The sequence below is a fragment of the Acetobacter sp. DsW_059 genome, from assembly GCF_002153695.1.
In the GTDB taxonomy this organism is placed as follows: domain Bacteria; phylum Pseudomonadota; class Alphaproteobacteria; order Acetobacterales; family Acetobacteraceae; genus Acetobacter; species Acetobacter thailandicus.
Map to the genome: position 1 here is coordinate 1 of NZ_JOPI01000016.1, position 57,671 is coordinate 57,671.

A 57,671-nucleotide genomic window follows, 5' to 3' on the forward strand; every position below is an offset into this window, starting at 1 on the left:
ATTATTAACATTTTATTTTACTCAATAAGAAACTGTATTATTTTACAAAAAATAAAGTTGGAATAGAATTAATTTTTACATATTATTATAAATATTATCAGTAATACCTTCTTATTATCTTATATTACTTTGTATAAATTCATATTTATAATAATCTAACGTATTATGTTCATCTAAAAATTCTTTACGTGAAATACCTCTTTTTTCGGCTCTGTTGCAAACTTGGAAGCAAGCTGATGGGGGGCTGATTTTCGGGTTTTTTAGGATGTATAAATTCCGAACTGTCTTTCAATAAGGCGCACTTGTCCCATGATACCCTCCTGAAACTGGAAGAATTTAGCCTGTCCCTTTTTCAGTGCCCGCATGATTTCAAAACCTTTGATAGTTGCAGAGGCGGTCCTGAGAGTTTTGAAGCCACGAACCGGCCTGATCAGCTGCCTGAGTTTGCCGTGATCCGCCTCGATCACATTGTTCAGATATTTGACCTGACGGTGCTGCACCGTGTCAGGCAATTTACCATCCTTTTTGAGTTCGCCAATCGCTATGCCACAGGTCGGTGCTTTGTCCGTATTGATCGTCTCTGGCTTCTCCCACTCCTTCAGACCGTTTATGGCCTTGCCCAGAAAACGTCTGGCAGCTTTGGCGTTCCGGGGGGAGAGGTAGAAATCAATCGTATCACCGTCCTTGTCGACGGTCCGATACAGATAAGTCCACCGCCCTTTCACCTTGACATAGGTCTCATCAACACACCAGTTGCGAGAAAAGCCGGGACGCTTCCAGTACCAGCGTAAACGCTTTTCCATCCCGGGCGCATAACGCTGAACCCAACGGTAAATCGTAGAATGATCAACGCCCACACCCCGCTCGGCCAACATAGTTTCAGGGTCGCGATAGCTGATCCCATAGCGGCAATACCAGCGCACTGCCCAAAGGATCACTTCACCACGAAAATGACGACCCTTGAAATCATTCATGACAACCGCTCCACGCCAAAACCAAAGTAATTTCAGGCCAAGGAAACCAACTTTGCAACAGAGCCCTGGCTGGAAAGTCTGGGGTGGGAATGGAGCGACCGGCACCATCGCATGATGGCCCCTTACCCGCATGATAAAGCAGACCCGCCGCCGCGCTTCTTCGTTAGTGGTGGTCCTGCAAAGTCAGATAACAGACTAACAGGAGACGGCCCCTGCTCAGTCTGTGGGTGTCAGGAATGGTATAAGCGGGCAGATGATTATGACCCGCCAGAGGGATGGGTATGCATGGTCTGCCATCCCACGCCCTCCGGTGTGTTAGTCACACCAAAGCACAAAGGGGATTAAGAGGACGCAAGCCGCCCTAGCGATCGTTTTAAGAGGGGGTAAAAGAGGGGTAACGATTTTGGGAAAGTCGTTATCTCTTTGTTTTTATTGGATATTTTATAAGAGTATGGCGGAGAGAGAGGGATTCGAACCCTCGGTACGCTATTAACGTACACACGCTTTCCAAGCGTGCGCCTTAAGCCGCTCGGCCATCTCTCCGGCGCGCACCGGTAATAGCAAGCCTGACGAAACTGGCAAGAGAAATTTTCACTTCTCAGGGCATTTCAGACAGAAAAAGCATCATAGCGGGCATTTCTGATAAAAGCCTTAATCGCTTCAGGACTTTTTTGCCCAGGGGAGACCTCAACACCGGAGGACACATCAACCGCAGGTGCGCCCGTCTGCCCAATAGCCTGAGCCACGTTATGCGGTGTCAGACCACCTGCCAGCATCCATTCAAAATCAGGGGTCCAGCCAGTCAGAACAGACCAGTCAAGCGTAACAGCATTACCACCAGGACGATCAGACTGAGCAGGTGGCTTAGGTTCGATCAAAAGCCGGTCAGCAGACAACATCTCTGCCTCCGGCAGGTCGCTCCGCCGGGTAACGGCATATGAAAGCCAGACAGGCAACCCAAAACACTGCTGTATCTCACTCACCCGTGCAGGACTGGCATAAACCTGCAGAACATCAAGCGAAACATAGTCCAGTACACGGGCTATGTCATCATTCTCAGGGTGCACAAACAACCCTACCCGCTCAGGCCCGCCGGCATGACGTAATGATAAGGCCTGTGCCCGCTGCGGGGCCACATTGCGCGGTGAACGATCAAAAAAAACAAAACCAACCCAGTCAGCCTGATGCTCAACACAGGCATCAAAACCAGCCTCTTCTGTCAGGCCACAAATTTTAACACCTCTGCGCGTCAGGCTGCCGGGCTGTATCATGGGTTAACCTGCCAGCTCTGCCGCAATCGCACGGGCTGCTTCGGCCGGGTCAGCAGCCTGGGTAACAGGGCGCCCCACAACAATCCAGTCGGCGCCGGCATCACGTGCCTGCGCAGGCGTCATAATACGCTTCTGATCGCCGGCCTGACTACCTGCCGGGCGAATACCAGGTGTAACCAGCAAAGGTGCATCCCCCAGCGCGTCACGCAACGGACTGAGTTCATGAGCCGAACACACCAGACCATCCATTCCTGAAGAAACGGCGAGCTTACCAAGACGCAGCACCTGGTTGCGTGGGGTATCATTCACACCTGTTTCTGCAAGGGCCGGATCATCAAGGCTGGTAAGCACTGTCACGGCCAGCAGAGCTGGTCTCTCCCCTTCAGGAAAGGCCTCATCACAGGCTTTGCGTGCGGCTTCCATCATGGCGCGGCCGCCAGAGGCATGCAGTGTCAGCAAACGCGGGCGCAAATGCGATAATGCCCGCACTGCTGAACCCACAGTATTAGGAATATCATGCAGTTTCAGGTCGAGAAAAAGCGGTACGCCACCCGCAACCTCTGCCATCGCGTCAAGCCCGGCTGAATAAGCAAACTCAAGCCCCAGCTTCACAGCTCCGGCAGCAGGCCCCACGGCACCTGCCCAGGCGCGTGCCTGAGCAACATCCTGCGTATCAAGAGCAACGATAAGACCGGTATGACGTTTCATGTTCTGACAGACTCTTCTGTTAAAGAATCAGGTGTATGGGCGGCAGGTGCGACATCAGAAATACTCGCGGCCTGCACCTTAAGAAGCTGAGCCTCAAGCTCTTTCACACGTTGTTCAGCTTTGCGCGCGCGCCGCCTTTGCCCAAGCTCAGACACCCAGAAGCAAAAAGCGCCGATAAGAAACGCTATCGCTGACACTACGAGCGCGAACACACCAAGCGAGCACCGCCAGGTATAGATCATCAGCCACATATTCTGAGGGTCCTGATTACTGGCACAAAATACCAGCAAAACAAGCAGGAAAGGGATAACTACAAACAACCTGATCATGTTTTTTCTTGTAACCTTACACCTGAAAAAAGGACAAGGGAGCCCTCTTCATACAGGGCCACCGGCAAGAAAGATATGATCTTTCTTTTATGTCTTTACCCTTTCTGCAAAAGATCGGACATCTTTTCTGACAATGCTTTACCGATGCAGACTCGAAAAGGCGTTATGTTGCTGCTATACAGTATTTTCAGAATTCTGGTCTCGTTTCAGCAACAAAAAACAAGACGGCCATACATAAGGAACAGGGAGTTTTTATAATTATGTCCCGCCATAAAAGAAAGTCCGGGTCCTCCCATAAAGGTTATACTGAGCCACAGAGGAAACCACAAATACTGACAGGCCTTCAGTATAATAAATCCGTCACATTTCAGGTTATGAATGCACCTGCTATTTATAACATCGCTAAAGAGCGGCCCCACATGGCCATCATTGTTGATGTACGGGCCAGCCAGCTGACGAAAGACCAGCCAGATTTTGAGGTTGAGCTTATTTTGCAGTGCCGCGGGCAAAGCAGCAACCCGCCTGCAGGCGAAGAACCCACTACATTTTTCGAGACCTCTCTCACCTATGCAGGCATTTTCACGCTTGTGAACTCCACCCCCGAAAGTCTGGAACCTCAACTCCTGGTTGATGCTCCGCATATACTCTTTCCGGGAGCACGGCATGTTCTTTCCACTCTCAGCCGCGAGGCCGGCTTTCTGCCTGTCATCATACAAAAGATCGACTTTGCAAAACTATGGCAGGAACGAAAGGTGACCGTCTGAGTTCCACATCTTTATAGAAACACAAGCTATTCTACCCTCTCTCTGAAAAACAGAAAGTCAGTCTATGACCACAGCTCCTGACGCAGCACTCTGGCATAAATTTGATGCAGCCTGGTACCGCGATGAATACAAAGAGGTGCTCGGGGCAGACCTGCTCCGGTCTTCCGATGATAATCTTCAAAGCTGGTACCACAAAGAAGGGGCTTTTTCAGGTCATTCACCCAACCCTTATTTTCATGAAGAATGGTACCGCCAGAATAGTTCAGACGCCCAGCAGGCCCTGAGCAGCGGCGCCCTGCGTTCAGGCTTCGAGCATTATTGTGCGCATGGCTACCGGACTGAATCGCCTCATTATCTCTTCTCCGAGCGCTATTACCGTGCACAAAACCCTCATCTTTCTGATGAGGCCCTGACTGCCGGCGGCTATGCCAACGGATATGACCATTATCTGCGCGCAGGCGACAAAGAGCACCTCTCAGGCCATATTTTTTTCAACCCGGCTGTTTACTATAAAAACTGCGGCTTATCCCCTGACACACAGCCACTGTCACCCTTCAGACATTTTCTGCTCAGCAATCGCAATCTGCCTGATCAGATTATGATTTCTGAACATTTTGATCCTGTGTGGTATAGCCTGATCAACCCCTCGGCCCGAACGATGGTCTCCTTTGGTTTCATGCCCAATTTGCTGTATCTCTTTCTCAACCAGTTTTCGCCTGAGGCTTTTTAGGCCTTAGTCCACTTTTCACACCACAGGTCACAGGCTGGTATTCATCAGCCCGGCCACTGACCCTATTATTTTTTGAGACAACAGGACGACCAACACTCATGACACTCAATGCTGCATTGCTCCAGGCCGACAAAGACCTTGATGTCAGCCTGAACCGTCTTTTTGAGCTGCTGCGTATACCCAGCATTTCAACACGACCTGAAAATGCACCTGATTGCCGAAAAGCTGCTGAATGGCTTACCGCAACCCTGACAGACACAGGGTTTGAGGCCAGTGTACGCAACACGCCTGGCCACCCGATGGTTGTTGCTCACATCAAAGGCCCGGCAGATGCTCCTCATGTGCTGTTTTATGGCCACTATGATGTACAACCTGTTGACCCGCTAAACCTGTGGCATTCTGACCCTTTTGAGCCAGCTATCGTCACGACACCTTCTGGCGAAAAAGAAATAACGGCACGTGGAGCCGCTGACGATAAGGGCCAGCTTATGACCTTTATCGAGGCCTGCCGAGCACTTAAAACCACATGCGGCACTCTGCCTCTTAATGTCAGCATTCTTCTTGAAGGTGAGGAAGAATCCGGCGGAGAAAACCTGCTGCCGTTCCTTCAGGCTAACAAAGATGAACTAAAAGCTGATGTTGCCCTGATTTGCGACACCAACATGCTCAGCGGTGGCAAGCCGGCGATCACCACCATGCTGCGTGGTATGACCGGCGAAGAGGTTACACTGACAGCCGCTAAGCGTGACCTGCACTCCGGCATGTATGGCAATGCCGCCCGCAACCCCATTCAGGTACTGTGTGACATCCTCTCTGACATGCGTGACGGCGCAACCGGACGCGTCACCCTGCCTGATTTTTACGAGGGCGTGCCTGTTATCCCTGAAGAAACACGGGCACAATGGCGTGAAATTGCCTCTGAAACAGGTGATAGTCTTAGCCCTGTTGGTCTGAGCATTCCCGCTGGTGAAGCTGGTTACTCAGCTCTTGAGCAGACATGGAGCCGACCCAGCTTTGAAATTAACGGCATCAGCGGCGGCTATGAAGGAGAAGGTTTTAAAACCGTTCTGCCCTCAAAAGCTTCTGCAAAAGTCTCTTTCCGTCTGGTTGGCGATCAGGATCCTGAGAAAATCCGCGCGGCATTTCGTGCTCATGTGCTGGCCCGCCTGCCCGCTGACTGCACAGCAGAATTTATAAGTCATGGCGGATCACAGGCCAGCATGGTCGCTCCTGACATGCCATTTCTTCCCCCTGCCCTCGCCGCCCTCGAAGCCGAATGGCAGAAACCTGCAGCCATTACAGGATGTGGCGGATCTATTCCCGTTGTCACTGAAATTCAGCAGGCTCTGGGTATGACCTCCCTGCTAATCGGGTTTGGTCTTGATGACGACCGTATTCACTCACCCAATGAGAAATATAACCTGAGCAGTTTCCATAAAGGCATCCGTTCATGGATCCGCGTTCTTTATGCCCTGACAGGCCAGGCCCCCGCCTGACATAACGGAGAAGCATATTATGCTGGTTCTGACACAGGGTGACCCTGCTGGTATCGCCCCCGAAATAACAATCGGGGCCTGGCAGGCTTTGCGCAATCAGGGGCCGGCATTTGTGTTTCTCGGTGCGCCAGAACTACTGGCAGGACGTGTACCGGTACAAATTATTGAAAAACCATCTCAGGCCCAGGCTGTTTTCGCACACGCTGTACCGGTTATCCCCCTGAAACTTAACACCCCTGCGGTGCAGGGCCAGCCTGACAGCCGTAATGCTGAAAGCATCATCACCAGTATCAGCGAGGCTGTCAGGCTCGTGCAGACTGATGCCGCGACAGCACTGATTACAAACCCTATCAGTAAAGATGTACTCAAACAGGCAGGCTTTGCTCATCCTGGCCATACCTCTTACCTGGCTGAGCTGTGTCATACCCCGGGTGAAGATGTCATGATGCTTGCTGGCCCGTCCTTACGGGTTGTACCCGTCACAGTGCATGTATCGCTCAAAACAGCTATTTCCCAGCTTTCCCCGGAGCTGATTATCAAAACAGCCCGTACCACCGCATATGACCTGCGTCATAAATTTGGCATTACCTCACCCCGCATTGCTGTGGCTGGCCTTAACCCTCATGCCGGTGAAAACGGACTGATGGGCACAGAAGAACGCGATATTATTCTGCCAGCTATCAAAACGCTTCAAAATGAAGGGCTGGCGGTGGCAGGACCTTTCCCGCCAGATACACTTTTCACACCTCAGGCACGCAAAAACTACGACGTCGCCCTGTGCATGTATCATGATCAGGGGCTTATCCCGCTCAAAACCCTTGATATGGCCGAAGGTGTGAATGTTACGCTCGGCCTGCCCATCATCCGCACCTCGCCCGATCATGGCACAGCTTTTGATATTGCAGGCCAAGGCATTGCTGACCCGTCAAGCCTGCTGGCGGCCATTCGCCTGGCCAGCACACTGGTTCATAACAGAAAGACATATTCATGACTTCTGCCCTTCGCCCCGCTGTGCGCCTTGGTGTTAATATCGACCATGTTGCCACTGTACGTAATGCACGTGGCGGAGCGCACCCCGACCCGGTCGCTGCCGCCCTGCTGGCTCAGCACGCCGGGGCTGATGGTATTACTGCTCATTTACGCGAAGACCGTCGTCACATTCGCGATGCAGACCTGACCCGCCTGCGTGATGCCCTGAAAATTCCACTCAATATGGAAATGGCCGCGACGACTGAAATGGTACAGATTGCCAGCACGCTCAAACCTCATGCCTGCTGCATCGTACCTGAACGCCGTGAGGAGTTAACGACTGAAGGCGGTCTGAATGTTGCGGGGCATCTGAGCACCCTGACACCTCAGGTGCAGAGACTTATCGATAAGGGTATTCGTGTCTCTCTCTTCATTGACCCGGACATGGCACAGATTGAAGCAGCCCATAAAACAGGAGCCCAGGTCATCGAGCTCCATACAGGCGCATATGCTGAGGGCCACCAGGGTGAACTGACACGCTTAAAAAACGCAGCAACGGCAGCGCATACTCTCGGCCTTGAAGTGCATGCAGGACACGGTCTGACATGGGAAAATGTCGGCCCGATTGCGGCTCTGCCAGAAATCAGAGAACTCAACATCGGTCATTTTCTCATCGGACAGGCTATTTTTGATGGACTACCAGCCGTTATCGCAGAAATGAAACGCCGCATTGCTCTGGCTGCCAGTGCCTGAACAATATCTTTTAACGATTACCCGATAAGGAAAAACCGGCACTGATCTGCTCAGACTAAAGCTCAGGCAGAGCAAAGGCCTTACCAGATCATGTCTGACACCACACTTCCCTCCGCCCGGCTGGCAACCATCACATCAGGCTGCCTGATGATGGTTGCTGTCATTTTTGGTCTGACATACGGGCTGAGCGGGCCACTTTTCATGCTGGAGCTCACAGAACGCGGGTATAGCACACAAACTGTTGCTATTAACGCCATGATGCATGCTCTTGGTGTGTTGCTTATCGCTCCTTTCCTGCCTCGCATTGCTGTGCAGTTTGGCCCGCGCCGCCCTGTCATGCTTGCATTATGTTTCCTGGCATGCGTCTTACTGGCATTTCCGTTCATCACCTCTGCGTCTCTCTGGTTCCCGCTGCGCACTGGCATGGGCATGGCAACGGAAACCCTGCTCATTCTTTCAGAAAGCTGGCTAAATCAAATGACACCGGACACTGTGCGTACCCGTACTATGGGTCTGTACAGTGCTATGATGTCAGCTGGTTTTGCCCTCGGGCCACTGCTGCTGGGCTTAACAGATCGCCATAGCTTCACACCCTTTCTTATAACCTCGGGCCTGCTGCTACTGACATTTGGTCTGATCGCCATGCCATGGGTTCAGACACCTCAGAAACATGAATCAACACAGCATACCGCTCTGTGGCGTTATATTGCCCTTGCTCCGATAGCTATAAGTGCAACATTGCTGCTCGCTATGCTCGAGGCATCAGGCTCTTCTTTTCTGTCCCTCTATGCCATGCAAAATGGCTGGCCTGAAAAACAGGCTACTCTTTTACTGTCTGCCATGCTGCTTGGGGCAATATGCTTTCAGCTCCCGCTTGGCTGGCTTGGTGACCGCATCAGCCGCCGCCATCTGCTTATTGCACTTGGCACACTCTCCTGCCTGGGTGCACTGCTCTGGCCTGTCGGCATTGCACATCAGCCCTGGGCCTATGTGATTTTGTTTATATGGGATGGGCTGTTCGCTGGCCTCTACACCATTGTTATGACTGTTGTAGGCAGCCGATACCAGGGGAAAGACCTTGTCGCAATTTATGCTGTGAGTTCAGTCGCCTGGGGTGCCGGCACCTTTATTGGCCCTGAAGCGGCGAGTACTGCCATGGGCCTGACATCAAACGGGCTGCCGCTCTTTGTCTCGATAGCCTGCGGGCTTTTTACATTACTGCCTGTATTTCTTAAAAAAAGTGCCTGACAAACCGGAAAAACAGCCTGTCAGGCACCCAAAAACTCTCAGTAACGCTTTATCAGTCAGGGAATTTTAGCAACACGCAGCAGGTTAGTTGACCCGGCAACACCAAAGGGCAACCCTGCTGCAATAACAATAGAGCCACCTGAGCTGCCAACGCCTGCCTTCGCGACGACATCCTGCGCAACGTCCACCATACTTTCAACACTGGTGACAGATTTACCCTGCCCGCCAAGGAAAGCTCTGACACCCCAGACAAGTGCCATACGACGCGCAGCCTCATGTGTTGGTGTTATGCCCAGAACAGGGCACAGAGGACGTTCACGTGCAATACGGAACGCTGTCGCACCACGATGCGTATACGCTACAATGGCAGAGGCTTTCAGCGTGTCAGCAACCTGCTGTGCTGCACCGGCGATAGCATCAGCAACAAAATCTTCCGGTGCCAGACGCGCAACAGACATAGATGCCTGCCACTCAGGATCCTGCTCAATGCGCCAGATGATACGGTTCATGATCCGCACAGCTTCACGCGGATACTGACCGGCAGCAGATTCAGCTGACAACATCACCGCATCAGCACCATCAAACACAGCCGTAGCCACGTCAGAGGCCTCAGCACGGGTTGGCGTAGGTGCCGAAATCATACTTTCAAGCATCTGTGTTGCAACAACAACCGGCTTACCCAGTTTACGGGCGAGACGGATAATACGCTTTTGTGCAAGTGGGACGTTCTCAGGTGGCAGCTCAACACCAAGGTCACCACGGGCCACCATCACGGCATCTGTCAGCTCAAGAATAGCTTCGAGATTTTCCATAGCCTGAGGTTTTTCGAGCTTAACCAGAAGGTTTGCACGGTCACCAACCAGAGCACGGGCCTCGCTGACATCCTCAGGGCGCTGCACAAATGACAGCGCAACATAATCAACACCAAGGCTGAGTGCGAACTCGAGATCACGGCGGTCTTTAACGGTCAGAGCCGGGATAGGCAGTGCCACATCAGGAACATTCACCCCTTTGTGGTTAGAGAGAACGCCGCCAATTTCAATACGGGTTTCGAGCCAGTCCGGTCCGATTTTTTCAACAACGACGGCTAGTTTACCATCATCCATCAGCAGACGACTGCCAGGACGGGCCACCCGGATAATTTCAGGATGAGGCAGCTGTACGCGGGTTTCATCACCCGGCTCATCGTGAAGATCAAAACGGAAAGGAGCACCGCTTTGCAGCGTGACCTTACCATCTTTAAATTTACCAACACGCAGCTTTGGACCCTGCATGTCTGCCAGAATGCCGATTGGTTCACCCAGTTCAGCCTCAACACGTCTGACTATAGCGTGTCGCGCTGCATGATCTTCGTGTGAACCGTGCGAGAAATTAAAACGGAACACATCGGCTCCGGCAACAGCCAGATCACGAATGGTCTCATAATCAGAGGATGCCGGGCCCAAGGTTGCTACAATCTTGGTCCGACAATGAAGGGCGTGTTGTATCGACATTTCTTGTCCTTATTTTGCCGTACTCTGCCTCAGGAAGGAGTAATGACTTCTCCTGCATCAATCCCCCACATATCGCGGCGCAGTACCCAGCCACTATATGGTCTGACGGAGACTTTGCACCAGTCACTTCCTGCGGCACATTCTTTTACTGATCCGACCGTACCTGGCCTGAGAACCGCAACAACAGCTGACGACTCTTCAGGACTCTTCTTCAGGAAGACAGCCTGCTTGATTTTTTTAGCCTCTGCAAGGTCTGTCACACTTCCTGTTACGCGACTGTCCATATGGCCTGAAACCGGAATTTTATTGCCATTTTTATCAACTTTATCGGGTATGGGGCTTTCATCCCCAGGCGGCTCACCTGGCACAACAAAAGACCGGCTGCCGGAAACAACAGCCTGCTGCACCCAGCCTTTCTGGCCACTTTCATCTTCGACCAGACGCCATACATCGAACTCACGCTCAATACGCAGTGGCATGCTACGGCGATGATAAACCCACAGAATAGGAAAACGCCGCCCGGGGCCTGCACGCATATTCACCTCGTCAGCACGCAGGGACGCATAGCGTGGCAATGGCAGGCCGGTAACTGTGCCTTTAGGGGCTTCAGGCGTCTGAGGCACGTCAGGCACAGGCGGAGCAGCAGCAGAGGGGCTCTCCGCCTTCTGCACCGCAGCAGCGGCACCAGCAGCAGCAACTGCGCCCGCACCAGCAGCAGCAACGGCATGCTTCCTGTGAACAGCAGAATGATGCACAACAGGTGCAGAGTGCGCTTTATGCGCATCATGGTGAGCTGCTGTTTTCTGATGTTTCTTCGCCGGCGGAACGGCTTTTTTATCGGATGAGTGTTTCTTCGGGTTCCTGTGATGCACAGCATGAGAAGGGTGCGACGAAGTACTTTGCGCTGCGGCAAAGACATCAGAAGCAGCGACAACACACCCCAGAGTCCCCAGGGCAGCGTACAAACGCAAATGGCGAGACAACAGAATTTCAGACATCATAGCAGCATCCCTGCCAAGAGAGAGCAAAGACGACAAGAGTCTTCATGAAAATTTGTATTTTTATAACACTGCACCACGCCATTTTACCTAGAAAACTGCCAGCCTGGCACCCTGAGAGAGTTCAAGAAAACCAGGCAGCCCCATAACCGTAACCGCATCACACAACTGATCTTCAGAAATTTTCATACTCCTGATCCCGGAGTCGCAAACATGAAAAGAAGCCTCATCAAATTCAAACAGCGCCTCACGCAGGGTTTCAATACCGGCAACTCCGGCTTCAAGCCGTCCTGCCTCACGCTCACTCTCTTCAAGCCCTGACCAGTCTTTACAAAACGCGCGAGTGCCACTGCCCATGCCAAACAATATGACGCGCTGCCCAAGTGCGCAGGCCGTAACAGCCAGCATCAGAGCAGCATGAATCCTCTCATAGCGGGCCTCGACAAGCATAAGGGCAATAGCCGGAGAATGCTGCATTCTCCCGTTTCTATCTTCACCAGTCATATTCTGCCCCACACCGGAGGAAGAAAATGTCTGAACACCCATGTGAGAAGATGCCGCTTTTTTCATTCTGATATCTCCTGTTTACCACCACATACCGGACAGGACGGATCCTGATTCAGAGTAATCGTCGTAAAACGTGTACTCAGGGCGTCCCACATCAGCAACCGGCCTGACAGACTCTCCCCAAGACCCAGAATTTCTTTGAGCGCTTCAGTCGCCTGCAGGGTGCCCATCACACCAGTCACAGCACCAAACACACCTGCCTCGCTACAGCTTAACCCGGCGGCGTCACCATCAGTCTCCGGATAAAGACAATGATAACAGGGCCCGCCCTGCCAGGGACGATAGGTCGAAAGCTGCCCGCCAAAGCGCTGCACTGCCGCTGACACCAGTGGACGACGTGCCCGCACACAGGCAGCGTTTACCAGGTAACGGGTGGAGAAATTATCAGACCCGTCGCAAACCAGATCATAACGCCCGATAATCTCATCACAGGTCTGTTCTGATAAACGTACATTCCAGGCATCTACGGTAATGTCAGGATTCAGCGCCAGCAGCCGCGCCTTTGCTGAGACAACCTTCTGTTCGCCCACAGCTGCCGTGTTATGCACAACCTGCCTTTGCAGGTTTGACAGCTCAACGACATCATCATCAACCAGACCAATGCGACCTACCCCTGCGGCAGCAAGGTATAATGCAACAGGTGAGCCAAGTCCCCCTGCCCCCACGACCAGAACAGAAGCCTTCCTGAGCGCGAGCTGACCTGTTCCCCCAACCTCAGGCAGCAGAATATGACGGGAATAACGCTGAATTTCTTCCTCAGTAAACTCAGTATCCATCATAATGTTAACCTTTCATTGCCACGCCTGAGAATAACTTTGCACCTGCCACAGAACACCCTGGCAGGCGATTAAGAAAATATTGCTACACCCTTAAAAAAATACCTTACAGAATCGAAATTGTATGCAGCTTATCTTTGCATATGACCTGCATGTCTGTTATGAATAGCTATGCAATTTTCATATAGGGGGAATGCGTTATTATGACCCACTACACCTCTGTCGGACAAAGTGCCCGGCTCGCAGCCCGGCCAGGACGCCACATGGCTCGCATGGTGTGTGCCGGGGCATCAATAGCCGCATTTGGCCTCTATCTGGCCTCCCCTTTTCTGACGTTATGGTCAATCGGATCCTCGCTGAAGACACATGACATGGTCTCTCTCGGGCAGATGATTAACTGGGGAGAACTCGATACCTCTATCAAACAGCAGGCGATGGCGGGTATGCATCTGCTGCCCGCAGCGGCAGATGATCTGCCTGAATTTGGCTCTTCGTTCGCAACGGAGGTCGTTTCAAATGCTGTTGATATTAACGTCTCACAGCAAAATCTTGGCACGCTGGTTGACGAGGTTCTGCCCGCTTCTGCGCAGGAGCATGCTACTCACAATCTTTCTTTTGCCAGCCTGATCAGCCAGGCTACGTTCCATTTTGAACGCCCTGATCTTTTCGTTGCCCTTGTTCATCTCCCGGGGCACGAAAATGAAACACCGCTGGAAATTGATATGCGCATCCAGCACTGGCAGTGGAAGGTGACCAGTATCAACTTTCCCGCGCCACGGCCACGCACGATGACTGCATCAGCTGCACCGGGCAACGCCTGAGCGCTTAGTGCCTGCCTGAAGACTGGTTATTTTACTGTTTAACCAGCCTTCAGACAGATGCTTTAATCAGCTGGCAGCCGGAAGATCTTCTTCAAGCAGAATCAGATTAACTGCATAAGAAATTTCCCCCTCTTCATCATCACGATGAATAGTGCCTATAACCTCGCCGTGAACAGCCAGCTCAACTGACATACCAGCACGTGGCGGCGGGTTAACTGTCAGACCGGGTGACCCCAGAAGACGGCGCAATGCGACCTGCAGGCGGGTAATTTCGGAAGGAGAAGGACTGTTACTCATGATCATGATCCTCAGAAAAAAGTTACGGGCCAGAGCCAGTCTGCTCACCAGAGCATAATGTGACGTTCAGGCCTGATACCGCAACATAACCCACACGATCAACAGCTCTCCCGCTCCCTCCTCTTTTAACCGTTGCCTTTAAGACACGCCTTTTTCTGCCGCAACCTTACCTTTCTCGTGCCTTTCTGAAGCCATTTTGTAACGGCTTCATAGGCAGCAATAACAAACACTAACAGAAGGACTACGCTGCTTTACATGCTGTTAACCACCTGATCATTCCGCAGATGATGACCTTAACACTCTCAAAAACAAAATTTAAAAAATATACTTCGGAAAAGAGGCGCAGAATGAAACCGGGCCGCACGCTTGCTCTGACACTCCTTATTGGCTGTACCCTTGGGCTTATCGTTTTAACAAGCCGGGAAAAGCCCGCTGATATACCAGCGCCAGCGAAGACGGTAACCTCATCAGAACATCTTATGAATATGATCAAAGAGAGTGGTGTAAGGCAGACAGCCAGAGACCTTGATAAAGCACATGACTGGTCGCAGGTCAGAAAGGTTATCACCACCGGGCAGGATAATACCCGCGAAGTTGTTGCCGCATTGCTACCCCTGGCAGACCCGGCAACAAACCGCTCACTGTTGCAGACAGCCCGCTACAACCTGCCCAGGCACCCCGTACAGATTCTGAGTGCATCAGAATACACCGATGCCACACCAGGCGGCGCGTTCAGGTTAGAAGGGCTGTGCAATGCAGCCGGCATGTCTCACGCATGGCAAAACCGGACCCGCGAAGCGTTAAGCAACCTGCATGACGTAAGGCTGGCCTCTCGTGTTAACGACTGTCTTAATGCGCTCAGACAAAGCAACCATAACAGCTTCTGAAAACAAAAAATTCTTAACACACGTAAATGAGATATGACATCAATACATATCTCATATACGTTGAACGCAGAAAAAAAATAATAAGCATAGCCGGATACAATACCTAACTATGCTACCAGGAAGAGTTTGAAATTATGTTCACTGACCAGCACATGCGAACAGTCCGTTTTCTTGCCCGAAGACACTATCAGGTCACCACACAGTAATATACAACCGGCCTTCTACACACTAAAGAATTGTGTAATTATGTGTCGTTACTACCTGAAATAAGAAAATTTTTATTTCCTACCCTCGTGACATATTTCATCCGGGCATATTATGGAAAAAAAACACCTTTCTCTGCTTAAAGCAGGTTTCGGGCCCTGTTTACTGCCCTGTTCCTTCATACTGCTGACAACAGTGATAAGCGCTTCCGCTCACGCAAAAGACGCAACCACACCACTGATAAACCCACACTCCCCTGCGTCAACGCTCGTACGCCATCACACTCACGGTCAGATTGCCACAATCAGCAGTGTAACCGCACCACATAATCAAAGCCGATCTCCTGCACAGAAGCCTGCAAAAGAAAGTAGCTTCTGGGATGCTGAAATGCTGCCTCCCCTCAGCAGCCGTTCAGAGGCTTATGGCTACCCGCAAATGCTCGAGCTGAACGCGGTCCCTCCCAGCCTGCTGCACCAGGGGCCATGGGGCGTATTCAATACCAACTCAGGAGCGGCGGCAGGCTGGGGCACTGTGGCTTACTACTCGAATGTACGATGGGCTGAAGACTGGTCTCGTCTGCGCAATGACAAAAACCGGAATAAATCGCTCGAGGCTCTGAAATTCATTCCTTTTAATAAGGATGAAACTGTTTACATGACCCTCAGCGCTAATTTTGAAAATCGTAATTTTTATGACCAGAAAGCCGGTCTGGGTACAGTACGAAAATCCCCGGCATATCGTAATACACTGCGCTGGAGCGCAGGTGCAGACTTACATCTTGGGAAGCACGTACGCCTGTATGGAGAACTTCTTAGTGGGCAGGCCGGGGGCGTTAACTACTACGGATATGCAGGCGGACGCTGGCGCAGTAAAATTGACGCACAACAGGCTTTTATCGAAGTTAAAGGGCATATGCTCGGTGCAACTATGGGCGCCATGGCCGGGCGCATGGTCTTTCTTGATGCACCTGCCTACATCACGGCAGGGTCAGTCTACCCGACCGTACCCTATTCATGGAACGGTTTACGCGGGTATGCTTTCTGGAAAAATTTCAGGGTCGATATTTTTGATCTTATGCTTACAGATACCAGTAACCCTGTTGCATTTCGCAATAAAGTCGGATGGAAAACACGATTATTTGGTGCCTATACATCTTACGCCTTACCAAAATTCCAGTTGATGGGGCAAAAAAGCCAGATTTTTATTGATGCTTTCTACATGGGCTATCTGCTGGCTAACAGCTCCATACCAGGGGCAACCAGCAACATTGCGGGTTCAACCCACCGCGATACACCTGGTGTAAAAATATGGGGCAACGCTGGTCACGTTGAATTTTCAACTGGTGCTATGTGGCAGGGCGGTAATTTTCAGGCAGCAAACAATGGACCAAAACGCTCAGTTTCAGCCTATTTTCTGAATGCGACAGTCGCCTGGCGTTTTAGCAAATGGTGGAGCAGACCAGCAATTGGTATACAGGCAGATGATATCTCAGGCGGCAACATGCACAAAAATGCCACCAGCAAATGGGGGGGCTTTCTCAGCCCGTTTGTTCCCACTGCCTTTTATCTTGACCAGAGCGTTGCATTCGGCCTGTCAAACGTCATTGACGTAGGGCCGGTTATCACCCTGGCGCCCACACAGAACACAAGCCTGCTTCTGAAAGTGCCGGTTGTATGGAGACATACTACAAATGATGCTGTGTATAACAACGCCAGCACTGCCTATAATTTTCGCCCTCACGGTGGCTACAGCGCTACCCTGCCGCAAGCTAACTTTACGTGGCGGGCTACCAGAAACCTGACCTACAGCATTGGCGCTGAGTATGTTTTTGCTTCAAAAGCACTGGTACAGTCGGGGGCGTCTTCAGGAGCGTTTGTTCTGGGCACTGCTGACGTAACATTCTGATCATGCCGGGCCAGGATTACCTTTCATTACGACTTCATTTCATTTTCAGGCAGACAGACAGGTGATATCTCTTTAGTAAAGCTCATCCGCCTGCCTGTATAACGAGATCAGAGAAATGTCGTCACCTGCCAGAACCACCAGAGAACTCACACTGCGCGCGCTTATTCTTGGCGCACTTATTACTGTTGTTTTTACAGCATCAAATATTTATCTGGGTTTGCGTATTGGCCTGACCTTTGCCTCTTCTATTCCGGCAGCTGTTATTTCAATGGCTGTTCTGCGTGCTCTGGGGCGCAGCTCTGTTCTTGAAAATAACATTGTTCAAAGTCAGGCCTCAGCTGCCGGCACGCTATCGTGCGTTTTTGCCACCTTTCCCGGTCTCATCATGACAGGAATATGGAGCCATTTCCCATTCTGGCAGACCGCAGGCATCTCTCTCGCAGGGGGTATCGCAGGGGTTTTATTCACTGTTCCGCTCCGTCGCGCACTGGTGGCAGACAGCGCTTTGCCTTACCCTGAAGGCGTAGCAGCAGCAGAAATTTTGCGTGCCGGCAATTCAGGCGAAAACAAAAAAGGACTTAATGCGCTGATCAAAGGCAGCACAGCCGCTGCCCTGTTTACATTAGGCAGCAATGGCCTGCGCCTGTTGTCAGACAGTGTATCAGTTACAGCCAGCGCAGGCGCTGCCGTGTTTCAGATAACAGGCGGCCTCTCTCTGGCACTACTGGGTGCTGGCTACCTGGTCGGGCTAACCGGTGGACTGGCCATGCTTTTCGGCTGTGTTCTGGCATGGGGCGGTGGCGTGCCATGGCTTACAGCCCATACACCTAACCCTGAACATCTTGTCCCCTCTGCATTTGCACAGTCTGTCTGGTTGCATAAAGTGCGTTTTGTCGGCGCCGGCGCTATCGCTATGGCCTCTGTCTGGACACTGGTTGAGCTGGCAAAGCCAGTAGCCCGCGGGCTGCAAAGTATTGTGCGTACACGCCATCAGACCTCTACCGGCCCGGAGGGAGATAAAGACCTCTCTTTCCGCAGCCTGCTTGCTCTGCTCGGACTGACAACAGTAATGCTGGGCAGCCTGTTTACTTTTTTTCTTACCCCGTCATCTGACCCGATCTGGCCAGTCGTCATTGCATCTGTTTTATTCTGCATTATCTTCGGTTTTATCATGGCGGCTACATGCGGCTATATGGCAGGAATTGTCGGCTCATCTTCCTCACCAATATCAGGCATTATTATTATCGCAGCGATGCTCTCTGCCCTGATGCTGCTGGCCCTGGAAGCCTTCCGGCTTATGCCTGCCCATATGATGCTCGACCAGCAAAAGCTTGCAACAGGCTTCACCATTCTCATTCTGTCTGCCATTACCGCAACGGCAGCCATTTCAAACGATAACCTGCAAGATCTTAAAACAGGTCAGCTTGTTGGTGCCTCCCCCTGGAAACAGCAAATTGCCCTGATTGCCGGCTGCGTCGTTGGTGCGGCAGTTATCCCCCCGGTGCTGAATATTCTCTACCAGGCATATGGTTTTGCGGGTTATATGCCCCGCCCCGGGATGGACCCCTCACACGCGCTCTCTGCCCCGCAGCCGGCATTAATTACACTTATTACAAAAGGCATTTTTACGCATTCGCTTGACTGGTCCATGCTGTCACTGGGCATGGGGCTTGGCTGTATTCTGATTATTATTGACCTGCTGTTACGCAAACGTGCCCTGGCACTGCCCCCGCTGGGGGTTGCGATCGGCATTTATCTGCCTCCCTCTGTCAGCGTTACCCTGGCAGCCGGTGCAGTGCTGGGCTGGGCCATTAAACGTCACCTGCACACAAAAAATATACAGGATGACAGCACAACACTGCCTCAGAGCCTGCCTGAACACGACGCAGGGACCGGCACCATGCTGGCCTCGGGCTTTATTGTGGGTGAGAGCCTGACCGGCGTTGTGCTGGCTTTTATCTCATGCACGCTTGGCAAAGATGACGCCCTCTCACTGGCCGCATGGGTACCGGCTCCCGTGGCCTCAGCAATGGGATTACTGGTATTTTGCCTGCTGGCGTTATGGTTTTACCGAACGATCGTAAAAGACGCGCGTTAATGCTGTAAAAAAACAGGCAGAACTGAGTTGTGCAGCACATAGCCCGTCGTGCTGCTCACCAGCCGGTTATGCAAAGCAGCATGTTTATACCCCCCCATAACAATCAGGTCAGCCTGCCAGCGGCGGGCTTCGCCTAAAATCGTTGCTCCTGCTGCTGTGGGTGAGCTTAACCGAACGACACGTACATCCGTCACATTAACCTCTGGCATGATGTCATAAGGCCAGGGGTCCTCTCCATTCACCAGAACATGCACAGCAGCACCGGCAAGTAACGGGCGCGAAGCTTCAAAGGCCCGGCGGGCACAGTCAGACTGCTTCCATGACAACATAATATTATCGCAGCAGCTCCCTCTCCAGCCATCTGGCACAAGCAAAAGTGGTCTGCCTGTTTCAAAAACAGCACTTCTGAGAATCTGCTTCTGATGTTCTGTATCTCTCTCCTGGGGCAGGTTGAGTATCAGAAGGTCAGCATCTCTTCCAAAAACCGGAATAATCACATCAGCCTTAGCCTCAGGTGCCAGCCAGTTAATTTCAGGAAAAATACCATCTGTAACAGCCTGATACAGGTTCTGACGCCACAAATTCACTCTGGCACGCCAGGCCTCAGCCCAGTCTGCCTGGTCCTCTCTGAGTAAAACAGTGCTGCTTTCTGTAAGCAGGCTTAATCCGTCCCCTGGTGGTTCACGCAGTGCCATGAAATCAATACAATCAGGCTGCAGACGTGCGGCTATCCCACTAACGAAATTCAGCATTTCTTCTGCATTTTCAGGCCGGCCCACAATAACCAGACAGCGCCTCATCTTCTTTACTCCATCAAGATGGTAAGGCGCATAGATTTTTTATTTGCCGTCAGACGCCTCTGAGACTGCATTAGAAACAATTCTCTCAAAGACACCAAGAAAAAACTAACAATCAAAGTGTGCTCGCTATGAGGTGATGAGAAAAATTTTATTCAGCTCTCGCCACAAACGCATCTATGGGCCACATTTCGCCTGCTTTACGAGCAGGCCCGACCTGCTCAGTCCTGAAACTGAAAAGGCCCGACCTATCGTGCTTCTCAATGTCATCGAGCGTAACCCCGATACGCTGCCCGCCTCTGACACACCACTTCCGACTATTGTGCTCATACATGGTCTGTTCGGGCAGGCACGTAATCTTGGTTTTGCGCAGCGTCACCTGGCTGTAACCCACCGCACTCTGGCTATTGATCTGCGCAATCATGGCAAAAGTCCCCATGGCCCCATGACCTACCAGATCATGGCAGAGGATGTGCGCGAAACGATACGACATTTCACGACTGAACCTGTTATCCTGCTCGGCCACTCTATGGGGGGCAAAACCGCCATGACCCTGGCGTTAACACACCCCGAGATGGTTCATAGCCTGATTGTTGGTGATATTGCCCCGGGCGCCGGCGGCTTTGCAAACATGGATCTCTCATCCGGGCTGGAACATGTTAATTTTCCTGCCAGGCTCGACCGCAAAGAAGCAGATGCTCTGCTGCGTCCGCTTATTCCCAATGATTCTGTACGCCAGCTTATGATGCAAAACCTCACGCTGGGTGAAACACCAGGCTGGTCCATCGGTCTGCATGATATATTTCAGAGCCTTCCCGCAGTTATGGGCTGGCCTGACTTCCCTCCTGACACACACTATGAAGGGCCGGCCTTATTCATCAAAGGGGAGCTGTCACCTTATATTCAACCGCATAACTTCCCTATGATGCGTCAGCTTTTCCCGCACTATACGCTGGAGACAATCGAAAAGGCCGGACACTGGATTCACGCCGATGCCCCGGCCCGCTTTATCGAGCTGGTTGATGCCTTTATAAAAGCTCATTAACCGGGTTGTTCTTATCGCAGGGCGGCACCTTCAGCGCGGCGCCCTGTGATAGCCAGTGCTACAGCCTCAGCAATACGGATACCATCAATCCCGGCGGAGAGAATACCACCGGCATACCCGGCCCCCTCACCTGCGGGGAACAGACCCGGCGTGTTGAGAGACTGACAATCCTCCCCGCGCGGAATACGCAAAGGAGACGACGTGCGGGTTTCGACACCGGTCATCACCGCATCCTCCATCGCAAAACCTTTGAGCTTACGATCGAACAGCGGCAGAGCTTCACGCAGGGCCTCGACGGCAAAAGCCGGCAAACATTTTGACAGATCCGTCGGTGTTACACCCGGTTTGTAGGAGGGCACGACAGTTCCCAGGCTGACAGAAGGCCGACCAGCCAGAAAGTCACCCACTCTCTGAGCCGGGGCTTTATAATCTCCGCCACCAGCCAGAAAAGCCTGCCGCTCCCAGTGACGCTGAAAAGCAATGCCAGCCAGCGGGTCATCAGGATAATCCTCCCCAGGGCGTAAATCGACAACCATGCCAGAATTCGCATTACGCTCAGCACGGCTGTACTGGCTCATGCCATTTGTAACCACATGCCCCTCCTCAGAGGCCGCGGCGACAACTGTTCCCCCTGGGCACATACAGAAAGAATAAACACCACGACCATTGCTGGCATGGTGCACCAGCCGATATTCTGCCGCACCCAGCAGCTCATGCCCGGCACTGCTGCCAAACCTGGCAGTATCAATAACCGACTGCGGATGCTCAATGCGTACCCCCATGGAGAACGACTTGGCCTTCATCTCCACACCACTTTCTGCCAGCATAGCAAAAGTATCACGTGCACTGTGCCCGACAGCCAGCACGACATGATCGGACTCAATAGTTTCACCACTGGCCAGCGTCACGCCACGGATCGCTCTGGTAGCCGGATCAAGAGCGAGCGCATCAACACGGCAGCCAAAACGATACTCCCCTCCGGCTGCCTCTATTTCTGCGCGAATATGCTCAACCATTGACACCAGACGAAAGGTACCAATGTGCGGATGAGCAAGATATAAAATCTCTTCAGGCGCGCCGGCCTTCACAAATTCACGCAAAACCTGACGGCCGAGAAAACGCGGGTCACGCACCTGACTATATAATTTACCGTCAGAAAAAGTGCCTGCACCTCCCTCACCAAACTGCACATTGCTTTCAGGCGTCAGCACTGAACGACGCCACAGGGCGAAGGTATCAACCGTACGTTCGCGCACAATTTTACCGCGCTCAAGCAATAATGGCCGCAAGCCCATACGGGCCAGCATCAGCGCGGCCATAAAACCACAGGGCCCGGCACCAATCACTATCGGGCGGCGATAACCTGGTTTTGAGGCACAGACCTCACCGTCACTTACCGGCGGGGTCCAGCTCATATCCGGGCTGACTGCGACATGCGTGTCACGCGGGTAGGCTGCTTTATAGCGAGCCAGTACACCGGCTTCATCCTTCACGGTGCAGTCAATGGTGTACACCAGCCGCACAGCGTGACGCCTGCGGGCATCATGCCCGCGTCGAAACACACTGAACTCCTCCAGTTCTTCCGAAGAAACTGAAAGTTTCTGACAGATAGCTTCCTCCAGTTCTTCCGGTGAGTGATCAAGCGGAAGCTGCAATTCTGTCAGTCGAAGCATGGCGCGGCCCTTATCAGATGTGGTAAACAAAAAACACCGGCATAACACCGGCTTCCCGTGGCTGATGGCTTACAGATGCAATCAGCGATCGAAAAGCCACTCTGCCAAGGAGAGAAACATTTTATGGTCAAAGTGCCCTCTTCGCATCAGCATACAGATGCCGTTGACAGCCATGAAGCTGATACCCACGCACACTGCACGCACAGCCACAATGATCATGAACACAATCATGATCACCACCACGGCGAGCATCACGACCATGATCATGACCATAGTCACGGCTGGTTCAGCGCACACTCACATGCGCCGGCATCATTTGGCATGGCGTTTGCCATCGGTATCCTGGTTAATACCATTTATACCGGAGCAGAGGTAGTCTGGGGCCTGCTTTCACACTCGCTGGCGCTGCTGTCTGATGCCGGTCATAATTTATCAGACATTCTGGCACTGGGAGCCGCCTGGCTGGCAGACACACTCTCTAAGCGTTCTCCTGATACACAATTTACCTATGGCCTACGCCGCTCATCTGTACTGGCTGCTCTGAGCAATGCAGTCGTGCTGCTGCTTGTTACCGGCGGTGTCGCATGGGAAGCTATTCTTCGCCTTTCTGACCCCACACCTGTAGCTGGCAAAACCGTGATGATTGTCGCCGCCCTTGGTATTCTTATCAACGGGGGCTCAGCCCTGCTTTTTGCAGCAGGGCAAAAACATGACCTCAATATCCGCGCAGCTTTTCTGCACCTGATGTCAGATGCCGTCATTTCTCTGGCTGTGGTGGTTGCCGGCTGGTTTATGCTGCTGACCGGCAAAGCCTGGATTGACCCTGTTGTCAGCATTATCATTTCAGCCCTTATCGCCCTGACCACGTGGAAGCTGTTACGTGATGCCATGCGCATGGCTATGGATGCCGTACCGGCCTCGGTTGATTACACCGCAGTAAAAGAGTTTCTGCTCTCCTCCCCCGGTGTTGAGGACCTGCATGACCTGCACATCTGGCCACTCAGCACCACCGAAACAGCCCTGACAGTACACCTGGTGCGCTCCTCCGTTACATCTGATAAACCGGCTGAAACGTCAGACAATATGCTCACAGGTATTCATGAAACACTGCTCAGCCGTTTTCGTATCGCACATGCGACGATACAAATAGAAAGTGCCGGGTACGTTCCGTCATGCCGTCTGACAGACCCTGATTCAGTCTGAGACCTGGACTGTCTCTTCCATCTCCCTCTCTGAAAGAAAGCTGTTACCCTTGGGTCTCTCTCTGCCTGAAAGCAACAAAAGCATTGCCATATACAGCCTTCTGGTCAGCCTTGTCGCCCTGAGTCTGAAATATGCTGCATGGGCTGTCAGTGGCAGTATCGCACTGTATTCTGATGCGATTGAAACCATCATCAACGTTGTTTCTGCCGTGGGAGGGCTGTGGGCTCTGAGCATTGCTGCCCGCCCGGCAGACCACAACCACACTTATGGCCATTATAAAGCAGAATATCTCTCAGCCGTTGCTGAAGGTACGCTGGTTCTGCTCACAGCCTTCATCATTGCACGGGAAGCGTGGCTGGGCTGGCAGCACCCGCACCCGCCGACTGCCCCTTATGAAGGGATTGCGCTCAATGGTGCGGCAACACTGGTAAACCTTATATGGGGCATGGTGATGCTGCGTGCGGGCAGAAAGCGCCGCTCACCTGCTCTGATTGCCGGTGGGCAGCATGTTCTCTCTGATGTCTGGACAGGTGCAGGTCTGATTGCGGGTATCACACTTATTCCCCTCACGGGCTGGGAGCGGCTCGATTCCATTCTCGCCGGCCTGATTGCCCTTAACGTACTGCGTGTGGGCTGGGGTGTTATGCGCGACTCTATCGCCGGCCTGATGGATCAGGCTCCTGCCCCTGAAACTATTGAGCAGATCTGCGATATTATTGCCTTAAAAGGCAAAGGGGCGATTGAGGCACATGACATCCGCACACGCGTCATCGGAGCCATGACGTTTCTTGACTTTCACCTGATTGTACCGGGCAATATGACCGTGACAGAAGCCCATGATATCTGCGACCTCATTGAGCAGGAACTCAGCAGGCAGATGGGCAACACCCTGGTACATATTCACGTCGAACCTGACAACATGGCCAAGCATGAAGGTATTGTTTTCTGGCCACGTCCGGCAACAAATTAAACTATTATCGGCTGCCAGGGTGCACTTTCCCTTATAATCAGGCCGGTAAGGCACAGAGATATCTTTCTTTATAAAGGGAACGTGCTAAGAGCACCCGCATCTTTTACTAAGCCTCAGGATTTCCCATGCCGTCCAGCATGACAGCCGCCTCCGCACAGCTCCGTCATATTCGTGAGCAGGCAAAAGCCGGAACAGCAAGCTGGCGCCGTAAGCTGATTTACTGGTCAGGTGCTGTGATGGTGGGGATTGTAGCGGTTGGTTTTGCTGCCATAGCTGATAAAGCGGCGCATCTGCGCAGTCATATCATTGCCATCAGCCCTCTGCTTATGCTGCTGGTCACGCCCTGTGGCATGGCTCTCTCCTCATGGCTGACAGTCAAATGGTTTCGCGGTGCACAGGGCAGTGGTATCCCCCAGGCGATTGCGTGCCTGCATCTGCACGACTTCAAAACCATTGATAAGGTTTTGTCCCTTCGTATTGCTTTTGCCAAAATTCTCCTCACGACACTGGGGCTGCTTTCGGGGGCTTCTATCGGGCGTGAAGGACCGACTGTTCAGGTTGGTGCATCTATCATGCACACTGTCGGCCGGTTTATGAAAATCAATGACCCCATGCGCCAGCATGCTCTGATCAAAGCCGGTGGTGCCGCCGGGGTTGCGGCAGCCTTTAATACACCGCTCGCTGGTATTGTTTTTGGGATTGAAGAGCTTGCTCATTCTTATGAGCAGCGCACCAGTGGCACCATGCTGACCTGCGTCGTGCTGGCCGGGGTGACGGCTATCGCTATGGTCGGCAATTACACATATTTCGGGCATACTGACTCTGTCGTGCCGGTGGGGGCCAGCTGGCTGGCTGTTCTGGTCTGCGGCATTGTCGGCGGGGTTACAGGCGGGCTGTTCTCTGCTCTCCTTGTGCGTATTTCACGGGGCATTCCCGGTTATGCCGGCCGCTTTATCATGCAACACCCGATTATTTTTGCTGCACTATGCGGTTTGGTTCTGGCTGTTATTGGTGTTCTCTCTGGCGGCATGACATACGGCACAGGTTATTTTCAGGCCCGGGAAAGTATTATGGGCACCCAGCACTATCCCATGTCCTATTTTATTCTCAAATATATCGCGACCATTGTTTCCTACTGCTCTGGTGTACCAGGCGGGCTCTTTGCGCCTTCACTCTCTGTCGGTGCGGGTCTTGGCGGATGGATCGCACAGTTTTTGCCACACTCCACTCCGGGCGCTGTCGTGCTGCTGGGCACTGTCGCTTACTTCGCCGGGGTGACGCAGTCCCCCCTGACAGCAACTGTCATTGTTATGGAAATGTGTGACAACCAGCAGGTTACACTCGCTCTGCTGGCCAGCGCATTCCTGGCCTTTGGCGTTTCACGCGCTATCTGCAGCCATGCTCTTTACGGTGCTCTGGCCGTCAAATTCCTGCGCTCTGCCACACCACGTCGTGCACAGCATACACAGCCCGCCAAAGTGATGCGCGACCATGCTTCCTCCTGAGGCATAACTGAGCCTGCCAGAGGACTCTGCTCTTCTTCTCTGGTATCAGGTCAGAATGCACCCTATATGAGAACGACTTCATGCCGTTAACGGAGACCCTGTTTGATGTCTGACTCTCCCACTTCTGATGCTCTGGTGCCCGTCACAGTCCTCACGGGCTTTCTTGGTGCCGGAAAAACAACAATGCTCAACCATATTCTAACGGCTCAGCACGGCCGTAAATATGCGGTTGTCGTCAATGAATACGGCGAGCTTGGTATTGATAACGATCTGGTTGTCGATACGGATGAAGAAGTGTTTGAAATGAACAACGGCTGCATCTGCTGCACAGTCCGTGGTGATCTTATCCGTATTCTGACCAGCCTGATGAAACGCCGTGGCAAATTTGACGGCATTATTATTGAAACAACCGGTCTGGCTGACCCTGCCCCTGTTGCTCAGACTTTCTTTGCCGACGAAGATGTCCGAAGCAAAACCCGCCTTGATGCCGTCGTTACCGTCATTGATGCTATGAACATTGAGCAAACCCTTAAAGAAAGCCCTGAAGCGCACCAGCAGGTAGCTTTTGCTGATGTTCTGATTCTCAACAAAACCGACCTGGCAGACGAAGCACAGCTCGAAGCTGTGGAGAAAACTCTCAAATCAATTAACAGCATTGCTCCCGTTCACCGGACAAAAAAGGGCAACGTCGAACTGACTGATGTGCTCGACCAGGGCGGTTTTGACCTTGAGCGTGTTCTTAAAAATATGCCTGAGTTTCTCGAACACCCTGAGCATAAACATGAAGCTGATATCAGCAGCGTCTCTCTCAGCCTTAAAACTCCGCTGGATGCCAATAAATTCCAGCTCTGGATCAGCGCCCTGCTCCAGGAAAAAGGAGCTGACATGTTGCGCACCAAGGGTATTCTGAATTTTGAAGGGCAGCCTGACCGCTTTGCTTTTCAGGCCGTGCACATGATGGCTGATGGTGATTCTATTGGTCCATGGAAAGAGAATGAACCGCGCGAATCACGCCTGGTCTTTATTGGTCGTAACCTTAACCGTCCTCAGCTGCGGCGTGGATTTGAAAGCTGCGCAATCGCATGAGCACTCCCACCATCCACGGGCTGATTGATAAACGCGGTGCTTCACGCGTTGTAAACGGCCATATTATTGCCTGCACAGCATCACGCGATAGCCAGCGTTTTGCTTTCACCACCGGTGAAGGCGATGTCATAGTTATTCATCGTGCTGACCTGACAGAAACCTCTGCCTGGGTCACCCACGCTGTGCATGACGGCTCGGCATTGTGCATTGCCCCCGACACGGACCCACACGGTTTTCTGACTGGCGGAGATGATGGCCGTCTGTGCCGCATTGATATGCATGGCGAGATTGAAGAGCTGAGTAAAAGCCGCCGCTGGGTTGACCATGTCGCCACTCATGTCGATGCCAAAACCGGCTGCATTGCTCTTGCCACAGGTAAACAGGTTGAGCTGCGCGATGCAACAGGCCGCAAACTTGTCAAAACACTCGAGCACCCCTCAGCTGTGTCAGGAATTGTTTTTGATGCCAAAGGCAAGCGTATAGCGGCCTCTCACTATAACGGAGCATCAGTCTGGTTCACTCAGCCTAAAAGCGAATCTGCCCGCGTTCTGGAATGGAAAGGCAGCCATATCGGCATTGCCATACATCCTAAAGGGGATGCTCTGATTACCGCCATGCAGGATAACGACCTGCATGGCTGGCGTCTGTCTGACGGTCATAATATTCGTATGAGCGGTTATCCTTCCAAAGTGCGCTCACTCTCCTTTTCCTCAAACGGAAAATGGCTGGCAACCAGTGGAGCAGACTGCGTTATTATGTGGCCATTTTTTGGTGGTGGCCCAATGGGTAAAGCCCCCAAAGAACTTCCCGGTGCCGGTGGTGCCCTGTGCACCTATGTTGCATTCCACCCTCAGCAGGATGTCGTTGCCGCTGGTTTTTCTGACGGCACAGTGCTGCTGATTGAGACTGAAAGCCAGCGCGTTCTGCCCGTTACCACAACGGGCAAACATGGTGCTGTCACTACCCTGGCATATAGCGCTGATGGCTGCCTGCTGGGCTTTGGTACAGAAGGCGGACAGATTGGTATTGTAAACCTTTCTGCCTCCTGAGTGCGTATTCAGAGTGTCGGGCTCAAAGCCCGGCCTCTGCTTCAGCCCGCATTAAAAAAGAACGTATCAGCGCATTTACCTCTGCTGCCTTTTCAAGCTGCGGCATATGCCCTGCCCCCTCCAGAAAATGCACTGTGACACGTGGTGGCAGACCCTGCCCATGAGATCCAGGTAAAATAGCATCCTCAACACCCCAGATCACCTGAGCGGGGATATCAGTCGTCGTAAAAACGGAGCGCAGAATCTGACGCTGCCTGCTTCCGTCAAAACAGGCATTCACAATATGATGCAGGGCCTCTCTGACACCCGCGACGTTATGATTACTCAAAACATCTTCGACGGCTTTACGGCCAATAAGAATTTTTGCAGCGACCAGCTTTTCCAGCACCAGACGCATAGCAGCCGGATCATCTGCTTCAATAAAATTGTAAAGAAACTCAGCATTCACTTCAGCCCCAAGGGCTGCTGGTGCAATCAGGCTGAGAGACGCTGCCTGGTCAGGCCTGAGCTGCGCGAGGCTAAGAGCTATCCCTCCTCCAAGCGAGTGCCCCATAAGATGCACCCGTGGCAGCTCCATCTCTGTCAGCATATGCGAAACAATACTGGCAAATGCCCGTAATGTACCCTCCCCTACATGCAGGCACGAAGAGCCGTGACCAGGAAGGTCAAAAGCAATGACACGCCGGCCAGCGGCAAGGGCATTCTGCGTCAGAAACCAGCTGTTAATGCTGCCCCCAAAGCCGTGAATCAGAACCAGAGGAAGCCCTTCTCCCGCACCTGCATCGCGGATAGCCAGGTCATAGTCACCAACCTGCCTGAAATATATTTCAGGGTGTCCCGCTACGTCAGGCATGACCCTCTGGTCCGCCTTTACTCCCGATTACCACGAGTTATCCTTCATCAGGCAAAAAATCGAGAACAATCCCGTTAATGCAGTAACGGTCTCCGGTAGGAGGCGGACCATCAGGAAAAACATGGCCAAGGTGCCCCTTACATACTGAACAAACAACCTCGGTACGCACCAGACCATTACTAATATCAACCATACTTTCTACCGCACCAGAAACCGGGGCGTAAAAAGATGGCCAGCCACTACCGCTTTCATATTTTGTCCCGGACACAAATAAAGTACTGCCGCAGCCAATGCATGAGTATGTACCGCTACGCTTTTCAGAATTAAGTTTGCTTGAATTTGGTGGTTCTGTACCGCGCTCACGCAGAACAGATTCCTGCTGTGATGTCAGCCTATGCACACCACAGGCCTCATTAACAGCCTTATAAGTCATAGAGTTACTTTCTATATTTTTTTGCATTTAAATACTACTCGCACTACTTTGTTATCGCAGCGATAAAAGACATAAAGATTCATAGGATATTTTTGGTTACTATACATAACTTCATATATAATTAAAATTGTATTAATTATATTTTAATAAAATAAATAAAAAGTGACCACACTGGCAGGTATTGTCAGCATGTCATCTTTCGTCAAAATAGTATTTATGAACATTGTATCATCCCCCTCACAACCGGCTCTTGTCCTGCTTCGGGACGATTTTCGTATTACTGACAACCCGGCCCTTCATGCCGCAATCAATAGCGGAAAACCGCTTATCTGCCTGTATGTTCACGACGCTGCCACAACAACGCAGGGAGTCGTCAAATGGTGGCTTAGCAAGGCACGTGCGACATTTGCCGCAACTCTACAGCAGAAGGGCGGTGATCTGGCTGAAATAAGTGGACCGGCAACGCAGATTATCCCGGAACTTGCAGAGAAATTACATATTGATTCTGTCTTCTGGAATCGCCGCTATGATTTGTCAGGACGTGAGCAGGATACGCACCTCAAAAGCACCCTGCAGGACGCCGGATGCACTGTACATTCGCTGCCTGGGCGCCTGTTACATGAACCATGGGTTTTACGCACTGGCAGCGATCAGCCTTATAAAGTGTTTACCCCCTGGTGGCGTGCACTGCAAAAACTAGGAGCACCAGGCCGCATCCTGCCAGCACCAGAGAAGGTTACCTTCTTCCCCTGGCCAGATGATCTGAAAAATCTCATCTCTAAAGAATCAGAAATCAGCCTGCCGGAAGGCGCATGTGATGCAGAAAAAGAATGGCTCTGCTCAGAGGAAACCGCGCATGAGTTGCTGGAAACATTTCTCGAAACAGGGCTGACACACTACAGCACGGACAGAGACCGGCCTGATAAAGACGGCACGTCGTCTCTCTCCCCTTATCTTCGGGCCGGCCTCCTGTCAGCCCGGCAGGTGTGGCACGCAACCGAAGCTGTTATGCGGCAGAAACCACACCTGGCAGATCAGGGATGGACATTTTTGTCAGAGCTGGGATGGCGCGATTTCGCCTGGACTCAGTATTTCTATTATCCTGATATGGCGACAAAGAACCTTCGCTCTGAATTTGATCATATGCCATGGGGCGATGATGAAACCCTGTTTAATGCATGGAAAATGGGCCGCACAGGTTATCCGCTGGTTGATGCCGGCATGCGCCAGCTTTATGCAACCGGGTGGATGCATAACCGGGTCAGAATGGTAACAGCCTCTTTTCTGACAAAACATCTGCTCACAGACTGGCGTAAAGGCGAAAAATGGTTTCGGGAAAGACTGGCTGATGCTGACCCGGCCCAAAACGCAATGAACTGGCAATGGTGCGCCGGCACGGGCATTGATGCCTCCCCCTGGTTTCGCATTTTCAACCCGGTCGGCCAGTCCGAAAAATTTGATCCATCCGGCGAATATATTCGTCAGTGGGTGCCTGAGTTGCGCGCTCTGCCTGATAGATTAATACATACACCATGGAAAGCAGGCGGAGATTTGCTCAGGCATACAGCTGTGACAGCAGGCAAGCGCTATCCCGCCCCGATTGTAGACCTGAAAACAGCCCGGGCGCACGCCCTCGAGCTTTATAAAAACCTGCCTCAGAACTGATCTGAGGCAGGCTACTGCATCCGCTTAGCCAGCTAATATATAACGAAAAACCTCTATCAGACCAGGTTGCACGGCATAGCGGATCAGAAGAAGTACAACCATAGGACTAAAATCAACACCGCCAAGATCGGGCAAAATTCTCCTGACAGGAGCCAGAACAGGCTCTGTTACGGCCTCAAGGAAATATCCTGCTTTCTGAACAAAGCTTTTACGGGCATCAAGCACCCCAAAAATACACAAATTGATAAAAATACATGAAGCAAGCAGAACCCAGCAATAAATGTTCAAAAGGCGCATGAGTAAAATGAATATCATGAACAACAAGTAATTATTCCTTACTTAATTCTAATACAGACCCCAAACGAAGGTACAGGCCCCTCTCCGCGAGTATGCTAACAAACAGGATTATAACCATTTTGGGGGATAAAAACTAACCTGTAAACGATCAGAAACTGGTTGATAAATTACATTACAACACTCTGATCACACTGATTTATAATGAACTATAAAAAACCGGGCGCATCTCATAACCAGCTTTTATTTTCTGCCAGCAGAATACTCAGCTTTACAAAATGCAAGAAAATACAACTGCACCAGAAACGCAGGGATCATAATACAGGACAGGGATATACCAGACAAAAAACAGGATGCCAGCAGAAATGCCGGTGCCAGACAAAGTAAAAATACAGAAAATCTGTCACCGATATTATCAAGCGTCAACGCTGAGCAGCTTCCTGATAAAATAAGAAATATAACTGAACACAATCTGGGAAACAGATTATATCTGCCTCCCTTTATCAGCCCGTGAGAAAGCTGATCGAGAGAAGAAACTCGTGCCGACCAGCCCATAATTTTAAATAAAAATGAAAACGGCAAAATTAAAATATCAAAAACATTTTTAAAAAGAGAAAGAAAACCTTCAATAAAAATCGGCACAGACAAAAATACGACACCGCATGCTATATTTACAAATATAACAACGAGCAGTGACTTAGACGAAAATAATTTCATCTGCTCCCTTTATCTGTACACAGAATTTTAGTCTTTCCACCATTTTACAGGCTGTGGCTCACTATCTGTGACATCAGCATTGCTTTCACTCTCAAAGTCTGTTTCCACAACCGGAGCAGCAGATACCTCTTTACGAGGGCGACCACGTGGCTTCGCGTCGAGACGTTTGCGCAGGCCATGCATTTCTTCCTCGCAACGCTCAAGGTCCCACTGAAGACCTCTGATAATGCGGGTCTGAGCTACAACTTTAGTTTCAGCTTCTTCAAGCTTCACTTTCAGCTCTGTCACCTCAAGGTCAGCATGAACCTGACGTGTAGTCAGCGCTTTATTTGTATGCTGCATATCCTCGATCAAACGTGAGGCTTCTTCTGCGCGCTTTTTCTCGGTCGCCAGCAAACGCCGCAAATGCACCAGCTCGCTGTCGCCTGTACTACCTGATGAGAAATGAACTGTACGCGCTGTACCACTTGCCTGCACTGAAGCGAGTGCTCTTGGCTTAATACCGGCCAGAGAGTGCTTTTCAACCTGCACATCACCGTCTTTTACAAAACGACGACGTCTGAGCTGATTGCCGTCACCCTGCGCGCGCTGAACAGCCTGTGCACGGCTCTGATGAGAAGAACCCATGCGCTCAAGGGCACTACGAAGTGATTCTTCCTCGCTTGCCTCTTCCTGGCTTTTCTCAGGCTTTGAAAAAAATGAAGATGATGCCGCTGCTTTTATAATACTTACCATTATTATACTTTTTACTTTCTTGATACATCAGAAGAAATTCTAAAATCTTCTCTTTTCAGAAATCAGAGAAATAACTCTTCACTTCCTTCTGATGCATTACATACGCCATGTTTATGGCACGCCGTTAAATGATTAAAATACTGTAGAAATTAATCTCTTTTTCTTAACATATAAGAGAAAATAATTTCTTTAACTGACAGATAACATACTCAGATTTTTTTTCCAATCAAAAATACTTTCACTACTCACAAAACATCCCTCAAAAACAATCAAAAATAATATATAATATGAATTTTATTTTAAAAAAATATAATTAACTTTAAATAAATAGCCATTTTTTATTTAAATAAGAATAAAAAACACTCAATAAATACAAAAAAAATTAAAAAAATATATAAATTTATAGTTTTTTTTAAATTAAAGTTAATAAAAAATACTATTTAATTTTCCACAAAATATCTTTTTTACCATCATCATTAAAATGTCTGGCGAGAACGAAAAAATAATCCGATAATCTGTTAAGTATTTTTAATATCTTTTTATTCACCTCTTCTTCCTGCATTAAAGTAACGAAATCCCGTTCTGTACGACGCACCTGAGTTCGCACCATATGAGCCCACGCCGCTGCAATACTGCCACCGGGCAATACAAAGCTGGTCAACGGCGCCAGTCTCTCCTGCAACGCAAACGTTTCCTGCTCAACCCACAGTAGAAGCTCTTCTGTAATACGTGCCGCCCGCTCTGCTTTTTTTGCTGCCTCAGGACAGCAGATATCAGCGCCCATATCAAACAACAAATGCTGTATCTGCATCAAAGTTTGACTGACAGGAGACTCATCGGGAACATGTGCCCTTAACAAACCCACCGCAGCATTCAGCTCATCCAGGCTACCAATTACTCCTACCCTGGCTGTATGTTTAGATACACGGCTTCCGTCACCCAGTGAGGTTTGTCCGCTATCTCCCCCTCGTGTCACAACACGATCTATGCGAATGCTCATAACCTTATCCTTTTAAACCGAATATTAAGGGAAGCTTTTATGCCTGCTTTTTCAGTTATTACACGTATATGGTGTGTTTGTGGCGCTCTGCTTGCCGCCTCTGCTGTCATAATGAGCGCTCTGGCAGCGCATCTGCCGGATGAACAACTGGCACAGGGCGGGCGGGCTATGCTGCATAACGCAACAGATGTGCAAATGTGGCATGCCCTTGCACTTATTTCTATCGGCCTCAGACTTCCACGACACGCGCCTCGCCTTACCCTTATTGCAGGCTTCGGTTTACTGACAGGCACGCTCATGTTTGTATCTGGCGTCTGTTATACGGCCTTTAGTGGTCATCGTGCTTTTCATATCGCCCCCACCGGCGGCAGCCTTCTGATCATCTCATGGTGTATTCTCGCTTACTCATGGGCTTTCTGTAAGAGCAGAAGCGAGAACTCCGGGCCTCATCCATAAAAACAGATTTTTATGTTTTAATTCTTTTCAGAATAATTTGCCCCACCCACAGCAAAAACAAAGCAAGCAGAAAGCACACCAGAAGCAAACAACCCGTTACTATCTTCTGACGTGTGAGACTACCATCTCCCGTCAGAATCCTCAGAATATCTGCACCAGCATGCCCACCAGTGGCAGCATCTACACGCGGCAATGCGGTGAGAAAAAACCGCATCCCCATAACCAGCACCACCGTCAGACCAACTGTGAGCAATGTTTTGATAAGAGTGAGACGAACGCTACCGGGAGCAGAAGAAGACATAAATTACAACTCGTTTTCAGCTATCATTTCAGACTGCCGTATTATTAGCCACGCAAACCTGTATGAACTTCATGTGGTTTTTTGGGGGCAGGCTTCGTTACTGACGGACCATCAGTTAAAGTCAGCGTGTCATGATAGGCGCCATTTCTCCAGACCCAGCGGTCTGTACCATCAACGACTATATCATACATACCATCATGCCTGCGCGGAAGGACCGTCACCGGACCACTGACAGAATCCAGAATTTTAACCCAGTCGTCACCTTTTTTAAGATAAACATCCGTTGAACATCCGGCAGAGCCACACAGACTTGCAGACTGCACCTGAACAAATAAGGCCGCATCCCGCCCGTCAGGAGAAAGAGCTGCTGAACCTACAAGCACCAGAGGTATTTCTTTATGACGGGCGGCTGTTGCCAGATCATCGGCATTTAACTTACGTGCTATGGTATCAAGCTCGCCCCCTGGCTGACGTGTCAGCACAACCTGATGCCCTGCCAGAGATGAGACATTGTTACTGTACCTGGCCTGCCTGGCGAAGGAGGGTCCGCCAGCTGATAAAAGACCAGTGATGACAGCACACATAATGACTTGTTTTTTCAACACTGCACTCTTCTGACCTGTTATGGAACACATTCTGGCCATGAAAACTTACCCTCACAAGATGTCCGAAACCACGCCCCCGGAACATCCATGCCCCGGCTTATACAGGCACTATAAAGGTGGTCTTTATACACTGATCTGCGTGGGGCGTCATAGCGAAACCGAAGAATGGCTTGTTACTTACCGCAGTGAGGAACACGGCACTTACTGGGTTCGTCCCTTAAAAATGTGGAACGAATCAATTAACGGTACACCGCGCTTTGCTTTAATGCATTCTCTAAGCGCCGAAAATCTCTTCTCAGACCGGCCATATCAGCCTGCAGAAAAACCAGAAAAAAGCTGATATTTTCTGTTTTCTTTCACCGCAATAAACCCGGAATTTTTATTTTTCTATACGATATTCAATTCCAGAGAAGGCTGACCAGTATGACCAGCCTTCTTCAGACTATTCTTACAGCGCAGCTTTCGCACGTGCCAGCACAGCTTTACAGGCTTTTTCACGAACAGGAACTACAGACATCGGCAACGAATAAGTTTTGCCGTTAACCAGCATCTGACCGGCTGTACCACGGGCATAGTTCATGTTGCCCTCCTGCCCCTCAGGCACAGCATTTGTCTTTTTGTTATAAGACTGAAGCACCTGAAAACCATCGTCGTAAGAAACATAGTTGGTTTCAGTGCAGTAGTTAAGCAAGCCAGCAACCTCAACAGGGTCAGCGCTGGCAACAAAGCCTGACAAATCGACATCACTCAGCGCAGGCGTACCAACATCACCCGGCGCCTGATCAGCATAAGCAGAAACAGAAGAACAGGTCATTGCAACAACAAGTGACAACGCTGATAACTTACAGACAGAAGACAGCTTCATTTGAGTTTTTCCTTCCCCCAAAAATCATGCCCAAACTTCCTGTAAAACAAAAAAAAATCAAGTGATCTGCAACGCAGGAGAGCTATCTCACAGCCAGTACAGCCAGATTAAAAAATCAGGAATATCTATAAAAAAGAAAAATTTTAATTATTTTAATGAAATAACTATTTAATTCAAAATTAAAACCCCATTATTGAAAAAAAATAAAAATACACCAAAAATCATAATAAAATAATTATTTTAATTTATACAAAAAATCTTCTGATATTATTGGAAAAAATTTCGTGATATTGATTATATTCACTTCCACAATTACAATGCCAGAGAGATTATTTTAACAGCAGCTTCAGAACACATCTCAGGCTCACGAAAAACTGTTTTCTCCACACATTACATGAGTGTAATATTTTAATTGCATAACGCTTTTGGAATGTGCAACCATTCATTACGATATCAGAGTGAGGGACCCCTGCATATCATGCCTGACAACAATAAAAATGCAGTAACTACCAATACTGATGGGCTACAAAGCCGCCATATTGCAATGATCGCCCTGGGGGGTGTCATTGGTGCAGGTCTTTTTGTTGGTAGTAGTGCCGCTATTTCTGTAACTGGCCCTGCTGTTCTTGTAACTTTTCTGGCGGTAGGTATCCTTGTCGTTCTGATTATGCGTATGCTCGGCGAAATGGTTGCGGCTCACCCGGGCAAAGGCTCTTTTGTTGCGTATATCCGCGCTTCTTTCGGCCCACGCCTTGGTTTTACAGCTGGCTGGCTTTACTGGTTTTTCTGGATTGTTGTACTGGGAAGTGAGGCCATTGCCGGCGCCCTGATCGTGCAGGACTGGCTTCAGCTTCCCATATGGGTGCTGGCTATCGGCCTGATTATCATCCTGAAACTTATTAATTTTGCAGCCCCGCGTGTTTTTGGCGAATGTGAATTCTGGCTTTCTCTCATTAAGGTAATGAGCATTCTTCTTTTCATTGGCATTGCCGCTCTGTTTGTCGGGCATGTCTTTGGCCCGGGGGTGCCGGCTGCCAGCAATTTTCTGGGGCATGGTGGCTTTTTTCCCTTTGGACCTGCCAGTGTACTCGCCATCGTGCCAACCATTCTGTTCACTATGATGGGGTCAGAAATTGCAACAGTGGCCGCTGCAGAATCGCACGAACCCGGCCAGAATGTTGCGCGGGTAACGCGCAGCATCGGGGCGAGGGTCACACTCTTTTACCTCGCTTCAGTCGCTATGGTTTTACTGGTCGTGCCATGGCAGAATATCGAACCAGGTAAATCGCCCTTTGTCACCGCAATGGATGTCATGGGCATACCCGGTGCCGGCGTGATAATGCGTGTCATCGTACTGAGTGCCATTCTCTCCTGCATGAATTCCAGCATGTACGTCACATCCCGCATTCTGACCGAACTGGCCGCCAGTGGTGATGCACCTGCACGACTGGCGCGCACCGGCAAGACCGAAACACCCCGCCTCGCCGTTGTTATCAGCAGTATTGCCGGCACTCTGGTCGCATTCTCATCCATCCTTGCACCTGACACGATCTTCGCGTTTCTGCTTAGCTGTAGCGGGGGTGTCATCCTGGTTGTCTACTCTATGATCGTCGCAGCCTATATCCGCACACGAGGCAGAACAGAAAAAACCGGCGACACCGCAAATTATACTCTGCTGCTCTTTCCTTATATAAATTATGGTACTCTGATCGCTGTAACACTTGTTTTCATTGCTATGCTGTGGGGGCACAATGAACGTATGACAGCTATCGCAAGCCTGGGCACGTCACTGGCCTGTTATGCCCTGGCATGCCTGATCACACGCCGGACGGCACAGGAGCAGACAGTACTATCCGACAAAAAGACAGCCTGAACACGGATAAGCAAAAAATACCGGCTCTCAGTAATGAAAGCCGGTATTTTTCGTAAAAACAAACGGTCCGTTTAGCTCAGCGTCATGAGGCTGGCATTACCACCTGCGGCTGAAATATTAATACTGCGTGACTGCTCCTCAATAACGCACTCCGCATGAGGAAGTTCCTCTCCGGTAATCCATGCCGGAACAACCGGGCCATCCCCTTCAGCCAGTGCTGCACGTGCATAGGCAAACGCATCATCATCACGCTCACCCAGCAGCACAGCGCAGGGTTTTTCTGTAGCGCTGGCAACAAACGTAACTGCATTCTGAACAAGCAAAGGAAGAGTTGCGATCCAGCCCTCAATTGAGGCATCAGCCAGAAGCAAAACCGTATTCCCTCCTGAAAACGCCAGAGAGAGCTGGTTGTACAGTCCTTCTTTCGTGGCAGGAATACACAATACAGCGCCTCTGGGTGCCAGACGGTAGAGATTTTTTTCACCCACCGGCCCTGGGAGCATGCATTCACCATCGGCTACACCGCCTCGCCCAAGAACCAGAGCCTGCCCGGCAAGTTTTGTCTCTTTTTCAGCGATAAGCCAGTCTGTCCATGCCTGCATCACCACAGGTTTCTCACCAGAGAATGTCCATACCATCTCTGGCGACTGAGCAAGCAGACGGCGCAAAATCAATGGTCCACCAGCCTTCGGCCCGGTACCTGACAGGCCCTGCCCACCAAATGGCTGCACACCAACAACAGCACCAATCGTGTTACGGTTAACATAAAGATTACCCGCATGAATACGCGACAGCACGTGCTGCACTGTTGCTTCAATACGCGTATGTAAGCCAAAAGTGAGGCCATAACCGGTGGCGTTAATTTCGTTTAAAAGCTGATCAAGTGTATTTTGTTTATAACGCAGCACATGAAGCACAGGACCGAACACTTCGCCCCCCATCTCCTTCACAGCTTTTATTTCTACCAGGGTGGGTGGTACGAAATACCCTTCAGAGCAATGCTCAGGCACCGGCACAGAAAAAACCGATGCTCCCCTGGTACGAAATGCCTCAATATGGCGCGTAATATTCTCAGCAGCTTCTGCTGTAATCACGGGGCCAATATCGGTTGACAGATCAGCCGGATTACCAGGCCGGAGTTCATTCATTGCGCCACGTAACATGCCCAGAACATGGTCGGCACATTCCTCCTGCACACACAGCAGACGCAGTGCCGAGCAACGCTGCCCTGCACTGTCAAAAGCTGAAGCAATCACATCAGCCACAACCTGTTCAGCCAAAGCTGAACTATCGACAATCATGGCATTTTGCCCACCTGTCTCTGCAACAAACGGAACAGGCTGACCAGTATGTGTTCGTCTTTTTTCAAGCTGACGGTTAATCAGCTGTGCAACCGCAGTCGAACCGGTAAACATCACACCACTGACACGCTCATCAGCGACAAGTGCTGCGCCTGCATCCCCCTCCCCTGTCAGCAGTTGCAAGGCGGCCTGAGGCACACCGGCTTTATGCAAAATACTAACAGCAACAGCAGCAATCAAAGGAGTTTCTTCGGCTGGCTTGGCAAGAACAACATTACCAGCGGCAAGAGCCGCTGCAATCTGTCCGATAAAAATGGCCAGCGGGAAATTCCAGGGACTGATACAAACCACCACACCAAGTGGCTTATGTGTCGTATTGTCAAACTCGCGGCGAATAGTCGCACCGTAATAGCGCAGAAAATCAACAGCCTCACGCACTTCAGCCACGCCATTGGGAAGAGACTTTCCTGCCTCACGCGAAAGCAGAGAAAGCAGCTCATATCGCTGTGCCTCAAGCTGATCTGCGGCCTTATCAAAAATATCCGCCCGGTATGACGACGCCGTTGCAGCCCACTCAGCCTGTGCTGCCTGTGCTGCATCAACTGCTTTTGTCACCATAGCTGGCGTAGCTGACGCAACGACACCGACTTTATCACTGTGGCAGGCAGGATTAATGACAGGGCGCTCTTTACTTCTGACACGCTGCCTGAACACAACAGGAGCCGCTTTCCAGGTTTTTGGCGCCCCTTTCAAACCCGCAGCCAGACCAGATAAGACCCGGTCATCTGCCAGATCAAGCCCTGACGAGTTACGACGCTGAGGCGCAAACAGATCTGCCGGTTTGGAAATCTCCGGGTGTGGTGCGCCGTAAGGCTCAAAGCGCTGTGCCGTAACAATCGGGTCTTCAATCAAAGTGGCGACAGAAAGTGTGTCATCCCCCACCTGATTGACGAATGATGAATTTGCACCGTTTTCAAGCAAACGCCGTACCAGGTAAGCCAGCAATGTCTCATGCGTACCAACCGGCGCATAAATACGTACCGGACGCCTGAGCTCAGCTGAGCCGGTAATCTGCTTATAAAGAGGCTCTCCCATACCGTGCAAACACTGAAACTCGTATGATCCGGCTTCAAATTTTTTACCTGCCAGCGCATAAAGGCTACCAACAGTACGGGCATTATGTGTGGCAAATTGCGGAAAAACAGCATCTCGCGCATCAAGCAACTTACGCGCACAGGCGAGATAGCTGATATCTGTATGGCACTTACGCGTGTAAACAGGAAAATCAGACTGACCATCGATCTGTGCTTTTTTAATTTCACTGTCCCAGTAAGCACCTTTAACAAGCCTGATCATCAGCCTGTGTTCTGACCGCCGTGCAAGGTCAATCATAAAGTCAAGCACAAACGGACAGCGCTTGCCATAAGCCTGCACGACAAACCCGATACCATGCCAGCCTTTAAGCTCTGGCACATGACATAGCGCCTCAAGCAGATCGAGTGAAAGGTCAAGCCGCTCACTCTCTTCTGCATCAATGCTCACGCCAATATCATAGCCGCGGGCAAGCAGCACAAGCTCTTTCACAACCGGAAAAAGCTCAGCCATAACACGCTCATATTGCGCGCGAACATAACGCGGATGCAAAGCAGAAAGCTTAATAGAAATACCTGGCCGCTCATACACACCGCTGCCTTTTGCGCTGCGACCTATGGTGTGAATGGCATTAATATAATCCCTGCGATAGTGCTCTGCATCTTTTGCCGTAAAGGCTGCCTCACCAAGCATATCATAAGAATAAGCAAAGCCATTTTCTTCAAGCTCTGTGCTGTTTTCACGTGCCTGCTCAATGGTCTCGCCCAGCACAAACTGCTCACCCATAAGGCGCATAGCGGTATCGACAGCGCGACGAATAAGAGGCTTGCTGCTGCGCGACACCAGGTCAAGCAACGTATTTTTCAGATTTTTCTCATCACGCTTACCAACCAGCTCACCCGTAACAGCCAGCCCCCAGGCTGCTGCATTGGTAAATAGCGGGCGGTCACGCGAAATATGCGCCAGCCAGTCACCATTACCTATTTTATCTTCAATCAGGGCATCACGCGTAGCGGTATCGGGAATGCGCAACAGAGCCTCAGCCATACACATGAGGGCAATTCCCTCAGAAGAGGACAGGGAGAACTCCTGCACAAGCATTTCAACCAGCCCCGGGCGACGCTCTGCCCTGAGCGCCGTTGTAAGGCGGGTCGCCAGCTCAGCTGCGGTTTTTTGTTCTGCATCATTAAGGGTTGCCGCGGGTGTCAGGATTTTGACACACTCAGCTTCGGGCTTACGAAAAGACTGAATAATCGCTTTACGCAATGATGAACGAGAGGAAAATGCAGGCGCAGCTGTAACATGGTGAGGCATAAATTTTTTATTCCGTCATAAAATGCATTCAGACAGCCTGAAACTTCTCGTTATTTTTTTCAAGAGGCTCTTTTATTTTGTTTTGCAAGCAAAGCTTCTGTTAAGTTTAGTAAATCCTTAAACTATGCCTCTATATAGTTAATGATTTTTCTGAACAAAAAATGTTTTGTTAAAATACAGATGAAAGGCATAACATCAGATAGGTTTTTTGTAATATCTGGAAAAGTCAGAACAATTATATTTTTCTTACCATATGCATAAATTTAGACAGCGTTACGCCTTTCTGCCTTTAAGTTTTATGTAACGCCCGCCTGCTATCAGTGAGGAACAGTGCTCTCTGATTATTCCGTGCGTACGATGGCTAATAATTGCCATCTCAGCGACTTCTTCAGGCTCAGGAGTTTTTTGAAATACAAGGAGGAACTTTCAACGTGACTGCAGACTATGACAGACAGTGCGACGAAGCCACATAACTATGCTGATAACCCGATAGAGTCTGGCACGATTCATGGTTGTAATACCGCGCTATCAGACGCGGTATTACTACTGACTTAATGCGACAGCGCTTTATTTAAAATAGCGGCCAGTCGAACTCCGGCCTGTTGCAGGCGAAGCTCCATAATCGGCCATGTCAATTCGGTATAGGTCTTGCCAACATCAGCTCCCTTACTGGCAGGCAGCGCAGCATAAGCCACAGTACGGGCCAGGGAATGACTCTCGTTAGCCCAGCTAACGCTGGCATCATGAATATCTCCGCTATCCAGATCCTGCACCCAGTATTTCGTCTCATCAGGTGTGATCTGAGCGCCAAGACGATCCGCCTCCTGCTTCGCGCGAACGGGGTCAATGCTATAGAATGGGCCAACATGCAGGTTCGCCTGATGATCTATCACCCCCTCATCCCACAGAGAGTGGAGGTTCATGTGACCATTGGCATTGTTTCCGAAATAAGTAAGGTGAATTGCATTGCCACCCATGTCCTTATTGCGCTCAGCAGCATGCAGCGGCTGATGGATATCCCCCGCAAGGTGAACTATCCACTTCAGTGCAACCAGACGCTCCTGAGGTGACGCATGCGTATCGGCAAGGATTCTGACCTCCTCGGGGAGTTTTTCCACGACGCAGGCATGGTCCGGGCAGTCACGGACCTGATCATAGACTGAGTGGGACACGTCTATATCGACATAATGCCATTTCAGCGTTTTGGGTGCTCCTCCTTTGTTCTCCGGAATATGGCCAATCGTGTCGGGCCAGGAGGCAACCTGATCGAGTGTCTGATGATCTTCAAGAGCGAGTAGCGCAGTTACGGTCTTTTCAGCTTGAGGTGTCAGATGCTCCTGCGCGATATCCGCTACGATCGCATGCCCATACGGCCCCCAGGCGAATGCGCTGGAAGAAAAGGCAAGTGTGCCTGCACCGATCAGAGATGCACAAAAAAAACGAAATTTCATTGGAATCCTGACTGCCTGATTCTGGCAATAATACAGATATGTAATGTTAAGTTTACAAAGCTGAGAAAGTTACTGAGACCCGACATAGTTAACCTGAGATTACCCCCATAGCCGGATCTGTAATGCTTATGCGTCCTGTCTCGACATGGCCGGCCAGACGAATTTCATTACGGTCCTCACCCTCCGTTATTACCGTCAGATCATACCAGTGATGACTATTCGCGAGGTTAACAGGCAAGCTGGAAGAGCTCTGACCCGGAACATCAAAGCTGCGGTCTGCTGCACCATAAGCATTATCCCGGAGTAAAAGACGCTTAGAAACTGCTCCGCTATTAACAGCTTTAAGAATGAGGCTACCGGTAGCGGCATCATGACAGGCCGTAAGGCTCATGGTCGTCGCGTCAGGAACGTAAAAATACCGTGCAAAACCATTAGGACCCAGAACGGTAATCTTGTGACTATCACCCTGCTGCACAGACCATACGTCCTGCAAAGCTTTGCCTGCCCCGATTGTATAGCGGCGAGGCGTCTCATGCGTAGTATCACGATAAACATAAAGACACGCAGCCTGCTTACCGTCATTACGCATATTCAGGGTCAGAACACCCGGAGCAGAAGGAACGAGATCAGCAGTCAGGTCATAAGGTAATGGTCTGGCCAGACGCACACCTGTTTCCTGACGTCCCATATCCTCAATACGGCTTTGATGAGGGACAATAACGGCGGGAAGTTTGCAGGATGCATCAGCTATTTTTCGATAAGCGGTGGTATCGGGCAGTGGTGGCAGCACAGTACGTTTGCGTGTAAAATCAAACGCGCCTGTCAGATCACCGCAAATGGCACGACGCCAGGGGGTAATATTAGGTTCTTTTACGCCAAAGCGTGCCTCAATGAAGCGAATAACTGACGTATGATCAAAAACTTCTGAGCTGACAAAACCACCTGTGCTCCAGGGAGAAATGATAAAGGCCGGCACGCGCGGGCCCAGACCGAAAGGCAGCATATCTGCGGTCTGGCTTTCCGGGCGAAAAGCCGCGACACGGTCATGAATTTCCCCTGTTGTATCAACCGTGCTTTTTCCTGGCAGCACAGGTGTTGGCGGCTGAGGCGGCGGCATATGATCAAAATAACCATCATTCTCGTCATACATAACCAGAAAAACAGTTCTGGCCCATACTTCAGGATTAGCCGTTAACGCATCTAACGTACGAGAAATGAATGTTGCACCATAACCTGGTGTCCAGCGAGGATGTTCGGAATAAGCTGCCGGCGGCAAAACCCACGAGACCTGAGGCAAGCGATCAGCCAGCACATCCTGCCGCAGATTATCGAGTGTCCGGGCAGTCATAGCCCGCTCATACAAAGGGGAACCCTGTGGCGCATCAACAAAATTACGAAAATTCATCAGTACGTTTGTACCGAAATTACCATTTTCAATATCAGAGACTGACATGCTTTGCTGATAGATACGCCAGTCAATACCTGCGTCCTGCAGGCGCTCAGGGTAAGTCGTCCATGAGAAAGGTGCTGCCACATTCGGATAAAAAGGACGGTCGACCCAGTCTCTGTTATCAAGCACCGGCCCTCCGCCTGTTCCCGCCGGGTCAACCATACCCGTCATCAGGTAGTAGCGATTAGGATGTGTCTGAGTAGGAGTAGAGCAAAACCAGTGATCACAGACTGTAAACGCATCAGCCAGTGCATAATGAAAAGGGATATCATCGCGGGTGTAATAACCCATCGTCATATCTGTCTTATAACGTGGCCACTGGTTATTCCAGCCCTTGTTAATTGCTGCGTGCGTTGGCGTCCAGCTGTGATCAAGATCCATGACACATTGCGCGCTGGTTGTTTGTGTTGGCAGGTGAAAAGGCGTAATCCAGCCATCTGCTGATTTATGACGCTGCTGCCACCAGACCGGAAAACCTTCCGGACCGTGCACAACATGTCGGTCTCCATACCCACGCACCCCTGATAAATGACCCAGGTAGTGGTCAAACGACCGGTTCTCCTGCATCAGAATAACAATATGCCGAACGTCGCTGATTGTTCCGCTTTCGCGTCGTGCCGGGATTGCACGTGCACGCTGAATTGACGGAAGCAAACCAGACAGTGAAAGACCCGCACCAGCGGTCAGCAGGCTTCTGCGATAAATGTCAGAGGACAATGATGACGTTTCCTCATGCTGCGCATCGAATTGACAATAGTCAGGGAGATAGTGAAAGAAAATCCGCCTCATGCAGCAGGCGGATATCTCACTGAAGAATTTTAAAAATCTGCGCTGAACGTCCCGAGAACAGAGAACGGGCTGGCGATCAGATAACTTGTGCTCTGGCCTGCAATTTTAGAACCAAAGACACCGGTTGTGGCTTTCGCGTTCGTAGCAGCACCATTAACAAAACCCAGATAATGGTTGTTCGCGATATTCATCAGGTTCAGCTTAAGTGTTGGATGTTTAAGAAAACCAAAGTTTTTAAAGCGATAACCTGCAGATATATTCATACGAACATAACCTGGAATCTTCAGGTCATTTGTGAACGTCGCATACTGCGAACCAGTATATTTCAGACTAAACCCTGAAAAGAAATTACCGTCATCATAATCGAGGTTAAAACCAACCTGATATTTAGCCGTCTGAGGGGCAAATTTACCCTTAGAATGAACATAGTCACTGGTACTGCCACTGCTGGCAGCCAGATTATTATCAGTGCGGGCGTCAACATACTCAAAAGACGCATACGGGCGGAAATTATGAAACGGACGTGTTCCAATTTCAGCATCCACACCCGAAGCATGCATACCACCACCATTAATACTGGTTGTATAATAGCTGCCATTCGGCTGAGTAATAACCTGTGTATAAAGACGATTTGTAAAGTTATAATGGAAAAACGTAATGGAGCTCATTATAGTTGCTCCCTGATAACGCCATCCTGCTTCTTCAGAAATCGAATATTCCGTTTTCTGGTTTGGGTTCGCTTTGGTAGAATAGCCAGAACCTGGATAATATGACCCGGAATCATATAGGGAACTGTTCATAGGAATACGGAAGTTTGTTGTTACAGAAGCAAAAAACTGATTTTCACTATTCACTTTATAACGAACAGAAAAAGCCGGGAGAGGTTGCTGCCAGGAACCATTGATATGAGATCCTGTCGATGTGTCTGGCAGACCATTATATCCCTGACGTTTAACAAAGGTATATTTAAGGCCCGCTTCAATGTTTAATTTATTATTAAGCAATGAAAGACTGTCAGCTAAAAAAAGTGTATGAATACGTGTTTGTGTTAACGTATCACGATATTCAGCCGTCACACCGTTTGATAATACGAGGTTAGGTCCCCCTCCCCATAAATCAAGCGCCCGCCCCGTCTCCGGGTTAATAAGGCTATAAGGGCCTGTCTGACGCTGTTTTGAATATTCAAACCAGTAGCCGGCTTCAAGACGGTTTATTCCGGTGTGCAAAGTCAGTTTGGTGACAGAGCCTGGACGGTAGGTTTGCGTGTTTGAAGGATTATACAAAAGCATCGACTTGGTATTAGATGCATTGTAATTTCCAAGAGACGCTGACATTTTTTCAGCGCCATACTGATAATTCTGAAAACTGGTGCTATAGGCCCCACCACCATTTCCGTTTCCGTACCAGAAATACGGTGTTTCTGTCAGAGTGATTTTATCAGACAACCTGAAAGTCGAAGGAGCCGATGCGTAAATGTTGGTAAACGGATTTCTGTGTAGCTGGTAATAATTTCCACTCGGACTGTCGGGGTTCCATTTCGACTCATAGACGTTATTCTTGATCATACTGTTGACCAGAGAGTTGTAACCCTTACCGGTGTTCATGGCGTTCATATCAGCTGCGGTGGTTACTCTCGTAGATGGAAAAAGCACCCCTGAAGAATGATTACCAATAATACTCAGTGAAACGACGTTGCCATTACCCCATTTGTTGACCCATTTGGTTTCTCCATGCATTTTATTGGAACTACCCGGGCCTCTCCACATATCCTCTGCAGCCTGAGAGAAAGACACAAAACCTCGCAGGTTTGTGTGACCAACATAGCCTGTATCCACACGACCAAAAATACGACGCATATTATATGAGCCATACGACCCGACGAGCTTACCACCAAAATGGTTCGCCGGATCGCGGAGATACATATCTACAGCACCGCCGGTTGCAGAAATATGCGGGCTATCGAGATCTGCAGAACCCTGTTCCACGTTGATACTACGCAAGTTTTCTGCATCCACAATTTCCTGCGGGTACACAGCATAACTGCCAATATCGTTAATGGGAAAACCCTCAAGCGTGAAACCTATCTGCTGAGATGTCAGACCGCGCATTGTCATATTGCCACCGGTCATGCCCAGAGGGTCCTGGTCTGACGTATTAACACCGGGGAGCAATGCAATGAGCTGCATTGGGTTTGACCCGTTTGCCTGCTTCTCAATGAATTCCTGCGTGACGGTAGAGCGGGATTTAGGTGCATCTTCCTTAATCATCAGGCCAGCAGCAACCTGACGATGATGTGCTCCAAAAACAGAAATTTGCTCTTCCGATACGTCTGTGGGTGACGTTGCCCCCATCATACTCGGAGCATTATCTTTTGGCTTATGATGTGAGCCGTTAGATGAGTGTGTTGTAGTTTTTGCTAAAGGTTTACTCCAGGCATGTACTGGCGCGTAGTACATGAACGATATAGTTGATGTGGACAGAAGCAGACATCTGAGCTTTTTCATAGTTCTTATAGGTTTCACGTTTAACCTTTATCCGCACATCTGTTTTAGAGAATTTCAGAGGGTTTTACCCGCAGACTTTAAAATTGTGTGTTAAGGTTGTGAGACAATTTGAAGACAATACTTATGCTGTCACGCCAGCTCAGTTGTGATAGCTGCTGAGGGATCAAAGCCTGTGCAGTAAGTTACTGCCTCTCTGAAAAGATGCAGTATTAGTGTAGCGTTATTATGTCGTATGAAATGATATGCCGGTGGAGCCATAGACCAGGCTCTGCTTATGCTGCCTTTGCGAAAGCGAAAATAAGTGATGCTGACACTTCGCACTCATGGCAGGTGTCAGCTTTTTATCTCAGTGTTCTTTAAAGTTCGCCATCTCTTTATCCGGCCTGCCGGGATATCGTATAAAAATTCACAAAAATACTTTATTTTATAAAAAGATTTACAAATAATTTTATAAACATAAAAACCTGATCGGGCACTTCATCTGAACGCTTAAAACAATTTAAACGTATCGAGATGACCGACAAAACAGACAAAAACTTCAGTGCCATGATCTATCTCGCAGCAGCCGTGATTAACGCACGGTAAATCGCTGAAAGTCTGTCCCGGCAGTATTATCGCTCCCTGGACATAAAACTATTTCTCAATTTTTCTTTAATCAGCGCTTCTGCGCGGCAGATTATAACGCACTGTGCCGGTACCCTGATACTCTCACAGATGATCCTCCTAATAGCAGGAGAGCACTGTCGGTTATATATTTTTAAGGAGGGAGATAATTGAGTCTGGAGCGGATGAGGGGAATCGAACCCCCGTATGCAGCTTGGGAAGCTGCCGTTCTACCATTGAACTACATCCGCATCTGACTATGGCCTCTATACGCTTAGAGCGTTTTTCTGGCAACCATCCAATATATTTTTTCTAAACTCCTTTACTCTTCAGGTATACCGCCGGTCAGGTCCGATAAATGGCCAATTTCACGCAGGGTCAAACCTTCAGGCGGCTTGCTGCGGGCACTCCCTCTGGCAACACGCCGGGGCAGTGCTGCCTGGTCAAAACCAAGCTTTACGGCTTCTTTTAAACGAGCGTCAGCCTGTGACACCTGGCGCACTTCGCCTGACAACCCGACTTCACCAAAATAAACATCGCCTGAACTGGTCGGCACCCCGCTCGCAGCAGAAACAAGTGCCGCTGCCACGGCAAGGTCAGCTGCAGGCTCTGTCACTCTCAGACCACCTGCCACATTAAGGTAAACATCCATACCCGCCAGCTTCAGCCCGCAACGCGTCTCAAGCACGGCGAGCAACATAGAAAGCCGGCCACTATCCCACCCAACAACAGCCCGGCGAGGTGCACCATCGCCCGACTTAGGAGAAAGCAGAGCCTGCACCTCAAGCAAAACCGGGCGCGAACCCTCAAGCCCTGCAAAAATAGCTGACCCTGCAATGTTGCCGCGACGTTCAGCCAGGAACAAAGCCGAAGGGTTACTGACCTCCTCCAGTCCACGATCAGTCATCGCAAAAACGCCAATTTCATCTGTTGCACCAAAGCGATTTTTGGCCGCACGTAAAATACGAAACTGGTGCCCGCGATCTCCTTCAAAATAAAGCACCGCGTCAACCATGTGCTCAAGCACACGCGGGCCTGCAAGAGCGCCCTCTTTCGTCACGTGCCCGACCAGAATAAGGCTGAAACCCCGCCGCTTCGCCAGGCGGATCAGCTCAAACGCACAGGCCCGCACCTGAGAGACTGTGCCTGGTGCACTATCAACCGTTTCAAGCCACATCGTCTGAATTGAATCGATCACCACGACTTTAACATCTGGCTCAGCTTCAAGCGTGGCCACAATGTCTGTCACGTTAATTGATGCTGCAAGGTCAAGAGACGCTGACCCCACCCCCAGCCTGAGCGCACGCAGGCGAATCTGATCTGCCGCCTCCTCACCCGAGATATACAATACCCGTGACCCGCTTTCTGCCAGGCGACAGGCAGCCTGCAACAACAGGGTTGATTTACCTATACCCGGGTCTCCCCCTACCAGCACAGCAGAGGCCGGCACCAGCCCGCCCCCCAGAACGCGGTCAAGCTCTTCGATACTGGTTTTAATACGTGGCGGCGGCTGAGCGATACCACTTAACCCTTCAAGCTTAATGCGGCGCCCCCGCGTTGACGGCCGTGCAGAAGAAGCTGCCAGAGGTTCAATCTGCTCCTCTTCAAGCGTATTCCACTCCTCACAACCTTCGCACTGCCCGATCCATTTCGGGTGCACAACGCCACAGCTGCGACACACAAAACGACGTGAAGGTTTTTTTGCCACAGCCGACTCTCCTTACCGCATCATACGCTCACAGGCGCCCAACAGAATCATAACGAAGCCCGGCAGTTCGTATGGCAGCGGGGTCGAAAATATTGCGTAAATCAATAACGACGCCGTTCTTCATCCGCTGTGCCAGTTCGGCTGGCACAAGTGCGCGAAACTCATTCCATTCTGTCAGCAACACCAGTGCATCAGCATTTTCAGCTGTGCTGAGTGCATCCTCACAATATATCACCCCTGCAGGCAAAAGCGGGCGAGCCACATTCATAGCAACCGGGTCATAGGCACGAATAACTGCGCCAGCTTCTGCCAGTCGGTGCAATACAGGCAGTGAGGGAGATTCACGCATATCATCTGTCTCAGGCTTAAAAGTCAGCCCGAGAACAGCAATCGTTTTACCTGACACTGAACCACCACACAAAGCGGCAATGCGCCCGGCTATGCCAGCCTTACGGGCTTCATTAACCAGCACTGTGGTTTCAACCAGGCGACAGGCACTCTGCGCCTCCTGCGCGATGCGTGACAACGCCAGAGTATCTTTAGGAAAACATGAACCGCCATAACCAGGGCCTGGGTTTAAAAACTCACGGCCAATACGCCTGTCCAGCCCCATGCCATCGGCAAGGTCCTCTACACTGGCGCCTAATTTTTCACACAGATCTGCCATTTCGTTAATAAACGAAATCTTCATCGCGAGGAAAGAATTAGAGGCATATTTGGTCAGCTCAGCGGTTTCAATACCGGTGAATAAAAGTGTTGCACCAGTGTGAGAGATTTTGTTGTATACATTGCGCAGCACCGCCTCAGCACGGCCATCGGTACGCGTTTTTTCCTGATCAAGGCCGATAATCACACGATCAGGCCGCATAAAGTCCCCGATTGCATTACCTTCACGCAAAAATTCAGGGTTGGAAGCCACATCAAAATCAGCATCAGGGCGGGTTTCACGGATAATAGCCGCAATACGCCGGCTTGTGCCCACCGGTACGGTCGATTTTGTCACGACAACCGTATAGCCTGTCAGCGCATGAGCAATCTGACGGGCTGCGGCATGAACATACTGCAGGTCGGCTGCGCCGTCGCCATTTCTGGGTGGTGTACCAACAGCGATAAATACCGCATCAGCGCCTGTTACGGCGTGAGCAATATCATCACCGAATGTCAGGCGGCCAGCCTGCGTGTTTGATGCCACAAGCGCATCAAGACCCGGCTCATAAATAGGAATTTCTCCATTACGCAGGGCATGCAGACGCTGAGGGTTTGTTTCAACAATAGCAACATGCACGCCAAATTCGGCAAAACATGCACCTGATACCAGTCCGACATACCCGCCGCCTATCATAGCTATGCGCACTCAAACTCTCCTGCTGTATAGTCCTGTGCTGAAATCCTGCCTTCACCTGCCGGGGCAAAAGAAAAAACAGAATAGCAGACATTATTACCACTACAGATGCCCTTCATCATCACGCTCTGCAATGGGGGGTGAACGGATGATGCGTCTGAGCTGACATTTTATCGGGCAACCCGGCGGCTACTCAGCGATCTCATCATAAAAAAATATTTCAGACTTTGACGCCTCGCCCGTATCAGGCTACGGCTTAACATCACGATTTATAAAAGCACTTAACCAGGATGATAAACCGGGCAGATGGATAGCTTGCTCTCTCTTGTAGCCAGACTGGGCCGGACAACCCTTGATCTGATTCGCGCAGCCGGGTCTCTGGCTTTGTTCGCTCTTGAAGGGTTGTCGCACATCTTTCGCCCACCCTTTTACGGACGTGTGTTTTTCAGCACCTTTCAGGAGACCGGGTTCTTCTCCCTGCCTGTTGTCGCCCTGACCGCGCTTTTTTCAGGTGGGGTTATTGCTTTGCAGTCCTACACAGGATTTGCGCAATACCATGCACAAAATGCTATTGCCGGCATTGTCGTGCTGGCCGTGACCCGCGAGCTGGGACCTGTGCTGGCCGGCCTGATGGTAGCCGGGCGCGTGGGGGCAGCCATTGCTGCACAGCTGGGCACCATGCGTGTCACTGACCAGATTGATGCACTGAGCACACTCTCAACCCATCCGATGAAATATCTGGTGGCACCACGCCTTCTCGCAGGGCTGGTGGCTCTGCCTCTGCTGGTGTTTATTGCCGATATTCTGGGTGTAGCCGGCGGCTTTACTGTCTGTGTTATGAAGCTGGGCTTTTCACCTCATGCCTATATCACGGCAACGCTCAACTCGCTCAAAATAGCAGATGTCACCGTAGGGCTGGTCAAAGCAGCACTGTTTGGTTTTCTGATCTCACTGATGGGCTGCTATTACGGTTATAACAGCAAAGGCGGCGCTGAAGGCGTTGGTTCAGCCACAACAGCAGCTGTTGTTACCGCTTCGATTCTGCTCCTGGCCTTTGATTATCTTCTGACGGATCTGTTCTTCTCACAATGACCAGCACCACTCCCAGAATCCGCATTCGCGACCTGCACAAATCCTTCGGTTCCAGAACCGTTCTGGATGGCATTACTTTTGATGTTCCTGCCGGAATGTCTCTTGTCATTATTGGCGGTTCGGGCAGTGGCAAGTCAGTGCTGCTGCGCTGTATTCTCGGGCTTATCACCCCGGATTCCGGCAGTATTGAAATCAACGGGGAAGATATTGTCGCAGCCTCTGAGCAACGCCGTGAAAAACTACGCGGCGAAATTGGCATGCTGTTTCAGAATGCTGCTCTGTTTGACAGTCTGCCCGTCTGGGAAAACGTGACCTTTGGCCTGCTGGCACAAAAGCGCATTAAACGTGCTGACGCCCGCCAGAAAGCAGCCTCAGTTCTGGCTCAGGTGGGGCTTGATGAGTCGGTTTGTGACCTCTACCCCTCTGAACTGTCAGGCGGCATGCAAAAGCGCGTTGGCCTTGCACGGGCTATCGCGGCACAACCTGAAATTCTGTTCTTTGATGAGCCTACAACAGGCCTTGACCCTATTATGGGCGCTATTATCGACGGGCTTATTGTCGATTGCGTAAAAACACTCGGTTCAACCGCTATCGCCATTACCCACGACATGGCTTCGGCCCAGCGCATTGGTGATCAGGCCGCTATGCTTTATAAAGGCAGGATGGTCTGGCAGGGTGCAGCCACATCTCTCATGAACAGCGGCAATCCGCTTGTTGACCAGTTTACCCATGGCCGGCGCGAAGGCCCGATTTCTATGGAACTCCGTAAATAACCCCTCTGAACAGAGACCCCGGACTATGAGACATGTTATCTTACTACTGATCTGTGCTGTAACGCTCTCAGCCTGTTCAGAAGAACCCAAAAAACTGACCACACCCGCTCAGTGGCAGAAGTACGGCTACCACGACCACCTGATGCAAAATAACAAATAACCGCATCCCCCCGGCTTACAAAACCGGGGGGGGGTGATTTGTCGGTCACCCTTTTTTCATGGCCCATGCCGGTGCAGTTTTACCGACTGCAGCGCGACGACCTGCCCACTCCTGCAGGTCAGACCACTGGCGCACGCGCACCGTACCAGGCCACAACAACCCACCCTCTGACGAGAAAACTATAGCCTGACGCAGGCGTGCATCAGAATATTTCTGCAAAGCAACACCAAGGCCACGCGCCATAACAGGCAACTGTTCTGCCGGGAAAATCAGAAAACGCCTGTTATCACCAATAACTGCGACCTGATCGCCCTCAGCCGGGTTACACAGCAAAGCACGCTCACCTGGTTTTAGGTTGAGCACCTGGCGGCCTGAGCGCTTCTCAGCCACCATACTCTCCTCTTCAACCAGCATACCGCGCCCGACATCTGAGGCGACAAGGCGTTTACCGCCTGCTTTCACAGCAAAAACAGCAATCAGCTCTTCATCATTTGGCAGGTCAAACAATAATCTGAGAGGCTGACCATCGCCACGGCCCCGTGGCAGATCAGCCGCTTTCACGGTGAAAGCTTTTCCGTCCGTTGCAAAGAAGCAGATTTTATCAGTCGTGTAACAGGGGATTGTCAGCCTGAGGGCATCACCCTCTTTGAACTTCTGATTTTCAGCATCAATATTATGGCCTTTAACCGTACGCACCCAGCCCTGCTGCGACAGTATCAGCGTAACAGCCTCACGTTCAACCGCATCAACGACAGAAATATCAACCGGCTCAGGCGCTGAAAGAAGAGTACTGCGACGCTCACCCAGGCGACCTTTACCAAACTGTACACTCATCTCACGCAGTTCACGCTCAATACGTTTCCAGCGCAGACCGGCATCAGCCAGCAACTCTTCAAGGGCTGCACGCTCTGCAGAGAGTTTATCATGCTCTTTGCGAATCTCGACCTCTTCAAGCCGTCGGAGACTGCGCAGACGCATGTTTAAAACAGCTTCAACCTGAATATCAGTCAGAGAGAAAGTGCGAATAAGGCAGTCACGTGCATCATCTTCTTCACGGATGATACGAATGACTTCATCAAGGTTAAGGTAAACTGCGAGAAAACCAGAAAGAATTTCAAGACGGCGTGCAACCGCATCAAGACGATGCTGACTGCGACGCTCCATCACCTCATGACGGTGGTCAAGCCAGGCCTGCAAAACCTCCTTCAGCCCCAGAACCCCCGGAGTACGGTTAGCGCCAAGTACATTCATGTTCAGGCCAAAGCGGCTTTCAAGCTGCGTGGCACGAAACAATGTTTCCATCAGCACTTCAGGCTCAATACCGCGTGTTTTTGGCTCAAGTACCAGACGGATCACGTCGGTACTTTCATCACGGATATCACCCAGAAGCGGGAGTTTTTTCTGCTCGAGCAAATCAGCCATCTGTTCGATAAGCCGGGATTTCTGCACCTGATAAGGAATTTCAGTGACGATAATCTGCCATGTGCCAAAACGCCCCTGCTCCACCTCCCAGCGGGCACGCATACGAAAACTGCCACGGCCTGTTTCATAGGCCTTCAGAATAGCCGCTTCATCTTCCACAATCAGGCCACCGGTCGGAAAGTCCGGCCCGGGCAGATACGCCATTAGCTCCTGCGTGGTACAGCCTGGTTTTTTGACCAGAAAAGCCGCTGCTTTACAGACCTCAGCAGCGTTATGGGGCGGAATACTGGTTGCCATACCCACAGCAATACCAGAAGCACCATTGGCTAAGAGATTAGGAAAGGCACCGGGGAGGACAACGGGCTCCTGCTCCTCACCATCATAGGTCGGGCGGAAATCAACAGCATTTTCTTCAACCCCCTCAAGCAATGCACTTGCAACTTCGGTCAGGCGAGCCTCGGTGTATCGCATTGCCGCAGCGTTATCACCATCAACCGAGCCAAAATTACCCTGCCCTTCTACCAGGGGGTAACGGGCTGCAAAATCCTGCGCCAGACGTACGAGAGCCTCGTAAACCGAAGCATCACCATGAGGGTGGTATTTACCGATAACGTCACCCACAACACGGGCGCATTTTTTAAAGCCCGCAGAGGGATCAAGCTTAAGCTGATACATGGCATATACCAGGCGACGGTGAACCGGCTTAAGGCCATCGCGCACATCGGGCAGCGAACGCGACATAATAGTAGAGAGCGCATAGGACAGATACCGCTTGCTCAGAGCATCGGTCAGTCTGGTCTCTTCTACGCAGCCTTCAACAGTTTCGCTCATCTTACACTCCCTGACACAATGCCACCTTTAACCCATGATCAGACATAGCGGCTGAACCTCTTTTGTTCTACCCCCGCACTGGGCAGCAACAGCAAATTACTCTGCTCTTTCTATTTCTGGCGTGACTGATACACATATAGGTCTGTTCTGCGTTTCAGATACAAGGCTTTTGCTATGACCTCTATAACGCGTCGTAAAATTCTGAGCACCACAGCCTCAGCTGCTCTGGCCTATGCCCTTCTGTTACCACATGCGAAAGCTGCACCGATGCTGAACGACAGCACAACTTTTCCGTTATGGCCCGAACGTCCCCCCGGTGGTCAGGGTCCGGATTCATCCGGCCCTTTTATTTCTTCACGCGGGGCATACTCGAAAATATCTGTACCAACACTCACCGTCTATCAGCCTGAGCACCCCAACGGCACGGCGATAATTATCGCCGCAGGCGGAGGATACCACTACATTGCCACAGGTAAAGAGGCTATACCTGCGGCCCGCTGGCTGAACTCTCTGGGCATTACGGCTTTTATTCTGACCTATCGCCTGCCTGAAGAAGGGTGGAATGAAGGCGGCCTCCCCCCTTTTCAGGATGCACAACGCGCTATCAGGCTGGTTAAATATAAGGCCGCCACATGGCATATCGACCCTGATAAAGTTGGCCTTATGGGTTTTTCGGCGGGCGGGCACCTCATGGGCATGTGCGCCAGCCGACCTGACTGGCAAACCTATCAGCCTGTGGACCAGGCTGATTCTCTCCCGCTTAACGTGCAGTTTGCCATGCTGGCCTATCCGGTTGTGACTCTGAAGCCTCCCTATAATAAAACACGCACCCACCGCTCTCTGGCTGGCAGGGACCCAACACCAGAGAAAGAAAAAGCATGGTCAGTCGAGACATACATAACCGATAAAGCCCCACCTTTTTTTCTGATACAGGCGGCTGATGACCGCATTGCAAACCCTGCCAACACCGCAATATTACAGCAGGCCTGCCTGGCGCATCATGTGCCCGTAACCCGTTATTTATTTGAAAAAGGGGGCCATGGTTTTGGTATGAACGTACCACAGGGCGGCACACCCTGGCCGGAGCTTGCTCAGAAATGGTTAGAAGAGAATCATTTCCTCGATAAGAAGTAATTCTTAATGAGTGCTATCAATATTTATATTATGCTCACTCTCTTTTTTTAACCTGGCACTCAGTCGTTCACGTACCGCAGGCATAAACACATGACGCTGGCCATAAACGTGGCGAGCCAGAAAATACCCGGTCAGACGCAGCCCGTCATACCATTCTGCATGAGAGCCGGTCTCCTCCTCATGCAATAAAAAAGAGGGTAAAGGCAGCAGCTTATTTTTCCACTCGCCTGCGCCTTCCTCTGTCACAGCACACCCTGTACGTGGTGAGACACAGGATAAACCCGTCACGGCG

The 57,671-nt window shown here is 50.7% G+C and carries 52 protein-coding genes and 2 tRNA genes (1 of these 54 running past the window's edge); 25 read left to right on the forward strand and 29 right to left on the reverse strand.

The features are described from left to right. Positions 1 to 260 precede the first annotated feature (260 nt). A complete protein-coding gene (locus tag HK25_RS04355; RefSeq protein ID WP_086635511.1) occupies positions 261 to 974 on the reverse strand; it encodes an IS6 family transposase in 714 nt (237 codons plus the stop codon). Positions 975 to 1,085: 111 nt separating this feature from the next. On the opposite strand from HK25_RS04355, the gene HK25_RS12775 reads away from it, so the two are divergent. Further along, on the forward strand, positions 1,086 to 1,319 hold the full coding sequence (locus HK25_RS12775) for a hypothetical protein (protein ID WP_143295959.1): 234 nt from the start codon (positions 1,086 to 1,088) through the stop codon (positions 1,317 to 1,319). A gap of 107 nt (positions 1,320 to 1,426) precedes the next feature. On the opposite strand, the gene HK25_RS04360 is transcribed toward HK25_RS12775, so the two are convergent. The 4 genes from HK25_RS04360 to HK25_RS04375 form a co-directional block, all read right to left on the reverse strand. After that, a tRNA-Ser gene (locus HK25_RS04360) sits at positions 1,427 to 1,517 on the reverse strand. A gap of 65 nt (positions 1,518 to 1,582) precedes the next feature. Next, positions 1,583 to 2,245 (reverse strand): phosphoribosylanthranilate isomerase, encoded by a 663-nt coding sequence (locus HK25_RS04365; RefSeq protein ID WP_086635436.1) that lies wholly within the window; start codon positions 2,243 to 2,245, stop codon positions 1,583 to 1,585. A gap of 3 nt (positions 2,246 to 2,248) precedes the next feature. Next, positions 2,249 to 2,953, reverse strand: a complete 705-nt coding sequence (gene pyrF / locus HK25_RS04370) for an orotidine-5'-phosphate decarboxylase (protein ID WP_086635437.1) — start codon at positions 2,951 to 2,953, stop codon at positions 2,249 to 2,251. Beyond that, entirely contained in the window at positions 2,950 to 3,282 is a 333-nt protein-coding gene (locus HK25_RS04375; protein WP_086553701.1) for a lipopolysaccharide assembly protein LapA domain-containing protein, read from the reverse strand. Before HK25_RS04375 ends, pyrF begins: the two co-directional genes overlap by 4 nt. Positions 3,283 to 3,542: 260 nt before the next feature. Between HK25_RS04375 and HK25_RS04380 the strand changes: the two genes are divergently transcribed. From HK25_RS04380 to HK25_RS04405, 6 genes are all read left to right on the forward strand, one after another. Further along, positions 3,543 to 4,046 (forward strand): protein-export chaperone SecB, encoded by a 504-nt coding sequence (locus tag HK25_RS04380; protein WP_086553722.1) that lies wholly within the window; start codon positions 3,543 to 3,545, stop codon positions 4,044 to 4,046. Between the two features lie 64 nt (positions 4,047 to 4,110). Then, entirely contained in the window at positions 4,111 to 4,776 is a 666-nt protein-coding gene (locus tag HK25_RS04385) for a glycosyl transferase (protein WP_086635438.1), read from the forward strand. 98 nt (positions 4,777 to 4,874) lie between these two features. Then, a complete protein-coding gene (locus tag HK25_RS04390; RefSeq protein WP_086635439.1) occupies positions 4,875 to 6,272 on the forward strand; it encodes a dipeptidase in 1,398 nt (465 codons plus the stop codon). Between the two features lie 19 nt (positions 6,273 to 6,291). Further along, entirely contained in the window at positions 6,292 to 7,263 is a 972-nt protein-coding gene (gene pdxA / locus HK25_RS04395; RefSeq protein ID WP_086635440.1) for a 4-hydroxythreonine-4-phosphate dehydrogenase PdxA, read from the forward strand. After that, a complete protein-coding gene (locus HK25_RS04400; RefSeq protein ID WP_086635441.1) occupies positions 7,260 to 7,994 on the forward strand; it encodes a pyridoxine 5'-phosphate synthase in 735 nt (244 codons plus the stop codon). Before pdxA ends, HK25_RS04400 begins: the two co-directional genes overlap by 4 nt. Before the next feature lie 90 nt (positions 7,995 to 8,084). Then, positions 8,085 to 9,242 (forward strand): MFS transporter, encoded by a 1,158-nt coding sequence (locus tag HK25_RS04405; RefSeq protein ID WP_086635442.1) that lies wholly within the window; start codon positions 8,085 to 8,087, stop codon positions 9,240 to 9,242. Between the two features lie 56 nt (positions 9,243 to 9,298). Here HK25_RS04405 and pyk read toward each other — a convergent pair whose 3' ends face one another. From pyk to HK25_RS04425, 4 genes are all read right to left on the reverse strand, one after another. Further along, on the reverse strand, positions 9,299 to 10,735 hold the full coding sequence (gene pyk, locus HK25_RS04410; RefSeq protein WP_086553695.1) for a pyruvate kinase: 1,437 nt from the start codon (positions 10,733 to 10,735) through the stop codon (positions 9,299 to 9,301). 29 nt (positions 10,736 to 10,764) lie between these two features. Beyond that, the gene (locus HK25_RS04415; RefSeq protein ID WP_233127684.1) at positions 10,765 to 11,736 is read right to left on the reverse strand and encodes an SH3 domain-containing protein; all 972 of its coding nucleotides are present in this window, start codon (positions 11,734 to 11,736) and stop codon (positions 10,765 to 10,767) included. Between the two features lie 87 nt (positions 11,737 to 11,823). Further along, complete coding sequence (locus HK25_RS04420) at positions 11,824 to 12,303, reverse strand: DsrE family protein (RefSeq protein WP_086635444.1); 480 nt, start codon at positions 12,301 to 12,303, stop codon at positions 11,824 to 11,826. Next, positions 12,300 to 13,076: a molybdopterin-synthase adenylyltransferase MoeB gene (locus tag HK25_RS04425; protein ID WP_086635445.1), complete on the reverse strand. Its 777-nt coding sequence runs from the start codon at positions 13,074 to 13,076 to the stop codon at positions 12,300 to 12,302. Before HK25_RS04425 ends, HK25_RS04420 begins: the two co-directional genes overlap by 4 nt. A gap of 203 nt (positions 13,077 to 13,279) precedes the next feature. On the opposite strand from HK25_RS04425, the gene HK25_RS04430 reads away from it, so the two are divergent. Further along, a complete protein-coding gene (locus HK25_RS04430) occupies positions 13,280 to 13,897 on the forward strand; it encodes a DUF2939 domain-containing protein (RefSeq protein WP_086635446.1) in 618 nt (205 codons plus the stop codon). 66 nt (positions 13,898 to 13,963) lie between these two features. Here the strand turns inward: HK25_RS04430 and HK25_RS04435 are convergent, their stop codons facing one another. Next, on the reverse strand, positions 13,964 to 14,194 hold the full coding sequence (locus HK25_RS04435; RefSeq protein WP_086553720.1) for a DUF3126 family protein: 231 nt from the start codon (positions 14,192 to 14,194) through the stop codon (positions 13,964 to 13,966). Between the two features lie 347 nt (positions 14,195 to 14,541). Here HK25_RS04435 and HK25_RS04440 point away from each other — a divergent pair, with 347 nt between their 5' ends. From HK25_RS04440 to HK25_RS04450, 3 genes are all read left to right on the forward strand, one after another. Next, positions 14,542 to 15,081: a hypothetical protein gene (locus HK25_RS04440; protein WP_143295960.1), complete on the forward strand. Its 540-nt coding sequence runs from the start codon at positions 14,542 to 14,544 to the stop codon at positions 15,079 to 15,081. 318 nt (positions 15,082 to 15,399) lie between these two features. Beyond that, complete coding sequence (locus HK25_RS04445; RefSeq protein WP_086635448.1) at positions 15,400 to 17,190, forward strand: alginate export family protein; 1,791 nt, start codon at positions 15,400 to 15,402, stop codon at positions 17,188 to 17,190. A gap of 115 nt (positions 17,191 to 17,305) precedes the next feature. Next, positions 17,306 to 19,288: an OPT family oligopeptide transporter gene (locus tag HK25_RS04450; protein WP_086635449.1), complete on the forward strand. Its 1,983-nt coding sequence runs from the start codon at positions 17,306 to 17,308 to the stop codon at positions 19,286 to 19,288. Here the strand turns inward: HK25_RS04450 and HK25_RS04455 are convergent. Next, entirely contained in the window at positions 19,285 to 20,088 is an 804-nt protein-coding gene (locus HK25_RS04455) for a universal stress protein (protein ID WP_086635450.1), read from the reverse strand. The two genes, HK25_RS04450 and HK25_RS04455, sit on opposite strands and share 4 nt — an antisense overlap. A 250-nt stretch (positions 20,089 to 20,338) precedes the next feature. Here HK25_RS04455 and HK25_RS04460 point away from each other — a divergent pair, with 250 nt between their 5' ends. Beyond that, positions 20,339 to 21,130 (forward strand): alpha/beta fold hydrolase, encoded by a 792-nt coding sequence (locus tag HK25_RS04460; RefSeq protein WP_086635512.1) that lies wholly within the window; start codon positions 20,339 to 20,341, stop codon positions 21,128 to 21,130. 11 nt (positions 21,131 to 21,141) lie between these two features. Here the strand turns inward: HK25_RS04460 and HK25_RS04465 are convergent, their stop codons facing one another. Beyond that, positions 21,142 to 22,803 (reverse strand): NAD(P)/FAD-dependent oxidoreductase, encoded by a 1,662-nt coding sequence (locus HK25_RS04465; RefSeq protein ID WP_086635451.1) that lies wholly within the window; start codon positions 22,801 to 22,803, stop codon positions 21,142 to 21,144. A 123-nt stretch (positions 22,804 to 22,926) separates the two neighbouring features. Here HK25_RS04465 and HK25_RS04470 point away from each other — a divergent pair, with 123 nt between their 5' ends. The 5 genes from HK25_RS04470 to HK25_RS04490 all read left to right on the forward strand — a co-directional run bounded on the left by HK25_RS04470 (position 22,927) and on the right by HK25_RS04490 (position 28,616). Then, positions 22,927 to 24,006 carry a cation diffusion facilitator family transporter gene (locus tag HK25_RS04470; protein ID WP_233127685.1) on the forward strand — a complete coding sequence of 360 codons (1,080 nt, stop codon included), beginning with the start codon at positions 22,927 to 22,929 and terminating at the stop codon, positions 24,004 to 24,006. Positions 24,007 to 24,055: 49 nt separating this feature from the next. After that, positions 24,056 to 24,976 (forward strand): cation diffusion facilitator family transporter, encoded by a 921-nt coding sequence (locus HK25_RS04475; protein WP_369822903.1) that lies wholly within the window; start codon positions 24,056 to 24,058, stop codon positions 24,974 to 24,976. A gap of 125 nt (positions 24,977 to 25,101) precedes the next feature. Further along, positions 25,102 to 26,481 carry a chloride channel protein gene (locus tag HK25_RS04480; protein ID WP_173559773.1) on the forward strand — a complete coding sequence of 460 codons (1,380 nt, stop codon included), beginning with the start codon at positions 25,102 to 25,104 and terminating at the stop codon, positions 26,479 to 26,481. Positions 26,482 to 26,586: 105 nt separating this feature from the next. Beyond that, a complete protein-coding gene (locus HK25_RS04485; RefSeq protein ID WP_086635452.1) occupies positions 26,587 to 27,567 on the forward strand; it encodes a GTP-binding protein in 981 nt (326 codons plus the stop codon). Further along, positions 27,564 to 28,616 (forward strand): WD40 repeat domain-containing protein, encoded by a 1,053-nt coding sequence (locus HK25_RS04490; protein WP_086635453.1) that lies wholly within the window; start codon positions 27,564 to 27,566, stop codon positions 28,614 to 28,616. Before HK25_RS04485 ends, HK25_RS04490 begins: the two co-directional genes overlap by 4 nt. A gap of 22 nt (positions 28,617 to 28,638) precedes the next feature. Here the strand turns inward: HK25_RS04490 and HK25_RS04495 are convergent, their stop codons facing one another. Further along, a complete protein-coding gene (locus HK25_RS04495; protein ID WP_086635454.1) occupies positions 28,639 to 29,469 on the reverse strand; it encodes an alpha/beta fold hydrolase in 831 nt (276 codons plus the stop codon). Positions 29,470 to 29,506: 37 nt separating this feature from the next. Continuing rightward, the gene (gene msrB / locus HK25_RS04500; protein WP_086553716.1) at positions 29,507 to 29,902 is read right to left on the reverse strand and encodes a peptide-methionine (R)-S-oxide reductase MsrB; all 396 of its coding nucleotides are present in this window, start codon (positions 29,900 to 29,902) and stop codon (positions 29,507 to 29,509) included. A gap of 189 nt (positions 29,903 to 30,091) precedes the next feature. On the opposite strand from msrB, the gene HK25_RS04505 reads away from it, so the two are divergent. Further along, positions 30,092 to 31,567 carry a deoxyribodipyrimidine photo-lyase gene (locus tag HK25_RS04505; protein WP_233127687.1) on the forward strand — a complete coding sequence of 492 codons (1,476 nt, stop codon included), beginning with the start codon at positions 30,092 to 30,094 and terminating at the stop codon, positions 31,565 to 31,567. A 24-nt stretch (positions 31,568 to 31,591) separates the two neighbouring features. On the opposite strand, the gene HK25_RS04510 is transcribed toward HK25_RS04505, so the two are convergent. The 3 genes from HK25_RS04510 to HK25_RS04525 form a co-directional block, all read right to left on the reverse strand. Then, the gene (locus HK25_RS04510) at positions 31,592 to 31,864 is read right to left on the reverse strand and encodes a YggT family protein (RefSeq protein WP_233127689.1); all 273 of its coding nucleotides are present in this window, start codon (positions 31,862 to 31,864) and stop codon (positions 31,592 to 31,594) included. Positions 31,865 to 32,605: 741 nt separating this feature from the next. Continuing rightward, entirely contained in the window at positions 32,606 to 33,313 is a 708-nt protein-coding gene (locus HK25_RS04520) for a hypothetical protein (protein ID WP_086635457.1), read from the reverse strand. Between the two features lie 436 nt (positions 33,314 to 33,749). Continuing rightward, entirely contained in the window at positions 33,750 to 34,313 is a 564-nt protein-coding gene (locus HK25_RS04525) for a cob(I)yrinic acid a,c-diamide adenosyltransferase (protein ID WP_086635458.1), read from the reverse strand. Positions 34,314 to 34,352: 39 nt separating this feature from the next. Between HK25_RS04525 and HK25_RS04530 the strand changes: the two genes are divergently transcribed. Further along, entirely contained in the window at positions 34,353 to 34,769 is a 417-nt protein-coding gene (locus tag HK25_RS04530; RefSeq protein WP_086553678.1) for a DUF423 domain-containing protein, read from the forward strand. Between the two features lie 10 nt (positions 34,770 to 34,779). Here the strand turns inward: HK25_RS04530 and HK25_RS04535 are convergent, their stop codons facing one another. Beyond that, the gene (locus HK25_RS04535) at positions 34,780 to 35,070 is read right to left on the reverse strand and encodes a hypothetical protein (protein WP_086553677.1); all 291 of its coding nucleotides are present in this window, start codon (positions 35,068 to 35,070) and stop codon (positions 34,780 to 34,782) included. 44 nt (positions 35,071 to 35,114) lie between these two features. After that, a complete protein-coding gene (locus HK25_RS04540; RefSeq protein ID WP_233127691.1) occupies positions 35,115 to 35,672 on the reverse strand; it encodes a hypothetical protein in 558 nt (185 codons plus the stop codon). A 40-nt stretch (positions 35,673 to 35,712) separates the two neighbouring features. Between HK25_RS04540 and HK25_RS04545 the strand changes: the two genes are divergently transcribed. After that, complete coding sequence (locus HK25_RS04545; protein ID WP_233127693.1) at positions 35,713 to 36,015, forward strand: DUF1653 domain-containing protein; 303 nt, start codon at positions 35,713 to 35,715, stop codon at positions 36,013 to 36,015. 108 nt (positions 36,016 to 36,123) lie between these two features. Here HK25_RS04545 and HK25_RS04550 read toward each other — a convergent pair whose 3' ends face one another. Then, positions 36,124 to 36,540 carry a DUF2501 domain-containing protein gene (locus HK25_RS04550; RefSeq protein ID WP_086553676.1) on the reverse strand — a complete coding sequence of 139 codons (417 nt, stop codon included), beginning with the start codon at positions 36,538 to 36,540 and terminating at the stop codon, positions 36,124 to 36,126. Positions 36,541 to 37,018: 478 nt separating this feature from the next. On the opposite strand from HK25_RS04550, the gene HK25_RS04555 reads away from it, so the two are divergent. Then, the gene (locus HK25_RS04555) at positions 37,019 to 38,413 is read left to right on the forward strand and encodes an amino acid permease (protein ID WP_086635459.1); all 1,395 of its coding nucleotides are present in this window, start codon (positions 37,019 to 37,021) and stop codon (positions 38,411 to 38,413) included. 71 nt (positions 38,414 to 38,484) lie between these two features. Here the strand turns inward: HK25_RS04555 and putA are convergent, their stop codons facing one another. The 7 genes from putA to HK25_RS04590 all read right to left on the reverse strand — a co-directional run bounded on the left by putA (position 38,485) and on the right by HK25_RS04590 (position 51,967). Then, positions 38,485 to 42,120 (reverse strand): bifunctional proline dehydrogenase/L-glutamate gamma-semialdehyde dehydrogenase PutA, encoded by a 3,636-nt coding sequence (putA, locus tag HK25_RS04560; protein ID WP_086635460.1) that lies wholly within the window; start codon positions 42,118 to 42,120, stop codon positions 38,485 to 38,487. Positions 42,121 to 42,671: 551 nt separating this feature from the next. After that, positions 42,672 to 43,571: a S1/P1 nuclease gene (locus tag HK25_RS04565; RefSeq protein WP_086635461.1), complete on the reverse strand. Its 900-nt coding sequence runs from the start codon at positions 43,569 to 43,571 to the stop codon at positions 42,672 to 42,674. A gap of 88 nt (positions 43,572 to 43,659) precedes the next feature. Continuing rightward, positions 43,660 to 45,738: a phosphocholine-specific phospholipase C gene (locus HK25_RS04570; RefSeq protein ID WP_086635462.1), complete on the reverse strand. Its 2,079-nt coding sequence runs from the start codon at positions 45,736 to 45,738 to the stop codon at positions 43,660 to 43,662. Positions 45,739 to 45,839: 101 nt separating this feature from the next. Then, positions 45,840 to 48,266 carry a TonB-dependent receptor gene (locus HK25_RS04575; protein ID WP_369824729.1) on the reverse strand — a complete coding sequence of 809 codons (2,427 nt, stop codon included), beginning with the start codon at positions 48,264 to 48,266 and terminating at the stop codon, positions 45,840 to 45,842. 828 nt (positions 48,267 to 49,094) lie between these two features. Next, positions 49,095 to 49,168 (reverse strand) — tRNA-Gly (locus HK25_RS04580). Positions 49,169 to 49,239: 71 nt separating this feature from the next. Next, the gene (gene radA, locus HK25_RS04585) at positions 49,240 to 50,625 is read right to left on the reverse strand and encodes a DNA repair protein RadA (protein WP_086553670.1); all 1,386 of its coding nucleotides are present in this window, start codon (positions 50,623 to 50,625) and stop codon (positions 49,240 to 49,242) included. 28 nt (positions 50,626 to 50,653) lie between these two features. Continuing rightward, entirely contained in the window at positions 50,654 to 51,967 is a 1,314-nt protein-coding gene (locus HK25_RS04590) for a UDP-glucose/GDP-mannose dehydrogenase family protein (RefSeq protein ID WP_086635464.1), read from the reverse strand. A gap of 306 nt (positions 51,968 to 52,273) precedes the next feature. Here HK25_RS04590 and HK25_RS04595 point away from each other — a divergent pair, with 306 nt between their 5' ends. From HK25_RS04595 to HK25_RS13485, 3 genes are read left to right on the forward strand one after another with little or no spacing between them, the layout of a single operon-like run. Further along, complete coding sequence (locus HK25_RS04595) at positions 52,274 to 53,059, forward strand: ABC transporter permease (protein ID WP_086553668.1); 786 nt, start codon at positions 52,274 to 52,276, stop codon at positions 53,057 to 53,059. Next, positions 53,056 to 53,832 (forward strand): ABC transporter ATP-binding protein, encoded by a 777-nt coding sequence (locus HK25_RS04600; protein ID WP_086553667.1) that lies wholly within the window; start codon positions 53,056 to 53,058, stop codon positions 53,830 to 53,832. Before HK25_RS04595 ends, HK25_RS04600 begins: the two co-directional genes overlap by 4 nt. 25 nt (positions 53,833 to 53,857) lie before the next feature. Beyond that, a complete protein-coding gene (locus HK25_RS13485; RefSeq protein WP_255375955.1) occupies positions 53,858 to 53,992 on the forward strand; it encodes a hypothetical protein in 135 nt (44 codons plus the stop codon). A gap of 45 nt (positions 53,993 to 54,037) precedes the next feature. Here HK25_RS13485 and parC read toward each other — a convergent pair whose 3' ends face one another. Further along, a complete protein-coding gene (gene parC / locus HK25_RS04605) occupies positions 54,038 to 56,245 on the reverse strand; it encodes a DNA topoisomerase IV subunit A (RefSeq protein WP_086553666.1) in 2,208 nt (735 codons plus the stop codon). Positions 56,246 to 56,419: 174 nt separating this feature from the next. Here parC and HK25_RS04610 point away from each other — a divergent pair, with 174 nt between their 5' ends. Next, positions 56,420 to 57,379 (forward strand): alpha/beta hydrolase, encoded by a 960-nt coding sequence (locus HK25_RS04610; RefSeq protein WP_086635465.1) that lies wholly within the window; start codon positions 56,420 to 56,422, stop codon positions 57,377 to 57,379. Positions 57,380 to 57,382: 3 nt separating this feature from the next. Here the strand turns inward: HK25_RS04610 and recO are convergent, their stop codons facing one another. Next, on the reverse strand, positions 57,383 to 57,671 hold the final stretch of the coding sequence (gene recO / locus HK25_RS04615; protein WP_233127695.1) for a DNA repair protein RecO. It continues 458 nt past the right edge of the window; the window shows 289 of its 747 coding nt (coding positions 459-747); its start codon lies off the right edge, out of view; the stop codon is at positions 57,383 to 57,385.

What these genes read in the sequence shown, in the direction of transcription:
- HK25_RS04480 (WP_173559773.1), top strand. Translation starts at nt 25,102, where the DNA reads ATGCCGTCCAGCATGACAGCCGCCTCCGCACAGCTCCGTCATATTCGT.
- HK25_RS04450 (WP_086635449.1), top strand. Translation starts at nt 17,306, where the DNA reads ATGTCGTCACCTGCCAGAACCACCAGAGAACTCACACTGCGCGCGCTT.
- parC (WP_086553666.1), bottom strand. Translation starts at nt 56,245, where the DNA reads ATGAGCGAAACTGTTGAAGGCTGCGTAGAAGAGACCAGACTGACCGAT.
- HK25_RS04595 (WP_086553668.1), top strand. Translation starts at nt 52,274, where the DNA reads ATGGATAGCTTGCTCTCTCTTGTAGCCAGACTGGGCCGGACAACCCTT.
- HK25_RS04525 (WP_086635458.1), bottom strand. Translation starts at nt 34,313, where the DNA reads ATGAGCATTCGCATAGATCGTGTTGTGACACGAGGGGGAGATAGCGGA.
- HK25_RS04470 (WP_233127685.1), top strand. Translation starts at nt 22,927, where the DNA reads ATGGTCAAAGTGCCCTCTTCGCATCAGCATACAGATGCCGTTGACAGC.
- HK25_RS04420 (WP_086635444.1), bottom strand. Translation starts at nt 12,303, where the DNA reads ATGAAAAAAGCGGCATCTTCTCACATGGGTGTTCAGACATTTTCTTCC.
- HK25_RS04600 (WP_086553667.1), top strand. Translation starts at nt 53,056, where the DNA reads ATGACCAGCACCACTCCCAGAATCCGCATTCGCGACCTGCACAAATCC.
- HK25_RS12775 (WP_143295959.1), top strand. Translation starts at nt 1,086, where the DNA reads ATGATGGCCCCTTACCCGCATGATAAAGCAGACCCGCCGCCGCGCTTC.
- HK25_RS04430 (WP_086635446.1), top strand. Translation starts at nt 13,280, where the DNA reads ATGACCCACTACACCTCTGTCGGACAAAGTGCCCGGCTCGCAGCCCGG.
- HK25_RS04400 (WP_086635441.1), top strand. Translation starts at nt 7,260, where the DNA reads ATGACTTCTGCCCTTCGCCCCGCTGTGCGCCTTGGTGTTAATATCGAC.
- HK25_RS04425 (WP_086635445.1), bottom strand. Translation starts at nt 13,076, where the DNA reads ATGGATACTGAGTTTACTGAGGAAGAAATTCAGCGTTATTCCCGTCAT.
- HK25_RS04390 (WP_086635439.1), top strand. Translation starts at nt 4,875, where the DNA reads ATGACACTCAATGCTGCATTGCTCCAGGCCGACAAAGACCTTGATGTC.
- HK25_RS04440 (WP_143295960.1), top strand. Translation starts at nt 14,542, where the DNA reads ATGAAACCGGGCCGCACGCTTGCTCTGACACTCCTTATTGGCTGTACC.
- HK25_RS13485 (WP_255375955.1), top strand. Translation starts at nt 53,858, where the DNA reads ATGAGACATGTTATCTTACTACTGATCTGTGCTGTAACGCTCTCAGCC.
- HK25_RS04415 (WP_233127684.1), bottom strand. Translation starts at nt 11,736, where the DNA reads ATGATGTCTGAAATTCTGTTGTCTCGCCATTTGCGTTTGTACGCTGCC.
- HK25_RS04565 (WP_086635461.1), bottom strand. Translation starts at nt 43,571, where the DNA reads ATGAAATTTCGTTTTTTTTGTGCATCTCTGATCGGTGCAGGCACACTT.
- HK25_RS04385 (WP_086635438.1), top strand. Translation starts at nt 4,111, where the DNA reads ATGACCACAGCTCCTGACGCAGCACTCTGGCATAAATTTGATGCAGCC.
- HK25_RS04590 (WP_086635464.1), bottom strand. Translation starts at nt 51,967, where the DNA reads ATGATAGGCGGCGGGTATGTCGGACTGGTATCAGGTGCATGTTTTGCC.
- HK25_RS04535 (WP_086553677.1), bottom strand. Translation starts at nt 35,070, where the DNA reads ATGTCTTCTTCTGCTCCCGGTAGCGTTCGTCTCACTCTTATCAAAACA.
- HK25_RS04505 (WP_233127687.1), top strand. Translation starts at nt 30,092, where the DNA reads ATGTCATCTTTCGTCAAAATAGTATTTATGAACATTGTATCATCCCCC.
- HK25_RS04380 (WP_086553722.1), top strand. Translation starts at nt 3,543, where the DNA reads ATGTCCCGCCATAAAAGAAAGTCCGGGTCCTCCCATAAAGGTTATACT.
- HK25_RS04435 (WP_086553720.1), bottom strand. Translation starts at nt 14,194, where the DNA reads ATGAGTAACAGTCCTTCTCCTTCCGAAATTACCCGCCTGCAGGTCGCA.
- HK25_RS04530 (WP_086553678.1), top strand. Translation starts at nt 34,353, where the DNA reads ATGCCTGCTTTTTCAGTTATTACACGTATATGGTGTGTTTGTGGCGCT.
- HK25_RS04375 (WP_086553701.1), bottom strand. Translation starts at nt 3,282, where the DNA reads ATGATCAGGTTGTTTGTAGTTATCCCTTTCCTGCTTGTTTTGCTGGTA.
- HK25_RS04555 (WP_086635459.1), top strand. Translation starts at nt 37,019, where the DNA reads ATGCCTGACAACAATAAAAATGCAGTAACTACCAATACTGATGGGCTA.
- HK25_RS04490 (WP_086635453.1), top strand. Translation starts at nt 27,564, where the DNA reads ATGAGCACTCCCACCATCCACGGGCTGATTGATAAACGCGGTGCTTCA.
- HK25_RS04455 (WP_086635450.1), bottom strand. Translation starts at nt 20,088, where the DNA reads ATGAGGCGCTGTCTGGTTATTGTGGGCCGGCCTGAAAATGCAGAAGAA.
- msrB (WP_086553716.1), bottom strand. Translation starts at nt 29,902, where the DNA reads ATGACTTATAAGGCTGTTAATGAGGCCTGTGGTGTGCATAGGCTGACA.
- pdxA (WP_086635440.1), top strand. Translation starts at nt 6,292, where the DNA reads ATGCTGGTTCTGACACAGGGTGACCCTGCTGGTATCGCCCCCGAAATA.
- HK25_RS04550 (WP_086553676.1), bottom strand. Translation starts at nt 36,540, where the DNA reads ATGAAGCTGTCTTCTGTCTGTAAGTTATCAGCGTTGTCACTTGTTGTT.
- pyrF (WP_086635437.1), bottom strand. Translation starts at nt 2,953, where the DNA reads ATGAAACGTCATACCGGTCTTATCGTTGCTCTTGATACGCAGGATGTT.
- HK25_RS04445 (WP_086635448.1), top strand. Translation starts at nt 15,400, where the DNA reads ATGGAAAAAAAACACCTTTCTCTGCTTAAAGCAGGTTTCGGGCCCTGT.
- HK25_RS04355 (WP_086635511.1), bottom strand. Translation starts at nt 974, where the DNA reads ATGAATGATTTCAAGGGTCGTCATTTTCGTGGTGAAGTGATCCTTTGG.
- HK25_RS04610 (WP_086635465.1), top strand. Translation starts at nt 56,420, where the DNA reads ATGACCTCTATAACGCGTCGTAAAATTCTGAGCACCACAGCCTCAGCT.
- HK25_RS04545 (WP_233127693.1), top strand. Translation starts at nt 35,713, where the DNA reads ATGAAAACTTACCCTCACAAGATGTCCGAAACCACGCCCCCGGAACAT.
- HK25_RS04405 (WP_086635442.1), top strand. Translation starts at nt 8,085, where the DNA reads ATGTCTGACACCACACTTCCCTCCGCCCGGCTGGCAACCATCACATCA.
- pyk (WP_086553695.1), bottom strand. Translation starts at nt 10,735, where the DNA reads ATGTCGATACAACACGCCCTTCATTGTCGGACCAAGATTGTAGCAACC.
- HK25_RS04510 (WP_233127689.1), bottom strand. Translation starts at nt 31,864, where the DNA reads ATGCGCCTTTTGAACATTTATTGCTGGGTTCTGCTTGCTTCATGTATT.
- HK25_RS04520 (WP_086635457.1), bottom strand. Translation starts at nt 33,313, where the DNA reads ATGGTAAGTATTATAAAAGCAGCGGCATCATCTTCATTTTTTTCAAAG.
- HK25_RS04465 (WP_086635451.1), bottom strand. Translation starts at nt 22,803, where the DNA reads ATGCTTCGACTGACAGAATTGCAGCTTCCGCTTGATCACTCACCGGAA.
- HK25_RS04365 (WP_086635436.1), bottom strand. Translation starts at nt 2,245, where the DNA reads ATGATACAGCCCGGCAGCCTGACGCGCAGAGGTGTTAAAATTTGTGGC.
- HK25_RS04495 (WP_086635454.1), bottom strand. Translation starts at nt 29,469, where the DNA reads ATGCCTGACGTAGCGGGACACCCTGAAATATATTTCAGGCAGGTTGGT.
- HK25_RS04575 (WP_369824729.1), bottom strand. Translation starts at nt 48,266, where the DNA reads ATGTACTACGCGCCAGTACATGCCTGGAGTAAACCTTTAGCAAAAACT.
- HK25_RS04485 (WP_086635452.1), top strand. Translation starts at nt 26,587, where the DNA reads ATGTCTGACTCTCCCACTTCTGATGCTCTGGTGCCCGTCACAGTCCTC.
- putA (WP_086635460.1), bottom strand. Translation starts at nt 42,120, where the DNA reads ATGCCTCACCATGTTACAGCTGCGCCTGCATTTTCCTCTCGTTCATCA.